Here is a 49,009-nt window from a genome sequence, read left to right on the forward strand (position 1 = left end):
CGGTTTACGTTCCACGCTTCCTTCCCACACTCGGTCGCCCTCATGCAGTTGCGCTTCGCTTCATTCGCTGTGGCCAGCTCAAGAGAGGACTTTCACCTCTAGGATGGCGCCCATGCTGGGCGCACAAGTGAGTCGCCGAAAGGGCGAAACCATAAGTGGCCGTTACCGCAGGAATGGATATATACCCGGTCAACAAAGGAGGTCGGCTATCAGGCCGCTTTCGCGGGCAAGCCTCGCTCCTACAGTTTTGAGCAACGTACATCCATAAAATCGCGGCCAACAAAAAACCCGCTGAACGCTAATTCAGCGGGTTTCTCATTTCATCGGCAGGAAGATCAAAAATCTTCCAACCGCCATACCTCATAAGCCGGCGTCTCGTAGGGATGGCTGAGTTTCAGCGCGGCCACCACGGCCACGATCAACTCATCCGCCACCACCAGCTCAACCTTCCATTCCTCAACCTGCTCGACCTGCCCCGCCTCACCAATAAACGGCTGACTGCCATCCAAAGGCCGAAACTGGCCCAAACCTAACGCCTGCCACGCGCAGTGATCATAAGCCCCGATCCGCCCGCCACCGGCAGCGAACACAGCACTCTTGACCAGCTCGACATGACTGGCCGGAACGAAAAAACCGAGCTTATACACAGCTATCAGTTAACCCAGACGCGCGCATTACGGAACATACGCATCCACGGTGCGTCTTCGTTCCAGTCTTCCGAACGCCACGAGTTCTGCACGGCGCGGAACACACGCTCCGGGTGCGGCATCATGATCGTTACGCGACCGTCGCGGCTGGTCAAACCGGTGATCCCGCGCGGCGAGCCGTTCGGGTTGGCCGGGTAGTTTTCGGTGACCTTGCCATGGTTGTCGACGAAACGCATCGCCACGCAACCCGACAGATCGGCTTCCAGCAACGCTTCTTCGCTGGCGAACTCGGCATGACCTTCACCGTGAGCGATCGCGATCGGCATGCGCGAACCGGCCATGCCTTGCAGGAAGATCGAGTTCGACTCCTGGACCTGAACCATCGCCACGCGCGCTTCGAACTGCTCGGAACGGTTACGCACAAAGTGCGGCCAGAACTCGCTGCCCGGAATCAGCTCGTGCAGGTTGGACATCATCTGGCAACCGTTGCACACGCCGAGGGTGAAGCTGTCGTTACGTTCGAAGAAGCCCTGGAACGCATCGCGAGCACGGCTGTTGAACAGCGCGGACTTGGCCCAGCCTTCACCGGCACCCAGGACGTCGCCGTAGGAGAAACCGCCGCAAGCGACCATGCCCTTGAAGTCGTTCAGGTCGACACGGCCGGCCAGAATGTCGCTCATGTGCACGTCGATCGCGTTGAAACCGGCGCGGTCGAACGCAGCCGCCATTTCCACCTGACCGTTGACGCCCTGCTCACGCAGCACGGCAACTTGTGGGCGGATGCCTTTCTTGATGTAAGGCGCGGCAACGTCCTGGTTGACGTCGTAGCTCAGCTTGACGCTCAGGCCCGGGTTGTCTTCTTCCAGCAGCACGTCGAATTCTTGTTCGGCGCAATCGGCGTTATCACGCAGACGCTGGATCTGGTAGCTGGTTTCAGCCCACTGACGTTGCAGCAGACGACGCTGACCTTCGAAGACAGTGTCGCCGTTGAAGGTGATGCTGATCTCGCCGTTGTTCATCGGCTGACCGACCACCGAAACGCAGTCCCCCAGACCGGCCGCGCTGAACTGCGCGAGGATGTCTGGCGTGGCGTCCTGGCGAACCTGGATCACGGCGCCGAGTTCTTCGTTGAACAGGATCGCGGCGATGTCGGCGGAGGTTTCTGCCAGACCGTCGAGGTTCAGGCTCAGGCCGCAGTGGCCGGCGAAGGCCATTTCCACCACGCTGGTCAGCAGACCACCGTCGGAACGGTCATGGTAGGCCAACAGGTGACCGTCGGCGTTGAGGCCCTGGATCACGGCGAAGAAGGCTTTGAGATCTTCGGAGTCATCGACGTCCGGCGCTTGCGAGCCGAGCTTGCCGTGAACCTGGGCCAGGATCGAGGCGCCCATGCGGTTCTGGCCACGGCCCAGATCGATCAGGATCAGGTCGGTGGTGCCCTTGTTCATGCGCAGTTCCGGGGTCAGGGTCTGACGGATGTCAGCCACTGGCGCGAAACCGGTCACGATCAGGGACATCGGCGACGTCACGGTCTTGTCGACGCCTTCGTCGTTCCAGCGGGTGGCCATGGACATGGAATCCTTGCCCACCGGAATGGTAATGCCCAGCTCAGGGCACAGTTCCATGCCGACCGCTTTCACGGTGTCGTACAGACGCGCGTCTTCACCTGGGTGACCGGCAGCGGACATCCAGTTGGCCGACAGTTTGATGTCGGAGATCTTGTTGATGCGCGAAGCCGCGATGTTGGTCAGGGTTTCGCCGATGGCCATGCGACCCGACGCCGGAGCGTCCAGCAGTGCCAGCGGAGTGCGCTCGCCCATGGCCATGGCTTCACCGGTGTAAACGTCGAAGCTGGTGGCGGTGACGGCAACGTCGGCCACCGGAACCTGCCACGGGCCGACCATCTGATCACGGGCCACGAGGCCGGTGATGGTGCGGTCGCCGATGGTGATCAGGAAGCTTTTGCTGGCCACGGCCGGGTGATGCAGAACGCGCTCTACGCAGTCTGCAATTTCCAGCGTGCTTGGATCGAAGTCGTCGCCCAGTTCGTTTTCACGAACGGCCGAACGGTGCATGCGCGGGGCTTTGCCCAGCAGCACTTCCAGCGGCATGTCCACCGGGCTGTTGCCGAAGTGGCTGTCGGTGACCGTCAGTTGCGGCTCGGCAGTGGCTTCGCCGACCACGGCAAACGGGCAACGCTCGCGCTCGCAGATCGCCTGGAAGCGTTCGAAATCCGCTGGGCCGACCGCCAGAACGTAGCGCTCCTGGGATTCGTTACTCCAGATTTCGTGCGGGGCCATGCCCGGCTCGTCGTTTGGAATGTTGCGCAGTTCGAAGCGACCGCCACGATTACCGTCGTTGACCAGTTCCGGGAAGGCGTTGGACAGACCGCCCGCGCCGACGTCGTGGATGAAGCTGATCGGGTTTTTGTCGCCCAACTGCCAGCAACGGTCGATGACTTCCTGGCAGCGACGTTCCATCTCAGGGTTTTCGCGCTGTACCGAAGCGAAGTCCAGGTCGGCTGAGCTGGTGCCGGTGGCCATGGAAGAAGCAGCGCCGCCACCCAGACCGATCAACATCGCCGGGCCACCGAGCACGATCAGCTTGGAGCCGACGGTGATCTCGCCTTTCTGTACGTGTTCGGCACGGATGTTACCCATACCGCCGGCCAGCATGATCGGCTTGTGGTAACCGCGAACTTCGTCGCCACGCGGGGTGGTGATCGACTGTTCGAAGGTACGGAAATAACCGGTCAGGGCCGGACGACCGAATTCGTTGTTGAACGCGGCGCCACCCAGTGGGCCTTCGATCATGATGTCCAGCGCGGTGACGATGCGTTCAGGCTTGCCGTACGGCACTTCCCACGGCTGTTCGAAGCCCGGGATCTGCAAGTTCGATACGGTAAAACCGGTGAGGCCAGCCTTTGGCTTGGCGCCACGACCGGTAGCGCCTTCGTCGCGAATCTCGCCGCCGGAGCCAGTGGACGCGCCCGGGAACGGGGCAATCGCGGTCGGGTGGTTGTGAGTTTCGACTTTCATCAGGATGTGCACCGGTTCCTGCACCGCGCCGTACTGGCGGGTTTCAGGGTCCGGGAAGAAACGGCCGGCGACGTTACCGACGATCACCGAAGCGTTGTCCTTGTAAGCCGACAGCACGCCTTCGCTGTGCATCACGTAGGTGTTCTTGATCATGCCGAACAGGCTTTTTTCCTGGCTCTGACCATCAATGTCCCAACTGGCGTTGAAGATCTTGTGACGGCAGTGCTCGGAGTTCGCCTGGGCGAACATCATCAGTTCGATGTCGTGCGGGTTGCGCTTCAAACCAACGAAGGCGTTGACCAGGTAGTCGATTTCGTCTTCGGCCAGGGCCAGGCCCAGCTCGGTGTTGGCTTTTTCCAGCGCGGCGCGGCCGCCACCCAGCACGTCGATCGCGGTCAGCGGTTTCGGCTCGGCGTGGCTGAACAGGCCGGCGGCGTGTTCGAGGTTGCCCAATACGATCTGGGTCATGCGGTCGTGCAGCGCATCGGAGATCAGCTGAGCGTCGGCGTCGCTGAACTGGCCGGCCACGTAGAACGCGATGCCGCGCTCCAGGCGCTGGATCTTGCTCAGGCCGCAGTTGCGAGCGATGTCGCTGGCCTTGCTGGACCATGGCGAGATGGTGCCGAAACGCGGCAACACCAGGAACAGACGACCGGTCGGCTCTTGTACCGGAACACTTGGACCGTACTTCAGAAGGCGCGCAAGCACCTGCTGTTCGTCGCCGGTCAGGACGCCGGTAACTTCAGCGAAGTGAGCGAATTCAGCATACAAGCCGCTGACAGCCGGGACCTTCTGGCTCAGTTGCTCAAGGAGTTTGCTGTGGCGAAAGGCAGAAAGGGCAGGAGCGCCGCGCAGGATCAACATCTTCGGGACAGCCTCGGGAAGGGGTGTGCTTTGAGGCCGTGCATTCTAGCCTAAACCGCCCGCGACAGCACCCGAAACGGTACGCATGGCTGTCCCCGAACGTCGGGCCGGGTATCCGGACCTGAAACCTGTGTTCTGCGACGGTTATTTTTTCTGTCACAAAATGCGGTCCGGGCCCATTCCTGCGGGCTCCACGCGGGTTTCCCGCGCCCTACCAGACAAGCCCTTCGCTGTCGAGATATGGCGCTCGTGGTCCTTTGCGTATACTGCGCAGATGTTTTCCCCAACGGCTTTGCGTCCGCGGTACGCCAAATGGCTGATCGCAACCGGACTCTTCCTGATGCTCAGTGGCTGTGTTGATAAACCCAACACACTGGAGCGCATAAAGGAGGATGGCGTGCTGCGGGTGGTTACCCGAAACAGCCCCGCCACCTACTTTCAGGATCGCAACGGTGAAACCGGCTTCGAATACGAGCTGGTGAAGCGCTTCGCCGACGATCTGGGGGTGGAGCTCAAGATCGAGACCGCCGACAACCTTGACGACCTGTTCAGTCAGGTGGGCAAGCCTAACGGCCCGGTGCTGGCTGCTGCCGGTCTGGTCAGCAGCGAGCAACGCAAACAACAGGTGCGGTTTTCCCACTCCTACCTGGAAGTCACCCCACAGATCATCTACCGCAACGGCCAATCACGGCCGACCGACGCGGGCGACCTGGTCGGCAAGAAGATCATGGTGCTCAAGGGCAGCACCCACGCCGGGCAACTGGCGGAGCTGAAAAAGAAATATCCAGGCATTGAATACGAAGAGTCCGACGCGGTTGAAGTCGTCGACCTGCTGCGCATGGTCGATGAAGGTCAGATTGATCTGACCCTGGTCGACTCAAACGAAGTGGCGATGAACCAGGTCTACTTCCCCAAGGTGCGGGTAGCCTTCGACCTCGGTGACGCCAGCAACCAGAGTTGGGCCGTGGCCTCTGGCGACGACAACAGCTTGCTCAACGAGATCAACGCCTACCTCGACAAGGTGAAGAAGAACGGCACCCTGCAACGCCTGAAAGACCGCTATTACGGGCACGTCGATGTGCTCGGCTACGTCGGCGCCTATACCTTCGCCCAACACTTGCAACAACGTCTGCCCAAATACGAACAGCACTTCAAGGCGTACGCCAAGAAAGAGAAAGTCGATTGGCGCCTGCTGGCCGCGGTCGGCTATCAGGAATCGCTATGGCAAGCGGCCGTCACATCGAAGACCGGCGTGCGCGGACTGATGATGCTGACCCAGAACACCGCGCAGGCGATGGGCGTTTCCAATCGACTGGACCCCAAACAAAGCATCATGGGCGGCGCCAAGTACCTGGCCTACGTGAAGGATCAGTTGGATGAGTCGATCCAGGAGCCGGATCGCACCTGGTTTGCACTGGCGGCCTACAACGTTGGCGGCGGTCACCTGGATGACGCACGCAAACTGGCGGCCAAGGAAGGTCTGAACCCGGACAAGTGGCTGGACGTGAAGAAGATCCTGCCGCGGCTGTCAGAGAAGAAGTGGTACAGCAAGACGCGTTATGGCTACGCCCGGGGCGGCGAGCCTGTGCATTTCGTGGCGAACATCCGTCGCTACTACGACATCCTGACGTGGGTGACGCAACCGCAACTTGAAGGCAATCAGGTGGCCGAGGGCAACCTGCATGTACCTGGGGTCGACAAGACCAAGCCGAGCCAGGAAACCCCGCAGCTCTGACAGAACAACCGAGATCAAATGTGGGAGCGGGCTTGCTCGCGAAAGCGGTGTGTCAGTCAACGAAGATGTTGAATGTTAAACCGCATTCGCGAGCAAGCCCGCTCCCACAGGGGTGTTGTGTTGGGTTTTTAGGCTTTTGCGGCGGCCAGGATCAATGCCTTCATTTCCGACACCGCCGACTTGAAGCCCACGAACAACGCATGAGCCACCAGCGCATGGCCGATGTTCAGTTCGTTGATGCCTTTGATCGCGGCTACCGCTTCAACGTTGTGATAGTGCAATCCGTGGCCAGCATTAACGATCAGGCCCTGAGCCAAACCAAATGCCACACCGTCAGCGACTCGCTTAAGCTCTTCAGCCACTTCAGTCGGCGTCTCGGCATCGGCATAACGACCGGTGTGCAATTCGATTGCCGGCGCACCCACACGACGGGACGCTTCGATCTGCCGCTCGTCAGCATCGATGAACAGCGACACTTCACAGCCGATCTTTGACAGGCGATCCACCGCTGCTTTAATCCGTACTTCCTGTCCCGCTACGTCCAGGCCACCTTCAGTGGTCAGTTCCTGACGGGTTTCCGGGACCAGGCAAATGTGCGCCGGGCGGATGCGCTCGGCGAACAGCATCATTTCTTCGGTGACGCCCATTTCGAAGTTCATGCGGGTTTGCAGCACGTCCTTGAGCAACAGCACGTCGCGTTCCTGGATGTGCCGGCGGTCTTCGCGCAGGTGCACGGTGATGCCGTCAGCGCCCGCCTCTTCCGCGTCCAGTGCTGCCTTGACCGGATCCGGATAGCGCGTGCCCCGGGCCTGACGCAGGGTGGCAACGTGGTCGATGTTCACGCCAAGAAGAATGCGATTGCTGGTGGTCAAGGAAGCGCTCCTGAAGATAGGGAAGTTCGGTGCACAGCATACGGGGTGATCAGGGCTTGCGAAACAGTTCGCGGCTGACGAGGGGACGACCGCCCAGGTGAACGGCCAACGCCTGGCGCATCAGACGTTTGGCAGCGGACAATGCGCCGGGCGCGGTCCAGTCAGCGTCGGCCATGGCCAACAGCTCGGTGCCGTTGAACAGGCCGGGTTGCAGCAAGTACACCTGCTCCAGGCCGGCGTCCACTTGCAATCGGTACAGACCGTCCGGGGCGATGGGCTCGCCGTGGATGTCGGTGGTCAGGGCGAAGCCGTAACCGAGGTCGTCGAGCAGGCGCCATTCGAAGGATCGCAGCAACGGTTCCAGTGGGCGCCCTTCGGCCAGCGCGAGCAACGTCGCGGCATAGTGATCGAACACGCCAGGGTGCGGGTCTTCTGCGGGCAACAGGCGGATCAGCAGTTCATTGAGGTAGAGGCCACTGAACAGGGCCTCACCGATGAGCCATGTAGAAGTACCCGCACTTTCCATGCGTCCGACATTCTTCAGATCGCCACGTCCGCGAAACTCGACTTCCAGCGGCACGAATGGTCGGGCCAATGTCCCGGCCTTGCCCCGCGCGCTACGCAACACCGCCCGCAGCCGACCTTGCGGCGTGAGGAAGTCCACCAGCGCGCTGCTTTCGCGGTAAGCGCGGCTGTGAAGCACGAAAGCGGGTTGGCCGATGGGCTGGGACATGGAGTTCTCAATGACGGAACGCAGTTTTACAAACAACCCGAAACCAATGTGGGAGCGGGCTTGCTCGCGAATGCGGTGTGACAGTCAACATCAATGCTGAATGTTACATCGTCTTCGCGAGCAAGCCCGCTCCCACAGAGGTTATACGGTGCAGCGTCGACCGGGTTACAGATCGCCGTAACCCAGCGAACGCAGAGCGCGCTCGTCGTCAGACCAGCCGCCTTTCACTTTCACCCAAAGGTTGAGCATGATCTTGGAGTCGAACAGCAGCTCCATGTCCTTGCGCGCCTCGGTGCCGATGCGTTTGATCCGCTCGCCCTTGTCGCCAATGATGATTTTCTTCTGGCCGTCGCGCTCAACGAGGATCAAGGCATGGATATGCAGGGTTTTGCCCTGCTGCTTGAACTCTTCGATTTCGACGGTGATCTGGTACGGCAGCTCGGCGCCCATCTGGCGCATGATTTTCTCGCGTACCAGTTCAGCGGCGAGGAAGCGGCTGCTGCGGTCGGTGATCTGGTCTTCCGGGAAGAAGTGATCGTTTTCCGGCAGGTAGCCGGCAATCACACGCTCCAGCGCTTCGAGGTTGTGCCCGTGCTGGGCCGAGATCGGCATGATCTGCGCGTTCGGCAACTGTTCCTGCAACCAGGTCAGGTGCGGCATCAGCTCGGATTTGTCTTCGATGCGATCGGTCTTGTTCAGCGCCACGATCAGCGGGCCGGTCACGTACTGGACGCGTTCGAGAACCATCTGGTCTTCGTCGGTCCATTTGGTGCGGTCAACCACGAAGATCACCACGTCGACGTCTTTCAACGCCGCCGAAGCGGTCTTGTTCATGTAGCGGTTCAGAGCCTTTTCGCCGCCCTTGTGCATGCCCGGGGTGTCGACGTAGATCGCCTGCACGGCGCCTTCGGTCTTGATGCCCAGCATGTTGTGACGGGTGGTTTGCGGCTTGCGCGAAGTGATCGCCAGCTTCTGACCCAGGATATGGTTCAGCAGCGTGGACTTGCCCACGTTGGGACGGCCGACGATGGCAACATAGCCACAGCGAGTTGCAGTTGAATCAGTCATTGCCATTCTCCACACCCAGGGCAATCAGTGCTGCGGCGGCCGCTACCTGTTCGGCAATACGACGACTCACACCCTGACCTCGGCTTTTTTCATTCAGTAAGGTGATTTCACATTCGACGAAGAACGTCCGGCAATGCGGCTCACCCTGGATATCCACCACTTCGTAACGCGGCAGCTCGCAACCACGCGATTGCAGAAATTCCTGCAGGCGGGTTTTTGGATCTTTGTTGGTGTCGACCAGCGTCAGGCCTTCGAACTCACCGGCCAGCCAGGCCAGCACGCGCTCGCGCGCCATGTCCATGCCAGCATCGAGGTAGATCGCACCAATCAGTGCTTCCAGGGCATCGGCCAGAATCGACTCGCGACGGAAGCCGCCGCTTTTCAACTCACCGGAGCCCAGGCGCAGGTATTCGCCCAGGTCGAAACCGCGGGCCAGTACGGCCAGCGTCTCACCTTTCACCAGGCGTGCGCGCAAACGCGACAACTGGCCTTCGCGGGCCAGCGGGAAGCGATCGAACAGCGCCTCGCCAGCGACGAAGTTGAGGATGGCATCACCGAGGAATTCCAGGCGTTCGTTGTTGCGCCCGGCAAAACTGCGGTGAGTCAGGGCCAGGACCATCAGTTCCTGATCCTTGAAGGTGTAGCCGAGCTGACGCTCTAGACGGCTTAAGGAGACGCTCACGGTTTACCCACGCTGAGTTCGTGGCTGGATTCCACCGCCATGGCCGTGGTGCGGCGCAGGCTTGGGACAATTAACGCTGTGTTCAAAAATAACGTCCTGAATATCATTGGCTTCATGCTTTCGGCGCCGATTGTGTCGACTCCAGAAATGCATTCGGCGCTGTGTTCAACAGCGCCGTGTGTGATTACTTGATCAGGCCAACCCGCGAGAAATTCGGCAGGTGACTGAGTTTGGGTTCCGGCCAGCTCATCCAGACTGCGAAGGCCTTGCCGACGATATTCTTGTCGGGAACCATGCCCAGCAGATCCTTGGGAATGCTCGGATCATCCCAGTAGCGACTGTCGTTGGAGTTGTCGCGGTTGTCGCCCATCATGAAATAGTGCCCGGCCGGCACGGTCCACGAATGGTCCGGCGTTGCGCGGTAGCGGCTCATTTCCTTGCGGATCAAGTGCTCGGCCACGCCGAGTTTTTCCTTGTAGAGCTCGGCACTGCCCAGCGTGCCCGGCTCGGAGCCGACCCGTTGTTCGGCAATCGATTCGCCGTTGACAAACAAGCGCTTGTCGGCGGTGTAACGAATCTGGTCACCCGGCAGGCCCACCACACGCTTGATGTAGTTGACGTTCGGATCGCTCGGGTAGCGGAACACCATCACATCGCCGCGCTGCGGATCACCGACTTCGATGACTTTCTTGTCGAGCACCGGCAGGCGGATCCCGTAAGAAAACTTGTTCACCAGAATGAAGTCGCCGACGTCCAGGGTCGGTTTCATCGAGCCGGAAGGAATCTGGAACGGCTCCACGAGGAACGAACGCAGCACCAGCACGATGAACAACACCGGGAAGAACGACTTGCCGTATTCGACCAGCAGCGGCTCTTTGTTCAGTTTCTCGACGACCACCATGTCAGCCTGGCTGACGCTCCCCTGATAGGAGTTGATGGCAGCCCGGCGCCGAGGCGCCAGGAACAGCAGATCGAGCAACGCCAACAGGCCGCAGACGAACACGGCGATGACCAGCAACAGCGGGAAATTTAGTGACATAGGACCTAACTATCCAACCTGAGCACCGCAAGGAAGGCTTCTTGTGGAATTTCCACGTTGCCGACTTGCTTCATGCGTTTTTTACCGGCCTTCTGCTTTTCAAGCAGCTTTTTCTTACGGCTTACGTCACCGCCGTAGCATTTGGCCAATACGTTCTTTCTGAGAGCCTTGACGGAGGTCCGCGCAATGATCTGCCCGCCAATGGCGGCCTGGATCGCGACGTCGAACATCTGGCGCGGAATCAGTTCTTTCATCTTCTCGGTCAACTGGCGACCTTTGTAGTGCGCGTTATCCTTGTGCACGATCAGCGCCAGGGCGTCGACCTTGTCACCGTTGATCAGCACATCCAGTTTCACCAGATTAGCTGATTGATAACGGTCGAAATGGTAATCCAGCGAAGCATAACCGCGGCTGGTGGACTTCAGACGGTCGAAGAAGTCGAGGACCACTTCGTTCATCGGCAAATCGTAGGTCACCTGGACCTGCGTACCGAGGAACAACATGTCGTGCTGCACACCACGCTTCTCGATGCACAGGGTAATGACGTTGCCCAGATGCTCTTGCGGCACAAGAATGTTGGCCCGCACGATCGGTTCGCGCATGTCTTCGATCGAGGACAGGTCTGGAAGCTTCGACGGGTTGTCGACGTAAATCGTTTCACCGGTTTTCAGCAACAGCTCGAAAATAACCGTCGGCGCCGTGGTGATCAGGTCCAGGTCGTACTCGCGCTCCAGGCGCTCCTGGATGATTTCCATGTGCAGCATGCCGAGGAACCCGCAACGGAAGCCGAAGCCCAGGGCGTCGGAGCTTTCCGGGGTGTACTGCAGGGACGAGTCGTTGAGCGTGAGCTTTTGCAGGGCTTCACGGAAATCTTCGAAGTCGTCGGAGCTGACCGGGAACAGGCCGGCGTAGACCTGCGGCTGAATGCGTTTGAAGCCTGGCAGCACGTCAACGTCTGGCGTGGAGCTCAAGGTCAGGGTGTCACCGACCGGTGCACCGTGAATGTCCTTGATGCCGGCAATGATGAAGCCCACTTCGCCGGCCTTCAGGTCAACAGTGGCGGTGTGTTTCGGGTTGAAGACACCGACGCTGTCCACCAGGTGGATCTTGCCGGTGGATTTGACCAGGATCTTGTCGCCCTTCTTCACGCGACCGTGGCGCACGCGCACCAGGGAAACAACGCCCAGGTAATTGTCGAACCAGGAATCGATGATCAACGCTTGCAGCGGATCTTCATAGTTGCCGGTTGGCGCAGGAATGGTCTTGACCAGGCGCTCGAGCACTTCGTCGACGCCCAGACCGGTCTTGGCACTGCACTCGACCGCATCGGTGGCATCGATGCCGATGATTTTTTCGATTTCTTCTTTGACGCGGTCCGGATCGGCCTGCGGCAGGTCGATCTTGTTCAGGACCGGCATCACTTCCAGGCCCTGCTCAATCGCGGTGTAGCAGTTGGCAACCGATTGCGCTTCAACGCCTTGACCGGCATCGACCACCAGCAACGCGCCTTCACAGGCCGCCAGCGACCGGCTGACTTCATAGGTGAAGTCGACGTGGCCCGGGGTGTCAATGAAGTTCAGCTGGTACTTGATGCCATCGCGAGCGGTGTAATACAGGGTGACGCTGTGGGCCTTGATGGTGATCCCGCGTTCACGTTCCAGGTCCATGGAGTCCAGCACCTGGGCTTCCATTTCGCGCTCGGCGAGGCCGCCACACATCTGGATGAAGCGATCGGCCAGCGTCGACTTGCCATGGTCAATGTGGGCGATGATGGAGAAATTGCGGATATGACTCAAATCACTCACGGATCAACACTCAAAAAGGCTGCAGGCATAGCCCGCCGAAAAATAGCCGGGAATTGTACCTGATCCACGGCGCAAGCGTCACGTTCGCAGGTCAGACGGCACCTACAAAAACGCCCCGGTCTTGCGACAGGGGCGTTTTTTGTGACCCGCGGGGTCGGGAAAAACCCGTGATCAGCCGGCTCGGCGCAACAGCCAGACACCGGCCAGGGCACAGACGCCGGCCGGAACCAGCACCGCAAACAGCGGCGAGAATCCGAACACCAGGCTCGAAGGCCCCAGCAAATCCTGGACGATGCGAAAGGTGAAGCCGACGAGCACCCCAGTGAACACCCGCTGACCGAGGGTCACCGAGCGCAACGGGCCAAAGATGAAGGAAATCGCCATCAATACCAGCGCCGCGGTCACCAGCGGCTGCAACACCTTGACCCAAAACGCCAGCCAGTAACGGCCGTTGCTCAACCCCTGGTCAGCCAGGTAGTGGATGTAACCCCACAGGCCGCTGATCGACAGCGTGTCAGGCGACATCACCACCGTGCTCAGCAGTTGCGGACTCAAGGCGACATCCCAACGCTCGTCGGGGGTGGTGACCACTTCGGTGCTCTTTTCATGGAACAGCGTGGTGGTGACGTCGCTCAACTGCCAGTGATCCTGATCGAACTTCGCCCGCTTGGCGAAGCTGGACGACAGCATATGACGCTCATTATCGAAACGATAACGGGTGACGCCGTACAGCAAACCGTTCGGTTGCACAGAGTTGACGTGAATGAACTCATCACCCTGGCGGTGCCACAGACCATGCTTGGCGCTCTGCGCATCGCCGCCACCCTGAGCCAGGGAGCGGTTGGCCTGAGCGGTGACTTCGGTGGCCGGCGCGACGTATTCGCCGATCAGCACACCCACCACCATCAGGACCAGCATTGGCTTCATGACCGCCCAGACGATCCGGCCGACCGACACGCCGGCGGCGCGCATGATAGTCAGCTCGCTGTGGCTGGCCAGGCTGCCAAGGCCGATCAGGCAACCGATCAGCGCCGCCATTGGCAACATGTCGTACAAACGACGGGGCGCGGTCAGCAAGACGTAACTCAAAACGTCCATCAAGGTGTAGGTATCGCTGACCTCACTCATCTCATCGATGAAGGCAAACAGTGTCGCCAGGCCAAGAATAATCCCCAGTACCGCCAGGATTGCTACGAATACGCTGCTACCGATGTAGCGATCCAGCTTAACCACGGGCCACCTCCAATGCGGCTCGGCGACTCGCCATCTTCAAGCGCAACGGCTCCCAATAGAGCAAGCCCAGGCCAATGGCCAGGAAAATCGCGTGCACCCACCACAACCCCAGCGCCGGCGGGATCTTGCCTTTTTCGAGGGCGCCGCGCGCGGCAATCAGGATGCTCAGGTAAGCCATATAAAGAAGAATCGCCGGCAGCAGCTTGAGGAAACGCCCCTGGCGTGGATTGACCCGCGACAGCGGCACCGCCATCAGGGTCACGATGAACACCAGCAACGGCAGGGACAGACGCCATTGCAGTTCAGTGCGCGAGCGGATGTCATCGCTGCCGATCAAAGAACGGGTGGTCATTGCATCGCGGTCGGTGACTTCGTCGCTGACGTCCGGCTTGGGCAGCAATACGCCGTACTCCTCGTATTTGATCGCCCGGTAGTCGGCCTGCCCCGGGTTACCGTCGTAGCGATAGCCGTTGTCGAGAATCAGGTAGCGGTTGCCGTCAGGGCGGATTTCCTGACGGCCCCTCTCGGCCACCAGCACGGAAATCCCGCGATCCTTCTTGTCGGAGTTGATGTTTTTTTGCGAAATGAACACCCCCCCCAGATTGATACGGTCATCCGACAGCTGTTCGGTGTAAGTCACCCGGGTACCGTCGCGCAGGGCCTGGAAACGACCCGGCTCCAGGGTATCGAACTCGGTCAGCGCGTCCTGCTTGTTCAGCAGCAACTGGAACTGATTGGCACCTTGTGGCGCCAGGCTCAGACTCAGCCACGCCACGACCAGCGCAACCAGCGTGGCCGGAAACAGCGTCATGGCAAACAGACGTTGCTGACTCATGCCGGTGGCCGACAACACGGTCATTTCGCTTTCGAGGTACAGGCGGCCGTAGGCCAGCAGGATCCCGAGAAACAGGCCCAGCGGCAGGATAAGCTGCAGGAAACCTGGCAGACGAAAGCCCATGATCAGGAACAGGGAGCCCGGATCCAGCAGGCCCGAGGCCGCCTGGGCGAGGTATTTGATGAAGCGACCGCTCATGATGATGACCAGCAGCACGGCGCTGACGGCGCTCAAGGTCAACAGGACTTCGCGGGACAGATAACGGAAGACAATCAAACCAGACACTCCAGGGTTGTCAGGCTAAGGCGGCCAAACAAGCAAACGTATCAGACAGCCCGCAGGGCAGGGCCGCCGAAAAAGTTGGCGCATTATCCTGTGATTGAGTGCGCCTGTCACTGCGCATGCTCAAGCAGGCGGGTAATGCGTTGAAGATCGTACAACCGAGGGTTGTCAGGCGCAGTGAGCGAGGTTCAAACTGCGGCCTTTGTCGCGGGCCGTGACCTGCGTCTTTCTATTTATAAGCAAGCGTCTGTGCGCCGCCGTTTTGCCCGCGCACGTTGACCATTAATTCAGGGACCCGACATGGAACTGGTTGTAAAAAGCGTTAGCCCAGAAACGTTGAAGACCGCCACTCTGGTGGTCGCCGTCGGCGAAGGCAGCAAGCTCGGCGCCGTGGCAAAACAACTCGACGAACTGAGCGGCGGCGCCATCAGCGCGGTACTCAAGCGCGGCGACCTGACCGGCAAAGTCGGCCAGAGCCTGCTGCTGCACAGCCTGCCTAACCTCAAGGCCGAGCGCGTTCTGCTGGTCGGCGTGGGCAAGGACGAAGAGCTGGGCGACCGCCCGTTCCGTAAAATCATCGCTGGCGTCCTCAACACCCTTAAAGGCCTGGGCGGCACCGACGCCGTGCTGGCGCTGGACGAAGTCGTGGTCAAAGGCCGCGACAGCTACGGCAAAACCCGCATGCTGGCCGAAACCCTGGTGGACGGCGAATACACCTTCGACCAGTTCAAGAGCCAGAAAGCCGAACCGCGCTCCCTGAAGAAGATCACTCTGGTGACCATCAAGGCTGCACAGGCCGAAGTCGAGCGCGCCGCGGCCCACGCCACTGCGATCGCTAACGGCATGGCGTTCACCCGCGACCTGGGCAACCTGCCACCGAACATTTGCCACCCGACATTCCTCGGCGAACAAGCCAAGAACCTGGGAAAGGAATTCAAGAGCCTGAAAGTCGAAGTCCTTGATGAGAAGAAGATCAAGGAACTGGGCATGGGCTCGTTCTACGCCGTCGGCCAGGGCAGCGCGCAACCGCCACGCCTGATCGTCATGCAATACAACGGCGGCAAGAAATCCGAGAAGCCGTATGCACTGGTCGGCAAAGGCATCACCTTTGACACCGGCGGCATCAGCCTGAAACCGGGTGCCGGCATGGATGAAATGAAGTACGACATGGGCGGCGCGGCCAGCGTGTTCGGCACCCTGCGCGCCGTGCTCGAGCTGAAGCTGCCGATCAACCTGGTGTGCATCCTGGCCTGCGCCGAGAACATGCCGAGCGGCAACGCTTCGCGCCCAGGCGACATCGTCACCACCATGAGCGGCCAGACTGTTGAAATCCTCAATACCGACGCCGAAGGCCGTCTGGTGCTGTGCGATGCACTGACCTACTCCGAGCGCTTCAAGCCGCAAGCCGTGATCGATATCGCGACCCTGACCGGCGCTTGCGTCGTTGCCCTGGGTTCCCACACTTCCGGCCTGCTGGGCAACAACGACGAGCTGATCGGTCAACTGCTGAGCGCCGGCAAGGCTGCCGACGACCGCGCCTGGCAACTGCCGCTGTTCGATGAGTACCAAGAGCAGCTGGACAGCCCGTTCGCCGACATCGCCAACATCGGCGGCCCGAAAGCCGGCACCATCACTGCAGCCTGCTTCCTGTCGCGGTTCACCAAAAACCTGAACTGGGCGCACCTGGACATCGCCGGCACCGCATGGACCAGCGGCGGCAAGGACAAGGGCGCCACTGGCCGTCCGGTTCCGTTGCTGACCCAATACCTGCTGGACCGCGCCAAAGCCTGAAACCGATGACCTCGGGTGGCGTCACTTCCGGGTGACGCCGTTCGTGGCTCAGGAACCGCAATGACCAAAGTCGACTTCTATATCCTGCCCAGCGCCGATCCGTCGGCACGGCTGGATTTTGCCTGCAAACTCACCGAAAAAGCCTGGCGCATGGGCCACCGCATTTACCTGCATTGCAGCGATGCCGCCCAACGCGAGGATCTCGATGCACGTTTATGGGCTTTCAAGGGTGAAAGCTTCGTGCCTCACGGGCCTGCCGAAAGCGAACCTGAGGGTTTGATTGTGCTGGGGCTGGGTGATGACTGCGGTCCGCATCAGGATCTGCTGGTCAATCTCGACCTGAAAGTGCCGGTGTTCGCCAAACAGTTCGCCCGCGTGGCGGAAGTGGTGGTGGAAGATCCGACGATTCGTGCGGCCGCGCGGGAGAGTTTCCGTTTCTATCGCGAACAGGGCTATCCTCTGCAAGATCACCGATTACAGCGACTTTGAGCATTCCGATGGACACTCCAAAACCGCAACAGAAGTCCGCGCACCTGCTGGATGACCTCGAGTCGATCCGCCAACTGCTCGGCGATGACAACCTGCAACCGCCGCTGCTGACCGACACGGTCGAAGACGGTGATCAGGAACAGATTCCGATGTTGTTCGACTCCGTCAGCGGTGCGCCGCAGGACGTCGAACCGACACCACCCGCCCCTGCCGCGCAACCGGCACCGGCGGCCGGCAAAGGTCCTGATGCCTTGCTGCATCTCGACAGCGAACTGCGTGCTGCTGCGATGTTGATCATGCAAGACGTGATCGATGATTTTGCACCGCACATTGAAACCGAAATCAAGCGCCGGCTGGATGCGCGGATGGAGCGGTTGCTTAGCCAGTACGAATAACACCCTCTCCTGTGGAAGCAAGCCTTTGTGGTGAGGGGATTTAGCGAAACGTCGCACCGCCCCGTTGGGCTGCGAAGCGGCCCCCAGCATTTCATTCGCACTACGCATTTACAGAGTTGACGACTGCTGCGTAGCCGAACGGGGTGGTGCGGCATTCCGATTAACCCCCTCGCCACAAAGGCTCACTCCCACATTAGGTCTGCGCGCCGTCCGCCCCTGCTCGCCCTCTGCCCCATGCCCCGCTATACTTGCCGGCTTTTCCTGAATAAATGCCAATAGGGTCCCGCCGCGCATGGATAAGACCTACCAGCCGCACGCCATTGAAACTTCCTGGTACAACACCTGGGAGTCAGAGAATTACTTCGCCCCGCAAGGCGCGGGCGAGTCCTACACCATCATGATCCCGCCGCCGAACGTCACCGGCAGCCTGCACATGGGTCACGGCTTCAACAACGCGATCATGGACGCCCTGATCCGTTTCCGCCGCATGCAGGGTCGCAACACCCTGTGGCAACCGGGTACCGACCACGCCGGTATCGCCACACAAATGCTGGTGGAACGCCAACTCGAAGCTCAAGGGCAGAATCGCCACGACCTGGGCCGCGAAAAATTCCTCGAGAAAGTCTGGGAGTGGAAGGATCAGTCCGGTGGCAACATCAGCCGTCAGATCCGCCGTCTCGGTTCGTCCGTGGACTGGGGCCGCGAGCGCTTCACCATGGATGACGGCCTCTCTGAAGCCGTTAAAGAAGCGTTCGTGCGCCTGCACGAAGACGGTCTGATCTACCGCGGCAAGCGTCTGGTTAACTGGGACACCAAGTTGCACACGGCGATTTCCGACCTCGAAGTGGAAAACCACGATGAGAAAGGTTTCCTGTGGAACCTGAAATACCCGCTGGCCGACGGCGTCAAGACCGCTGAAGGCAACGATTTCCTGATCGTCGCGACCACTCGCCCGGAGACCATGCTCGGCGACTCCGCCGTCGCGGTTAACCCGAACGATGAACGCTACAAAGCCCTGATCGGCAAATTTGTCGAGCTGCCGCTGGTCGGCCGCCGCATCCCGATCATCGCCGACGATTACTGCGACCCAGAATTCGGCACCGGTTGCGTGAAAATCACCCCGGCCCACGATTTCAACGACTACGAAGTCGGCAAGCGCCACAACCTGCCGCTGCTGAACATCTTCGACAAGAACGCTGCCGTCCTGCCGGCCTGTCAGGTGTTCAACCTGGACGGCACGCTGAATGAAAGCATCGACGGCAAGATACCGGCCGAATACGCCGGTCTGGACCGTTTTGAAGCGCGCAAGCAAATCGTGGCTGCGTTCGATGCTGCTGGCCTCTTGGTCAGCGTCAACGATCACGCGCTGAAAGTTCCGAAAGGCGACCGTTCCGGCACGATCATCGAGCCATGGCTGACCGACCAGTGGTATGTGTCGACCAAGCCGTTGGCCGAGCCTGCGATTGCTGCCGTTGAAGACGGCCGTATCCAGTTCGTGCCGAAACAATACGAAAACATGTACTTCTCGTGGATGCGTGACATCCAGGATTGGTGCATCAGCCGTCAGCTGTGGTGGGGTCACCGGATTCCGGCCTGGTACGACGAGTCGGGCAAGGTCTATGTCGGTCGCGACGAAGCCGAAGTACGTGCCAAGAACAACCTTGGCCAGGACGTTGCGCTGCAACAGGACAACGACGTTCTCGATACCTGGTTCAGTTCGGGCCTGTGGACGTTCTCCACCCTCGGCTGGCCTGAGCAGACCGAGTTCCTGAAGAAATTCCACTCCACCGACGTGCTGGTGACTGGCTTCGACATCATTTTCTTCTGGGTCGCCCGGATGATCATGATGACCATGCACCTGATGAAGAATGAGGACGGCACGCCGCAGGTTCCATTCAAGACCGTCTACGTGCACGGCCTGGTGCGTGATGGCCAAGGCCAGAAGATGTCCAAGTCCAAGGGCAACGTTCTGGACCCGCTGGACATCATCGACGGTATCGAGCTGGAAGATCTGGTGCAGAAACGCACGTCCGGCATGATGCAGCCGAAACTGGCGAAGAAGATCGAGAAGCAGACCCGCGACGAGTTCGCCGACGGCATCGCCAGCTACGGCACTGACGCCCTGCGTTTCACCTTTTGCTCGCTGGCCTCTACCGGTCGCGACATCAAGTTCGACATGGGCCGCGTCGAAGGATATCGCAACTTCTGCAACAAGATCTGGAACGCCGCGCGCTACGTGCTGGACAAGGGCGAAGACTGCGGCCAGGACGGCGAAGCTTACGAGCTGTCGCTGGCGGATCGCTGGATCATCTCGCAGCTGCAACGCACCGAAGCCGAAGTGACCCGTCAACTCGATCAGTTCCGTTTCGACCTGGCGGCACAAGCCTTGTACGAGTTCATCTGGAACCAGTATTGCGACTGGTACCTGGAACTCTCCAAGCCTGTGCTGTGGGACGAGAACGCCCCGGTTGAACGTCAGCGTGGCACCCGCCGCACGCTGGTTCGGGTGCTGGAAGTTGCATTGCGTCTGGCGCACCCGTTCATGCCGTTCATCACCGAAGAAATCTGGCAGCGCATCGCGCCGCTGGCCGGTATCGAAGGCAAGACGATCATGCTGCAACCCTGGCCAGTGGCCAATGAAGAGCGCATCGATCCGGCCGCCGAGAACGACATCGAATGGCTCAAGGAGTTGATGCTTGGCACGCGCAACATCCGTGGCGAAATGAACATCGGCCCAGGCAAGCCGCTGAACCTGTTCCTGAAAAACGTCAGCGCCGAAGATCAGCGTCGTCTCACCGAGAACGAAGCCTTGCTGAAGAAGCTGGCTCGCCTCGAATCGATCACGGTGTTGGCCGCCGGCGAAGAAGCGCCGCTGTCCGCCACGGCTCTGGTCGGCGAGATGGAAGTGCTGGTGCCGATGGCTGGCCTGATCGACAAAGATGCCGAGCTGGCGCGTCTCGACAAGGAAATCCTGCGTCTGCAGGGCGAAGTTCAGCGCGTGGGTGGCAAGCTGTCCAACGCTGGCTTCGTCGACAAGGCTCCAGCCGAAGTCATCGACAAGGAACGCGCCAAACTGGCCGAAGCTGAACAGGCTTTGGGCAAATTGGCGGAGCAGCATGCGCGGATTGCCAGCCTGTAACGGTAAATCGCAATGAAAACGGGAGGCCAAATGGCCTCCCTTTTTTTTTGCGCCGAGAATCCTGTGTGGATGTGGGACAATACCCGCCACTTTTAGCCATACCCGAATCGACAACGCCCATGAACGCCCCCCGCACACCAAGACCTGCGCGCAAGAAGCCTGACACCGCCACCCCGGCCAAAGCCGTGGAGCCTCGTGAGAAGAAGGCCAGCCTGCATCCGCGCAACCGCCACCAAGGTCGTTACGACTTCCCGGCGCTGATCAAAACCACGCCGGAACTGGCGAAGTTCGTGATCCTCAACCCGTACGGCAAGGAAAGTATCGACTTTGCCAGCCCGGACGCGGTCCGTGTGTTCAACCGGGCGTTGCTCAAGTCGTTTTATGGCGTCGCCCACTGGGACATCCCGGCCGATTACCTCTGCCCCCCGGTTCCGGGCCGTGCCGATTACGTGCATTTCCTGGCCGATCTGCTGGCCAGCGTCAACGACGGCGAGATCCCGCGCGGCGCGCCGGTCAAGGTGCTCGATATCGGCATGGGCGCAAACTGCGTCTATCCGCTGATCGGCTACAGCGACTACCGCTGGCACTTCCTCGGCTCGGAAATCGACCCGACAGCCGTGGCCGCTGCCAAAGCCATCGTGCAGTCCAACGGGCTGAACAAGGCCATCCAGTTGCGTCTGCAAAGCAATCCCAAGCACATCCTGCTGGGCTTGCTAGAACCTGGTGAACGCTTTGACCTGACCATGTGCAACCCGCCATTCCACGCCTCGATGGACGAGGCCACCAAGGGTAGCGAGCGCAAATGGCGCGCGCTGGGCCGTGCCGACCCGAAACGCAAGCTGCCGGTATTGAACTTTGGCGGTCAATCGGCCGAACTGTGGTGTGAAGGTGGCGAAGCACGGTTTGTGACGCAACTGATCGCAGAGAGCGCGCACTTTCAACACAAAGTACTGTGGTTCAGTACGCTGGTTTCGAAGGCTTCCAACCTGCCGTCGATCCAGACCGCGCTGAAAAAAGCTGGCGTACTGGAAAGCCAGGTCGTGGAAATGTCCCAAGGGCAGAAGCAAAGCCGCTTCGTCGCCTGGACCTTCCAAACCAAATCCGAGCAACAAACCTGGCGCGAACGCTGGGCTCGCAAGAGCTGAGTAACCGCAGAGACAGCGATTGGCCCCTGGTCAGTCGCTGAATCGCAGACGCAAAAAAACCGTGCCCGGATTGCTCCGGAGCACGGTTTTTTTACTGCGTCTTACTTGTTAACAGCGTCGGTCAGGCCTTTGGCCACAACCAGCTTGATAACTTTCTTGGCAGCGATTTCGATGGCAGCGCCAGTCGAAGGGTTGCGGCCAGTACGGGCAGGACGCTCGGTCACTTTCAGTTTGCCGATACCTGGCAGAGTGATTTCGCCGCCGTTTTCCAGCTGATCGGCAACGATTTGGCCCAGTTGGTCCAGAGCGTTACGCGCGGTGGTTTTTGGCGCGTCGATAGCTTCAGCGATGTCGGCGATCAGTTGGTCTTTAGTAAGAGCCATGTAGTGTTCCTTCCCTATCAAATTCATATGGATTGCAGAGTGCAGTGTCAGCCATCGAGCCCGATCTTCTGGATCTGGCACCCTCGGCCAATAACCACGGGATCGGGGTTATAGATACCGAAATCAGGGTTTGGTTCGACCTGACAAATGCTGAATGCACGCTTAACGCAGTGACTTCGCGTAAGACCGGGCAAAACTAGCACAGAGACGGGGAAATATCCGCCTCTAGCTACCCATTTGGTCAGCTTTATTGCTCTAAAACGGGAAAAAACCGCATAAGGGCCGCCGGACGGCTGTGAATTGCCCTTCGAGCCGCGCCAAAACCAGTGGTTGCGGTACACTTGGCACTTTTTTGGGGGAGCACGCCCTCCTCTCTTCAATCAGCCGAGAAGCCCATGCCGATCCGTCATTGCATCGTCCACCTGATCGACAAAAAACCCGACGGCACACCTGCAGTTCTCCACGCCCGCGACTCGGAACTGGCCGAGTCGAGCGCTATCGAGAACATGCTTGCCGACCTCAACGAGAGCTACAACGCCAAACAAGGCAAGGCCTGGGGTTTCTTCCATGCCGAGTCCGGGGCGCATCCGTTCAGCGGCTGGCTGAAGGAATACCTCGACGGTGGCCAGGATTTCACGGCGTTCAGCCGGGTGGCGGTGGAACACCTGCAAAAACTGATGGAAGAGTCGAACCTCTCTGTGGGCGGCCACGTGCTGTTCGCGCATTACCAGCAGGGCATGACCGATTACCTGGCCATCGCGCTGCTGCACCACAGTGAAGGCGTTGCAGTGACCGATCAGTTAGACGTGACACCGTCCCGGCACCTTGATTTGGGCCAGTTGCACCTGGCGGCACGGATCAATGTGTCCGAGTGGCAGAACAACAAGCAATCAAAGCAGTACATTTCGTTCATCAAAGGCAAGAACGGAAAAAAGGTTTCGGAGTATTTCCGCGACTTCATTGGCTGCCAGGAAGGCGTCGACGGCCCGGGCGAAACCCGCACCCTGCTCAAGGCCTTCAGTGATTTCGTTGAAAGCGAGGATTTGCCGGAAGAATCCGCCCGCGAAAAGACCAAGACCCTGGTGGATTACGCCAGCAGCCAGGCCAAGCTTGGCGAGCCGATGGGCCTGGTAGAACTCTCGGAACTGATCGATGAAGAGCGCCCGAAAGCCTTCTACGATCACATCCGCAACAAGGATTACGGCTTGTCGCCGGAGATCCCGGCGGATAAACGCACCTTGAACCAGTTCCGTCGCTTCACCGGCCGCGCTGAAGGCCTGTCCATCAGCTTCGAAGCACACCTGCTGGGCTCGAAGATTGAATACGACGAAGAAGCCGGCACGCTGATCATCAAGGGCCTGCCCACGCAGCTGACCGATCAGCTCAAGCGACGCAATTGATGCTGAACGGCCTGCTGAAAAAATTCCTGCTGATCCTGCTGGTGGTCGTGGTTTACCAGAACTGGGGCAAGATCGAGCGGCTATTCAATCCGAGCCAAGTGGTGTCCGAACAGACCCATGCCAAGGCCAACGTCGTGCTCTACGCGACCGACTGGTGCGGCTACTGCAAACTGACGCGGCGCTTTCTCGATCAGAAAGGCATTCCGTATAAGGAATTCGATATCGAGAAAGACGCCGAGGCCCGCAAGGCCTATGAGGCGCTGGGGGGACGCGGGATTCCGTTGATCGATGTGAACGGGACGTTGATTCGCGGGTATGACCCCGATGAAATTCTCGCTGCCCTGAAATAATCAGCTCGGAATTATCAATACCTGTGGCGAGGGGATTTATCCCCTCGCCACAGGTGTGTGTTGATCAGTGCTTTTCGATGCGGAATCCGAACCGCGGAAAGTGCACATGCACCACACCGCCCCGCTCGTCTTCGCGACGCAGAATCAACTCTTCGCGCCCCGCAAACAGCAACTCACCTGCCACCGGGTCAACGCCGTAATCCGTTGCCGCGATGACCACCCGCTGGCCAACCTCAAAACCATTCGGCTCATCGAATTGCTCATCCGGCAACGCGGCCGGTGTGGCATTGCGCGCAATCTCCAGCGCTTCCTCGGACGACATCTCGCTGAAAGCGCCATGCCCGAACCCCATCACGCGACCGAACCACGCCGACACCGCCGGATAAGCATCCACCAACGGTGCGGTCACGGGCGTGGCCTTGAGGAACCACAACGGATGGGCCAGGGCGAAGTCGGCAATCGACGGCTCGCCGAACAGGAAGTCGCCCTGTTCACGCTGAAGCTGCTGCTCCAGGCGTGCCATGAGGGTCGGCCATTGATGCCTGGCTTGCTCGGCAGACAATTTTGTGGCGCTGCCACCGCTGAAGAGTCCGGCGCGATCAGCCAGAAACGCCTTGATCGCTTCCGGCGGTAAGTTGCCGAAACGCACCGCTATCGATTCCGGCTGAAACACCAGGCTGACCGCATGCTGGAATACCACCGAATCGGCCCAGGCGGCGAAGGTCGCAGCGATCATTTCCTGACCTTCCGGGAAGAACGCCGGCAAGGCTTTTTCCTGCTCCAGACGAAGGGCAATCAGCGACGTGTCGCAATAAATATCAGCACCAATCTGCAGCACCGGCGTCCGGCGGTAGCCACCGGTCAGCGCGGTCAGATCAGGTTTTGGCATGATCGGCGCGATCTTCACCGAGCGCCAGGACAGCCCCTTGAAGCCCAGCAGCAGACGGGCCTTTTCGGCAAAAGGGGACGTCGGGTAATGATGGAGAATCAATTCGGACATGCTCGGCTCCGCCGCACGGATAAGGAACCCGCAGCTTAGCGCGCAATCCGGGGGCAGCCTACAGATCTGCCTGATGGGAACTTATCAGTCAGGTTGATAAGCCCGCGACAGCGCTGGCGACCAGACATTCCTTGGCGCTTTTCTTGAGTTTTTTGATCAAGCGTTCTTGCCGCAGTGCTTCGCTTTTATCGCGGCAGACCTCGGTATAGACCAAGGCCACAGCAGGACTGGAGAGGAAGAAACGTGCGCCCTTGCCACTCTGGTGGGTGGCGAAGCGGCGGACGGGATCGTCGCTGATCCCGCAGTACAGCGAACCATTGGCCGCGCGAACGAGGTAGACGAACCAGGATTTGTTCACTGGCGTGTCGGCGTCGACAGGGATTTCGCTGAGGGTAGTCACGTAACGATCAAGGCTTGTAGGAAACAAGCCGCGATCTTATCAGCGACTGGCCTGAAATGCCTTCAACCCCTTCAACGCTTGAGCGCGAACGGCATTTCTCACCGCTGGCGACCAGCCCAGCAGCAACCCCTTGAAACCCAGCGCCTGCCGCGACCAGGCCCACATATCGAAGCTGTCATGGTGCTCGCAAATCTTGCCGTCACGGAAGACGAACTGCGCCTGAATATCGTTGACCACCGTGTTGCCGGTCTGGCTGAACAGGTAGGTCGCGACCCAATGTGCGCCCCCCGTGCGTTCCTCGGCTCGAACGTTGTCGAACGTCATGGAAAATTCCTTCGCCCGAGTCGTGAGCATGCGCCACATGTCGCCGGCATCGCGGCCGTGCAGTTCGCCAAAGGCCGGATCACTGAACAGCACATCGTCGGTGTAGCAGGCGCTCATGGCCTCGGCATCCAGCCGCTGGAAGGCTTGGTAGAACTGGGTGATCAATGCGCGGTTGGCGTCACTCATGGACAGGCTCCGAAGTTTTTACAGGATTGCCTGCACGATAGTCTGCAAATGCACGGAACACTATTGGCATTCGTGGCGGGAATACCCTGAGGTGCGCCGACGCCTAATGCACCATGCCGCTATCACGAGCATAAGCAAAGAGATCCACATCCGTGGAAATGCCCAGCCTCTGCATGGCCATGCTTTTCTGTTTACTGATCGTCGAAACGCTGCGCTTGAAGTAGCTGGCGATTTCACTGACGGTCATGCCACTGGCGAGCATTCTCACCACTTCATGTTCTTTGGCTGACAGCGAAGGGGAACACGACTGAGCCGCGGTGTCTGCCTGAGCCAGCGCCGTGCGCAAGGACTCGCTGATGAAACGCCGCCCTTCGCTCACCGATTTGATCGCCAGGGGAAGCTCCGTCGCCGAGGCATCCTTGGCGACGATCGCCATCACCCCTTGAGCGAATGCCACTCTCAGCGTCGCAACGTTGGCAAACATCGTGACCAGAATAATCGGCGTCGAAGCGTAGTGACGTCGAACCGTGCTGAGCATCTTCAGTCCATCGGCCTGTTGGTTGCCCGGCATGGAGAAGTCCGTGATCAACAGATCGCAAGGCGTGATTGAGAGAAGGCGCAACAGGCTGTCCGGTCCATCGGCCTCACCCACGACCACACACCTGCGGGTTAGATCGATGAGCATCCGTAACCCGATGCGGACGACAGGATGGTCGTCAGCAATAATTACGCGCATTGTCGGATTTATCCTGTTTGGTGACTGGAATACGCGAAAAATAACGCCGTCCTATTCCGACCACAACGACCAATCTCGACCGCATAACCACTTCCCCCAACGTATCCGGGACTCTGTCCTTTCTCTGATAAAACAAAAGGAACCGCCCTACGTTTTAAAGCTACGCAGTTCACACCAAAAGACTACAGACAACACGTCGAAAAATGAGATCTGTAGCTCGCCATGAACTTTCATACCCCGGGCCCTACTTTTTCGTATTAGTTGCATTCCGCCCGGCTACCTCGATCGATAGATTGCGCCCTGTCCGAACAGGGCAACTCTCCAACAATCTTTCATCAAGGAAGAGCCGACATGAACAAAAATGTATCCCTCCTGACGGTTGCTTTGCTGCTGACCGGCGCCTCATCGGCGTTCGCGGCTTCCAGTACTGACCTGACTGTAACGGGCATCATCACTCCGGCGGCCTGTACCCCTGTTCTGTCCAATAACGGAACCGTTGATTTTGGAAAAACATCGGCCAAGGATCTCAACCAGACCAGCGTCACCCATTTGGGCACGGAAAAATTACAAGTCAATGTGGGTTGCGACGCCGCGACTACCTTTGCGCTGACACTGCTGGACAACCGCTCCAGCTCCACGCACAACCCCTATCAATATGGCCTGGGCAAGACCAGTGCCAATGAAAATCTCGGAGGGTTCACTGTGACCTACTTCGACGCCATCACCGACAGCGGCCCAAAAAACGTCATCGTTTCATTCGATGAGGGCGAAACCTGGCGGAACAATCAGCACATACCGGTCGACCCTTTTAGCTGGGCCGCAGTGGGCGACACCTCCACTGGAAGCTGGTATCCGGTTGTGACCAGTAATCTGGCGATGAACGTGGAAGTAGATGCCTTCATCGCTCGTGCTGACAGCTTGACCCTGACAGACGAAGTCACACTCGACGGCTCCGCAACACTCCAGATCAAGTACCTGTAACCCTTCCTCATCAACGAGCAACGCCCGGCACACGGCGTTGCCCGCTCACTCAAAGGACGACCCATCATGGAAAGATGCTCCCTCGCTCTATTGACTCCCCTGTTGCTCGTCTGCGCCCCAGCAGCCTTTGCCGCCAGCAGCGCCGACCTGAGCGTCACCGGTTTGATCACCCCCAGCGCCTGCACAGCCAGCCTGTCCGGCGGCGGCATCGTCGACCACGGCAAAGTGACGGTGAAAGATCTGAGACCGGACCAGCCCACGGCCCTGGAAAACGGCACGCTGTATCTGGAGGTGAATTGCGATGCCGCCACGCTGTTTACCCTGACGACGATCGACAACCGCGAAGGCTCTTCCGCCTTCCACCCCAATAGTCACGGGCTGGGCGTCGTCAACGACGACCAGAACCTGGGCAGTGTTGCGTTCGGCCTGTTCGATACAGTGGCCGATGGGGCGGCGGTGAAAACCATCATTTCCCTCAACGACGGTGCCTGGCGAGTGTCTTCCTACCTGGGGCACGCGGGCCGGACCGCGTTCGCGGCGTTGAGCGACCTGAGTACACCGATCGCCATCAAGGATTTGCGCGCGCGTCTCACGGCGTTTACCACCATCGTTCGCGCGAACGACCTGACGCTGACCGACGAAATCCCCATCGACGGGCATGTCACCGTGCAACTGAACTATTGATAGGTCGGTGATCCCGGCTCCAATTTTTTTGAACATTCAACGAGACACGTCATGACGATGTTTTCCAAAGTCACCCATCATCTGTTCCATTCCGGCATCGGCGCACTCGCCCTGTTGCTGACCGCACACGCTCAGGCCGACGGCATGGTGCCGAACACTTCTGTGGTCATCGTCAACGAGGCCGACGGCGAAGCGTCCGTGTCGGTGACCAACACCGATGCCAACCTGGCGTTGATGCACGTCACCCTCGAAGACATCGCCGAGGACAGCGAATCGCTGGTGTTCGTAACGCCACCGCTGGCGCGCGTCGAAGCGGGCAAAACCCAACTGGTGCGGTTCATTCTGCAATCGGAAAAACCCCTGCTCACTCAACGTTTGAAGCGGGTGATCTTCGAAGGCATCCCCCAAGGCAAAGCCGCCGCCGAGGCGGGTCAGGCACGGGTCGGTGTGACGGTACGCCAGAACTTGCCGGTGATCCTGCACCCCAAAGGCCTGGCGCCCAATCGAACGCCTTGGACCGGTCTGCAATGGTCACTGAAGGATGGTCAACTGACCGTGCGCAACGACACGCCTTATGTGGTCCGTCTGGGCCAGGAAGTGCAATTGTTGCCAGCGGCAGGCAATGCGATGTTGCCGAAAACCTACGTGCTACCCGGTGAGCACATCAGCATCAAGGTGCCCGAAGGCGCCGCCACGCAGGTGCGCTTTCAACCGGCGACGGTCTACGGCTTCGCGGTGCCGCATTACGAGGCGCCCATCCAGTCCTGAACTTCCCTTACGGCGTCCTCAAGGAACGATGAGCACCCATGTTTCAAGGCGACGGCCGCTTGGCCGTTGCCACAGGCGTGCCTGTAACCGCACGCCGCAATAACCCAAGTGAACCCGATGACCACAGTATCGATTTACCGTGATGGCGAAGCCGTGCCCGCTATTGGGGCCGGCGCTCGCTCTCATCCATGGCGGCGGCGAATCACGATGGCGTTGCTGCTGAGCAACGCGCTGATGATGCTCGACGCCCACGGTGAGGCGTCGTTGCCGGCGTCGTTCGACAAGGACACGTTGTTGCAGCGTGGCATTGATCCGGCGCTGGCGACGTTGCTGATGCAGGCACCGCGGTTCACGGTCGGCCGGCACCCGGTCACGCTCAGCGTCAACGGCCAGCGCCAGGGCCGGGTCGACGTCACGTTCGATCGCGAAGGGGCGTTGTGCTTCGATCGTGCGCTGCTCGATGCGGCGAACCTGCAGGTGCCTGCTCGTCTGTTGGACGAGAGCCAGTGCCACGATTTCCTCGACACCGCGCCTCAGACCATCATCGAATCGGACCCCGCGAGCCTCGCCCTGTCGTTGATCGTGCCCACCGATGCGATACGCCCCACTACCCGGGATTTTTCCGGCTATCAAACCGGCGGCATTGCCGGTTTGCTCAACTACGACGTCACCGGTTTGCACAGTCGTTCAGGAGATAGTTCGAGTCGCTACGCCTCGGCCAACACCGAACTCGGGTTCAATGCCGGCGACTGGATCGTGCGCAGCCGTCAGGTACAGACCTGGCAGGACGATATTTCCCGCACCACGCACATTGCGGCCTACGCCCAGCGCACCTTCGCCAGTCAGGAAGCGGTGCTGCAGGCGGGACAGATCAACCTCTACAACCCGGTGCTTGCTGGTGCACAGATCACCGGCGTGCAAGTGCTGAACGAGCAAGCGCTGCAGGTCGAGGGGCAAAGCGCGGTCATTGAAGGGATCGCCAACAGTCAGGCCCAGGTCGAGGTCCGTCAGAACGGTTCGCTGATCCATTCCACGGTGGTGCCCGCCGGCCCGTTCGCACTCACCAACGTGCGACGGCTCAACACGCGCTCCGACGTTGAGGTCACGATCAAGGAGGTCGATGGCAGCGAGCGCAGTTTTACCGTGCCCGCTGCGATGCTGGGGGTCAGTTTGCCGGCGCCCGGTTATTCACTGGGCACCGGTCAGGTGCGAAGTGTCGGTGACGCGCAGGGTGGCGATCCCTGGGTCATCAGCGGCGGCTGGAGCGGTGCGCTCACCCCGCAAGTGTCGCTCAGCGCAGGCCTGACCGGCGCCGCCGACTATCGCGCGGCGGGCGCCAGCGTCGGTCTGTTGCCCTCGCTCGCCACCCAGGTGCAAGCCACGCTGACCGGCGCGGATGCCAGCGGCAGACAAGCCAGTCAGGGGCTTCAGGCTGACCTGAGCGTCTCGCATCGGTTGAGCGAACAGTGGGCACTCAATGCCGGCAGCTCCTACCGAACCCTGGGATACCGGGAACTGGAAGAGGCGGTGTTCGACACCACTTCCGACAACAGCAAGTCCCGTTACCGCGATCAACAAAGCGCAGCCCTGTCGTGGTCGCATCCATGGCTCGGCGCCTTCAGCAGCGGCTTCAGCCGATCCTGCTCGTTCGATGGCCAAAGCAGCAGCCGCGCCCTCGCCTCCTGGGGCACCAGCCTCGGTGGTGTGTCGGTCTCGGCGACCGCCGAATGGCAGGTCAGTGGCGCGAGCCGCAATGATGACAGCCTCTACGTGAACCTCAGCATTCCGTTGGGCGAGAACCGCCGGGCGCGCACCTGGGTGCGCAGTTCTGCCGGCGAATACCGCAGCGGCGTCGGCTTGAGTGAGCAGGTCAACGATCAACTGGGTTACAGGGTGGGTGTCGAACACGACACGCGCGATAAACAGGTGCAGTCCACGACCGGCGTTTCGCTGCTGCCGCGCTACACCCAGCTTGATCTCAACTACACCCGCGCCGACGCCGAACGCTCCAGCTATCAGGCCAGCGCCCGTGGCGGCGCCGTGCTCCACGGCGGTGGCGTGACGCTGTCGCCCTACCCGGTGAGCGACACCTTCGCGCTGCTGTCGGTGGGCGACATGGGTTCGATCAAAGTGTCGACGCCCAGCGGTCCGGTGTGGACCGACTGGCAAGGTCAGGCGGTGATCCCGCAAGTGACGGCTTACGGCCGCAGCCCGGTGGAAGTCGACACCAAAACCCTGCCGCGCAACGCCGACATTCACAACGGGCTGGCGGTGATTTCGGCCGGTCGCGGTGCCGTCGACAACGTTGAATTCGGCATCACGATGACCCGTCGAGCGTTGCTCCAGGCCACCACCGCCAACGGCGCGCCCCTGCCGCGCGGTGCCGCCGTGAACACCGAGGATGGCGAATTCGTGACCCTGGTGCAGGACGGCGGCCTGGTGTTTTTGCCCAACGTTCTCGACCGCCGCTCGCTGTGGATCACCGCACCGGGGCTGGAGCGCTGTGAGCTGAATTTCGAACTGCCTGCCAACGCGGACACCCACGCGTACTACGAAACCGCCCCCGCCAAGTGCCGAACCCTCTGAGGATGACTTCATGAACCTGTCACGCTATCTGCTGCTGACCCTCACGCCTCTGGTACTGAGCGGATTCACTCCACTGGCCAAGGCGTCGACTGACGACTGTCAGTTCAACCTGAGCCAGCCGGTTCTCGATTACGGGCTGATGAACCGGGCTATACGCCCCAATGCCGCACCGGAGCGCAACCTCGGTGAGCGCCCGCTCAGTCTGACCTTGAGCTGTTCGCAGCCCATCGACATGAGCCTGTTCTATCGGGCCATGGCCGCGACCGCCGAACGCTTTCACTTTGCCGAACGTGGCAGCTATCAGGTGCGTATTCGAGACGCCGTGGTTGACGGCCAATCGGTGGAGATCGGGTTGATTGCCGGGGCCGGTCAGCCGCCGGCAGAAATGGCCTCGAACCTGATCTGGCGACCGGAACACGGGGTTGTGCCGGTGCGGGCCGGCGTGCCTGTGCAGGGTCGTAGTTTCTCGGCGCAACTTGAGCTGACTGCCTGGGTTCAAGAGCAAGGGATGCAGGTGCGTGACGCGGTGACTTGGGAAGCTTACGGGGTGTTCGACGCCGTAGCCGCCGGACGTACCCGCGAGGCGACCTTGCGCGCCCGCTTGGCTCCGGCAGCCTGCGAGCCGGTGTTGTCCAACGGTGGCGTGATCGACTTCGGCACCCTGTCCAAAAAAGACCTGCACGCGGACAAGGAAACACGCCTGCCGCCCAAGTCGTTGACGCTGATGGTCGGCTGCGACGCACCGGCGTCTTTCGCCTTGATCATGCATGACAACCGCTCAGCCTCGGCGACGCTCAACAGCGAAAATCACTACGGCCTGGGCAAGGACAGCCGCGGCAACAAGATTGGCCAGTACTCAGTAAATGTGGACCCGGCCGACGCCAATGCCGATGGCTTCGCCCGCCTCTATCGAACCGACTCCGATACCGCCGGCACGGCCTGGAGCACTGGCAGCGCCAACCCGATCGCCATCGGCAAAACCCGTTACCTGGCGTTCACCGACAGCGCCGGCAGCAGCGTCGGCCCGGTGCTGATCCAGAACTTCAGCACCACCGTGACCGTCGACGCCGTCATCGCCCCCACCAACAGCCTCGACCTGAGCACCGCCATCGAGCTCGATGGCGCGGGGACGATCGAGATTATTTACCTGTAACACCCAACCCGATCCTGCTGGGTCCGGGCGCAATTGAGCGGCTCGGGGCAGTCAGGACACAACCTAGAAGTGAGCAAACAATGATTAAAAAGTACTTTGCAGCACTCTCCGCCACCGCACTGATTGGCGTTGCGCCTTATACATTGGCAGCTTCGAGCACTGATTTGACGGTGACTGGCGTTATCACGCCAGCGGCGTGCACGCCAACGCTTTCCGGTGGAGGGATCGTCGATCATGGCAAGCTTTCAGCCAAAGACCTGCATCAGGACAAAGGCACGTTCCTGCCTTACGAGACATTGCAGCTAGCCGTGAGCTGTGACGCAGCGACCGCGTTCAGGCTGTCGCCGACCGATAACAAATTGGGCATGGGTGATGGTACAAATTCATTCGGCCTAAGCTCTATCAATGACAATCAGCGGGTCGGCAGTTTCGACGTACGAATCATTGCACCAATGGCGGATGGTGTTGCCGTACAGCCGTTGTGGTCCCCCAACAATGGAGGTTCCTGGAGCACAGTCCCCTTCATGAGCCATAAAAACCTCTCGGCGTTCGGTGCTGTAGGCGGCCCGAACACGCCGATTGCCGTGAAGGATCTACTGACAGACCTTAGGGTCGAGACCGCAATTGCTCGCGCCGACTCACTGGACCTGACCAGCGACGTCGTGCTCGACGGCTCGGTCACTATCACTATCGACTACCCGTAACACCGTAGCCGACCTTGCCCGAGGTCATGCTTCGGGCAAGGACTGATTCCGCTCACCAGACAAAGCGAAACCTGTCCCATGAGAAAGATTCCACACGCTCTGACGATGGCGATCATCGTCCTGACTTCGCCGCTCACGTTCGCCCTCTCGTCGACGGACCTGAAGGTCACAGGCCTCATCACGCCGAACGCTTGCACACCGAATCTGTCCAACAACGGCTTCGTCGACTACGGAAAAATTTCCCGGCAGGACCTCAGCGTCGACAAACGCACGCGACTGCGCGACCAGATGCTCGACCTCAATATTCAGTGCAATGCCCCTGTGCGTTTTGCCCTGCTGATGCGCGACAACCGCGACGGCTCGGCAATCGTCAACAGCGAGATCTACTACGGCCTGAACCTCGACCACAGCAACAATAAAATCGGTTTGTATTCGCTCAACTTCGATCCGGCCAGCACCGTGGTGGACGACTTGACGCAGGTCTATCGAACCGACTCCACCACGGGCGGCAAAGCCTGGAGTTCGTCGAACCGCCAGGTCATTCCGATTGGCGCCAAAAGCTATCTCGGCTTTACCGACAGTGCAGGCAGCAGCGCCGGCCCGATTGCCATCCGTACTCTGACCAGCCGGGTGACGGTCGAAACGGTCATCGCGCCCACCTCCGAGCTGGACCTGAGCGCCGAGGTGCAACTCGACGGTTCGGCGACGCTGGATGTTGTTTACTTGTAGTCAGACCTTTTCGCTGACCACCTGCACGTACAGCGAACGCCCGGCGCCCAGGCCGGCGATGATTGCGCCGAGACCGATCACGCCGAAGATCCAGCCTAGCGCCGTCCAGCCGCCGGTCCAGTCGTGCACGATACCCACCGCGAACGGCCCCATCGACGCCAAAGTGTAACCGAAGCCCTGGGCCATGCTCGACAGGTTGGCCGCCACATGGGAATCGCGCGAGCGCAGCACGATCAGGGTCAGCGCCAGACTGAACGCACCGCCCTGCCCCAGGCCGAGCAGAATCGCCCAGCCCCACAGGCCTTCGATCGGTGCGTAAAGACAGCCGAACAAGCCTCCAAGGGTCAGCAACATGACCACGACGATCGCCAGCCGTTGATCCTTGCCGCGAGTCGCCAGCCAGGGCGCCGCCAGTGAACTGGCCAACTGCACGATCACCGAACCGGAGAGGACCAGACCAGCCTGGGTCGGGGTCAGGCCGCGACCGATTAGGATCGATGGCAACCATCCAAACACGATGTACGCCAGCGATGATTGCAGGCCCATGTACAACGTTACTTGCCAAGCCAGCGGATCACGCAACAGGCCGCGAACCCGATACGCAACGTTATGTGCGCCGTGTTTCTGGCCGACTTGCGGCAACCAGAAAATCGCCGCGACCAGCGCCGGCACCACCCAGAAACCGAGGCCCAAGGCCCAGCGCTTGTCGAAATGCTCGCTCAACGGCACCGTCGCACCCGCCGCCATCGCCGCGCCCAGGCATAGGGCCATGGTGTAGACGCCGGTCATGGTCCCGGCCTGTTTCGGGAAGTCGCGCTTGACGATACCCGGCAACAAAACGCCGATCACACCGATGCTCGCGCCGGCCAGCACACTGCCGGCAAACAGGCCGATCTCACCGAACGAACTGCGCAGGATGATCCCGCCGGCCAGCATCAGCAGAATGCCCAACACCACGCGCTCGGCGCCAAAACGTCGCGCCAGCAGGGGCGCCAGCGGAGCGAACAAGCCCAGGCACAGCACCGGCAACGTCGTCAGCAACCCGGCCTGGGCCGCCGACAAACCTAGGGTCTTCGAGACCTCGCTGAGCATCGGCGCCATGCTCGACAGCGCCGGGCGCAGGTTTAGCGCCACCAGAATCAGCCCCAGCAACAACAGCCACGGCCGACGCAGGATCGGGTGACTTTGCTGGACTTCTTCGTCATCGGCCTCGGCGTCGATCAGCAGCTCTTCGAGTTCTGCTGTGCGCTTGGGTTGAGTGGTGTTGTGGCTGGACATGGCATTCTCGGTTTCAAGGTTCATTGATCAACTGCCTCGACAGGGCTTTGGCCCGTTCCGGGTCGCGTTGCTCGACGGCATCAAGCAGTTCGATATGAAGGTCGAACACCTCTTGGCGTCGCGGGGTGATGTTCAGGGTCTGGCGCAAATGCGCGCCGACGATGCTGGAGAAATAGCGATACAGCTCGCTGAGTGTCGGGTTGTGCGCGGCATCCACCAGACGGCGGTGGAACACCATATCGCAGGCGATGTAGCTGTCGAGATCGCCGTGGTAGTGGCTGCCGCTGACGCCCAGCGCTTCGCGCAATGCCACCAGGTCCTCGTCAGTTCTGCGCAGGGCAGCGAGGCCGATGGCCTCGACTTCAAGGATGTGTCGGGTCTCGCGGGCCTGTTCATGGGAGCAGCGCGACAAGGCTTTCATCGTGTCCAGCGGATCGATCACCGCCCGCAAGTAACTGCCGTCTCCCTGACGAATTTCGATCAGCCCGGAAAACGCCAATACGCGCATGGCTTCGCGCACGGTGTTGCGGCTGATGCCCAACTCGGCGGACAGCTCTGGCTCGGTGGGTAAGCGTTGGCCGACCTGCCATGCGCCGTTGTTGATGCGCTGGCGCAGTTGATCCAGCGCCTGATCGACCAAGGAACGTTTAACGAGTGGAGAGATGTCTGACATAGGATTCGCCCTTTCATCCAATCATAGGATGAATTTTCTGACATGTTAGTCAGCTTCCTCCGACAGGGCAACCTCTCATAGCGATACGAGCAACCATCCCTGTGGGAGCGGGCTTGCTCGCGAAGAGGGAGTGGTCAGCCAACACATAGGTGTCTGATACATCGCTTTCGTCGGAGCGCCGCCCGGAGCAAGCCCGCTCCCACAGGAATCTTGGCAACACGCGCAATGAAATCGCAGGCAAAAATAAACCCGGAACACTGTCCGGGTTTATTTCACTGCCAAGCGTCAATCAATGCAGGATCTGGCTCAGGAACAGCTTCGTCCGCTCATTCTGCGGGTTATCGAAGAAGTCGTTCGGCGCAGCCTGCTCGACGATTTCACCCTTGTCCATGAAGATCACGCGATTGGCCACGGTGCGGGCGAAGCCCATTTCGTGAGTCACGCAGAGCATGGTCATGCCGTCTTCGGCCAAGCCGATCATGGTGTCCAGAACCTCTTTCACCATCTCAGGATCGAGAGCCGAAGTCGGTTCATCGAACAGCATGATTTTCGGTTTCATGCACAAGGCACGGGCAATCGCTACACGCTGTTGCTGACCGCCGGACAGTTGCCCCGGGAATTTATGCGCCTGCTCCGGAATGCGTACGCGCTCCAGATAATGCATGGCGATTTCTTCGGCCTGGCGCTTGGGCATCTTGCGCACCCACATCGGCGCCAGCGTGCAGTTTTGCAGGATGGTCAGGTGCGGGAACAGGTTGAAGTGCTGGAACACCATGCCGACTTCACGGCGGACCGATTCGATCTGCTTGAGGTCGTTGGTCAGTTCCACGCCATCGACCACGATGCGACCTTGCTGGTGTTCTTCCAGACGGTTGAGGCAACGAATGGTCGTCGACTTGCCGGAACCCGACGGGCCGCACAGCACGATACGCTCGCCCTGCTTGACGTTCAGGTTGATGTCTTTCAGCACGTGGAACTGGCCATACCACTTGTTCACGCCCTGCATCTGAATAATGCCTTCAGGGCTCACAGACTTTTTGATTGCTTCGCTCATTACAGAACTCCTAACGCTTGTGGCCAGTGTCGAGCTTGCGTTCCAGATGCATGGAATAGCGCGACATACCAAAACAGAAAATCCAGAACACCAGGGCCGCGAACACATAGCCTTCAGTGGCCATGCCCAACCATTTCGGGTCGGCGGCGGCTTGTTTGACGCTGTTGAGCAGGTCGAACAGGCCGATGATGATCACCAGGCTCGTGTCCTTGAACAGCGCAATGAAGGTGTTGACGATGCCGGGGATTACCATCTTCAGGGCTTGCGGCAGAATCACCAGGCCCATGCTGCGCCAGTAACCGAGGCCCATCGCTGCAGCCGCTTCGTACTGACCTTTGGGAATCGCTTGCAGACCGCCACGCACCACTTCGGCCACGTAAGCCGACTGGAACAGGATCACGCCGATCAGCGCCCGCAGCAGTTTGTCGAAGTTCATGCCCTCTGGCAGGAACAACGGCAGCATCACCGAGGACATGAACAGCACCGTGATCAACGGCACGCCGCGCCAGAATTCGATGAAGGTCACGCAGACCACCCGAATCGCCGGCATGTTCGAACGACGGCCCAGCGCCAAAACGATACCCAGCGGCAGAGCGCCGGCAATACCGACGGTGGCGATCACCAGGGTTAGCATCAGGCCGCCCCATTGGCTGGTCGCCACCTGGGTCAAGCCGAAAACGCCGCCATGCAACAGGCACCAGGCAATGATCGGGTACAGCACCAGGAAGCTCAGCCCGTACACCGCTTTACGCGGGAAGCGCGAGATGAACAGCGGTGCCACGCCAATGACCGCCAGCCACACGGTCAGGTCCACGCGCCAGCGTAGATCCACCGGGTAGTAGCCGTACATGAACTGGCCGAAGCGCTGCTGGATGAACACCCAGCAGGCGCCCTCCTTAGTGCAGTCGGCCTGGCTGGTGCCGACCCAGTTGGCATCGAGGATCGCCCAACTCAGGATCGGCGGCACCACCAGGTAGATCAGATAGAACGCGAACAGGGTCAGCAGGGTGTTGAGCCAGCTGGAGAACATGTTGGCGCGCATCCACGCCACGACACCGATGCTGCGGCTCGGGGGTGGCATGTCAGGTTTGAAAGTATGAGTACTCATGCGCTTTTCCTTACCGCTCGATCAGCGCAATGCGCTTGTTGTACCAGTTCATCAGCAGGGAAATGCTGATACTGATCGCCAGGTACACGCTCATGGTGATGGCAATCACCTCGATCGCCTGCCCGGTCTGGTTCAGCACCGTACCGGCAAACAACGAGACCATTTCCGGATAACCGATACCGGCTGCCAGCGAGGAGTTCTTCGCCAGGTTCAGGTATTGGCTGGTCAGCGGTGGAATGATCACGCGCAGGGCTTGCGGGATGATCACCTTGCGCAGGGTCGGACCGTTGCGCAAACCCAACGAGTGCGCCGCTTCGGTCTGGCCGTGGCTGACCGACTTGATGCCCGAACGCACGATCTCGGCGATAAACGCCGCGGTGTACACGGTCAGGGCCAGGGTCAGCGCCAGCAGTTCCGGGATCAGCACCCAGCCACCGACAAAGTTGAAGCCCTTGAGCTCCGGCATTTCCCAATGCACGGGGGCGCCGAAGATCAGCGCACACAGCACCGGGATCACCAGCAACAGCGCCAGGCCGGTCCAGAACTTGCGGAACGGAACGCCGGTGGCTTCGAAGCGTTTGTTGGCCCAGCGGCACATCAGCACGATGGCGACGATGGCCACGACGACGCCGACCACAAACGGCCAGAAACCGTCCGCCGCCAACGCTGCGGGCATATTCAGGCCGCGGCTGCTGACGAAGAAGGTGTCGCCGAAGTTATGGCTGTTGCGTGGCCCTGGCATGGTCAGGAACACCGCGAAGTACCAGAACAGGATTTGCAGCAGCGGCGGAATGTTGCGGAAGACTTCCACATAAACAGTCGCCAGCTTGGCAATGATCCAGTTCTTCGACAGCCGTGACACACCGACGATGAACCCGAGGATCGTCGCCAGGATCACGCCGATGAAGGTCACCAACAGTGTGTTGAGCAAGCCGATGACAAACACCCGGGCATAACTGTCCGATTCGGTGTAGTCGATCAGGTGTTGAGCGATGCCGAAACCGGCACTGCGCTCCAGAAAGCTGAAGCCGGAGGTAATGCCCCGGTGCTCAAGGTTGGTCTGCGTGTTATCGAACAGATACCAGCCCATCGAGACCACCGCCACAATGGTGATGATCTGAAATAGCCACGCACGCACTTTCGGATCGCTGAGGCTGAGCCTCTGCTTTGGTGCGCCGATTGAATTTTGCATGAAGTGCCCCGCAAATAATGGAACAGAACATCACCCGGCGGTTGGCCCGCCGGGTGATAGATCCATCAGCGCACTGGTGGTGCGTATTGAATGCCGCCGTTGTTCCACAGAGCGTTCAGCCCGCGGTCAATGGCCAATGGAGTGCCCTTGCCGAGGTTTTTCTCGAACACTTCACCGTAGTTACCCACTTGTTTGACGATCTGAACGACCCAGTCCTTCTTCACTTTCAGGTCTTTGCCGTATTCACCGTCAGCGCCCAGCAGACGAGCAACGTCCGGGTTCTTAGTGGCTTTGGCTTCAGCTTCAACGTTTGTCTGGGTGATGCCCATCTCTTCAGCGTTGAGCATCGCGAACAGGGTCCACTTGACGATGCTGAACCACTCTTCGTCGCCTTTACGCACGACCGGGCCCAGAGGCTCCTTGGAGATGGTTTCCGGCAGAACGACGTAGTCGGTCGGGGTCGCCAGCTTGCTGCGTTGTGCGTAGAGCTGGGATTTGTCGGAGGTCAGCACGTCGCAACGACCGGATTCCAGCGACTTGGCGCTTTCATCGGAGGTGTCGAAAGTGATCGGGGTGTATTTCAGACCGTTACCGCGGAAGTAGTCGGAAACGTTCAGCTCAGTGGTGGTACCGGCTTGAATGCAGATGGTCGCGCCGTCGAGCTCTTTAGCGCTTTTCACACCCAGCTTGTTGTTCACCAGGAAGCCGATGCCGTCGTAGTAAGTCACGCCGGCAAACACCAGGCCCATGCCCGAATCGCGGGAGCTGGTCCAGGTAGTGTTACGCGACAGCACGTCGATTTCACCGGACTGCAGCGCGGTGAAGCGCTCTTTGGCGTTCAGCTGGCTGAATTTGACCTTGGTCGCGTCGCCGAATACGGCAGCGGCCACAGCGCGGCAGACGTCAGCATCGATACCGATGATCTTGCCAGTGGAGTCCGGAACCGAGAAGCCCGGCAGACCGTCACTTACACCGCACTGTACGAAACCTTTCTTCTGCACTGCATCCAGGGTTGCACCCGCCTGAGCGAACCCGCTGACACCTAGTACTGCGGCTGTAGTCACGATGGCCAGGGTGGATTTCAACATCTTCATTCAAACCTCCAGTTTTGCTTTTGTTGTGTCGGAGCTTGAGTCCTGTCGCACCCTTATGAGGCGTAGTCGACCCGTGTTGGCTTTTTTTGGGGTCAACCGACGTAGGACCTGCGCTATGAGTCTAGTAGGAGAAAATCCAAATCATGGACCACTCACTTCTCACCAATCGGCCGAACGGGCTGTAGCCCTTTCACGTTCGCGAAGCCCGTAGCGGCCACTGGCGAACATCCATCACCGGATTCTTTGCTATCCCACCAACCACAATGGCCTGATAGTGTTACCGACAGGCGTGGGATTTCAGTACAGGCTTTCCTATAGCAAAGCCCGTACCAGACCGCTCGCCGAAGCCGTTCGGCGACAGGTCAATAGCAAAACTTGTAGCCTTGCGACATCTTCTTAACGGATCAACCAGACCCGCACTCACCTCTCGCACTCAATGAGAGCGCACGCACAAAATTGGAGCAGCCATGACCGAGCCCTTGATTCTTCAACCCGTCAAGCCCGCAGACGCCTGCGTTATATGGCTGCACGGCCTGGGCGCTGACCGCTACGACTTCCTGCCCGTGGCCGAAGCCTTGCAGGAAAGCCTGCTGACCACCCGCTTCGTTCTTCCCCAGGCACCGACCCGCGCCGTCACCATCAACGGCGGTTACAAGATGCCGAGCTGGTACGACATATTGGCCATGAGCCCCGCGCGCGCAATCAGTCGCGAGCAGCTGGAGGCGTCGGCGCAACGAGTGTTTGATTTGATCGAAGAACAGCGATCCAGCGGAATAGACGCCTCGCGGATTTTTCTCGCAGGTTTTTCCCAAGGTGGCGCCGTCGTGTTGCACACCGCATTTCTGAAATGGCAGGGACCGCTGGGTGGCGTACTTGCCCTCTCCACGTATGCGCCGACCTTCAGTGATGAACTCGAGCTTTCCGCCAGCCAGCAGCGCATTCCCGTGCTGTCTTTACACGGCCAGTACGATGATGTCGTTCAAAACTCCATGGGCCGCACCGCCTATGAGTTTTTAAAGCAGCGTGGTGTCACCGTGACATGGCAGGAATACCCAATGGGCCACGAAGTGTTACCCGAAGAAATTCGCGACATCGGCGTCTGGCTGGCAGAGCGTTTACGCTAAAAGCTACCCATTGATCCATCCCCCTACGCCGCGCCCGATTCTTGCATTACACTGGCCGGCGTATATTCCTTAACCAATCGATGAGATGACCGTGCTCAAAGCACTCAAAAAAATGTTCGGTAAAAGCGAGACTGAGCAGCTCGCGCCAGTTCCCAGCGCTCCGTCTCACATCCCCAGCCACCGCACCGACGGTAATCAGCCTGGCCGGACCGCAACCGTAGCGGCACCGAAGCACGAACCGATGGCCACACCGGCCGCCCAACCTGTCGAGACTTTTACCGCCGAGCCCCCGAGCAGCGAAACGCCGAAACCTGCAAAACCGCGTCGCGAACCGAAACCGAAAGCGCCGGTCATTCCCTGGAAACTCGAAGACTTTGCCGTCGAACCTCAGGAAGGCAAAACCCGTTTCCACGATTTCAAACTCGCCCCGGAACTGATGCACGCCATCCAGGACCTGGGCTTCCCGTATTGCACGCCGATCCAGGCGCAAGTGCTGGGCTTCACCCTCGCGGGCAAAGACGCCATCGGTCGCGCCCAGACCGGCACCGGCAAAACCGCTGCGTTCCTGATCTCGATCATTACGCAACTGCTGGAAACCCCGCCACCCAAGGAACGCTACATGGGTGAACCGCGGGCACTGATCATCGCGCCGACCCGCGAACTGGTGGTGCAGATCGCCAAGGATGCCGCCGACCTGACCAAGTACACCGGCCTCAATGTCATGACGTTTGTCGGCGGCATGGACTTCGACAAGCAGCTCAAGCACCTCGAAGCCCGTCACTGCGACATTCTCGTGGCCACTCCGGGCCGCCTGCTCGACTTCAACCAGCGCGGCGACGTGCACCTGGACATGGTCGAAGTCATGGTCCTGGACGAAGCCGACCGGATGCTCGACATGGGTTTCATCCCACAAGTGCGTCAGATCATTCGCCAGACTCCGCCGAAGGACGAGCGTCAGACGCTGCTGTTCTCCGCGACCTTCACCGAAGACGTGATGAACCTGGCCAAGCAATGGACCACCGACCCGTCGATCGTCGAGATCGAGTCGCAGAACGTGGCCAGCGAAAACGTCGAGCAACACATTTACGCCGTGGCCGGTGCCGACAAATACAAACTGCTCTACAACCTGGTCAACGACAACGGTTGGGAACGGGTGATGGTCTTCGCCAACCGCAAGGATGAAGTGCGACGCATCGAAGAGCGCCTGGTGCGCGACGGCGTCAACGCTGCGCAGCTGTCCGGCGATGTCCCGCAGCACAAGCGCATCAAGACCCTGGAAGGTTTCCGTGAAGGCAAGATCCGCGTGCTGGTCGCCACTGATGTGGCTGGTCGCGGCATCCACATCGACGGCATCAGCCATGTGATCAACTTCACCTTGCCGGAAGTCCCGGACGATTACGTGCACCGCATCGGTCGTACCGGTCGTGCCGGCGCGGATGGCGTGTCCATCAGCTTCGCGGGTGAAGATGACTCCTACCAGCTACCGTCTATCGAGGCGTTGCTGGGTCGGAAAATCAGCTGTGAAACACCGCCGACGCATCTACTGCGGGCGGTCGAGCGTAAGCGCCCGTAACTCGGGCCTTACTGAAAAGGGCGCAGCCGGAAACGGACTGCGCTTTTTTTTCGTCTCGATATTGCTCAACAGAACCAAAAGTCCATAATGGACAAATTAGTTTAATTGCAGCACTCGGAGCCGACCATGTCCAGTACGCCTTACGTGATCACCCAATCCCAGGCCCGCGAGCTGCTGGCACAGGTCGACGTGCCGCAGATCCTGCGCAAGCTGTTCCGTGATCTGGCCGCCGGGCAAGCAGTGCAACCGGCGCAGCAGTTGGTGGAATTCCCTCAGGGCGCTGGCGACTTCATTAACTACCTGGGCGTGCTGGCTGAGGATGGCGTCTACGGCGTCAAGACTTCGCCTTACATCGTGCGCGAGCAAGGCGCGTTGGTAACCGCCTGGACGTTGTTGATGTCGATGCAGACCGGCCAACCGTTGCTGCTGTGCGATGCCGGTGAACTGACCACCGCACGCACGGCCGCGACCACCGCCGTCGCCGTCGATGCCCTCGCCCCGCTGAAGGCCCGGCGCCTGGCGATTATCGGCAGCGGCAAGGTCGCTCAGGCACACCTGCATTACGTTAAAGGTCTGCGTGACTGGCAGAGCATCAGCCTCTACTCGCCGAGCCTGAGCGATAAAAATCCTGAAACGCTGGCACAGCTCAAAAGCCTCGATCCACGCCTGACCATCACCGACAGTCGCGAAGCAGCGATTCAGGACGCCGACGTGATCATGCTCTGCACTTCGTCCGCAGGGCCGGTGATCGATCCGTCAAGCTTGCGCAAACCGGCGCTGATCACCTCCATCAGCACCAACGCCCCGCGCGCCCATGAAGTACCGCCGCAGAGCCTCAATGACATGCAGGTGTTCTGCGACTATCGTCTGACCACTCCGGGCTCGGCGGGCGAAATGCTGATTGCCGGTGAGCAACATGGCTGGGACAAGAACGCGATCGTTGGCGACCTGCCCGACTTGCTCAGCGGCAAGGTGCAGCGTCCTGACTACAACCGTCACGTGTTCTTCCGCTCCATCGGCCTGGGCCTGGAAGATATCGCACTGGCCAATGCCATCTACCGCCTACAGCACTAACACCACAAACCCTTGTAGGAGCGAGGCTTGCCCGCGAAGGCGGTGTGTCAGTAAACATAAATCTAGACTGGTACACCGCCTTCGCGGGCAAGTCGGATCGCCGCCCGCTCGCTCCTACAGGGGTCATCTACACATTCGGCATTTGCGCCCCATCAGGAGACGTTCATGAGCCAGGCAGATTTCATCATCATCGGCGGCGGGATTGCCGGCGCTTCCACCGGTTTCTGGCTGTCGCAGCACGCCCGGGTGATCGTGCTCGAACGCGAATCCCATCCGGCCTATCACTCCACCGGACGCTCCGCCGCCCTGTATACCGCGGCCTATGGCACACCGCAGGTTCGCGCGCTGACCCAGGCCAGCCGCGACTTCTTCGACGCGCCGCCCACCGGTTTTTGCGAACACCCGCTGCTGACCCCGCGCGGCGAGATGACCGTGGACTTCACCGGCGACCCGACCGAGCTGAACAATCAATACCTGAGCGCCAAGGCCACGGTGTCGGAGATGCAACTGCTCAGTGCCGACGAAGCCTGTGCACGCCTGCCAATCCTGCGCCGGGAAAAAGTCCACGGCGCGATCTACGACCCGACTGCCAGCGACATCGACACCGATGCCCTGCACCAGGGTTACCTGCGCGGCATCCGTCGCAATAAAAGCGAAGTCCATACCGACAGCGAAGTGTTGAGCCTGACCCGTACTGCCGAAGGCCTGTGGCAGGTTCAAACCAACGGTCAGACCTTCAGCGCGCCGACCATCATCAACGCTGCGGGCGCCTGGGCCGACAAGATCGGTGAACTGGCCGGCGCCAAACCGCTGGGCCTGCAACCGAAACGTCGCGCGGCGTTCATTTTCGCCGGCCCCGAGGGCGTGGACATCCACCATTGGCCGATGCTGGTCAGCCTCGACGAATCTTTCTACATGAAACCCGACGCGGGGATGTTCCTCGGCTCGCCGGCCAACGCCGACCCGGTCGAGCCCCACGACGTGCAGCCCGAAGAGCTGGACATTGCGATGGGCATCTACCAGATCGAAGAAGCCACCACGCTGACCATCCGCCGCCCGACCCGCACCTGGGCCGGCCTGCGCAGCTTCGTGGCTGACGGCGATCTGATCTGCGGCTTCGATCAACACGTGCCCGGGCTGTTCTGGGTCGCGGCACAGGGCGGCTACGGCATCCAGACATCACCCGCCATGGGCTTGGCCGGCGCAGCGCTGGTGCGCGGTGAAGCCTTGCCCGAACAGCTCAGCCGTTTCGGCCTGGACGCCGAAATGCTCTCCCCCGCTCGCCTGAGCTGATTTTCGTCCTGAGGTGACGTGTCGACACGATTGCGGCAAACTTCCAGCGCCCTTTTTTGCAGGGCGCTGACGCTGCTTGGAGCTCCACTGTATGAACGCACCTGAAAAAGACCCGGCTGTGGATAACGCCTCTCTGGATAACTACCGCGCGATCGCCGATGCGATCGCAACGCTGTTCTTCCCCCATGCCGAAGTGGTGCTGCACGACCTGCGCACGCAAAAAGTCGATTACATCGCCAACAACCTGTCCAAGCGGGAAATAGGTGACGACTCGGCGCTGGAGGACATGCTCAGCGACGACGTCAGCGAACGAAACATCGGGCCGTACGAAAAGCTCAATTGGGATGGCCAGAAGATTCGCAGTCTGAGCAGTGTCTTGCGCGACAGCGACGGCCATCCGCTGGCGGTGCTGTGCATCAACCTGAACATTTCGCTGTTCGAAAATGCCAAGGCTGCGCTGGATCTGTTCCTCTCACCAAGCAAGCTGATTCCGCAGCCGGACTCACTGTTTCGCGATGACTGGCAGGAGCGAATCAATACCTTTCTGCACGCTTGGCTGCGCGAACGTCAGCTGAGCCTGAACCTGCTGACGCGCGATCACAAACGCGAACTGGTGCTGGCGCTGCACGCCGAAGGGGCTTTCAAAGGCAAAAGCGCTTCGAACTATGTGGCCAATGTGCTGAACATGGGGCGGGCGACTGTTTACAAGCATTTGAAGGAATTGAAGGGCTGAACCCTGGTAGATGTGTTGTTTGATCGGGCCTCTTCGCGGGCAAGCCTCGCTCCTACAGGGGAACGCGTTTCTCTGTAGGAGCGAGGCTTGCCCGCGAAGGCGATTTATCAGTCGCCGTAGATGTCGGATTTGAAATACTTATCCGAAATCTTCTGATACTCGCCACTCGCGCGAATACCATCGATGGCCGTGTTCAGTTCAGCGACCAACTCACTGTTACCCTTGCGCACCGCAATCCCGGCGCCCTCGCCCACGTACTTCGGATCCTTGAGCTCCGGCCCGGTAAAGGCATAGCCCTTGCCACGCGGCATTGCCAGGAAGTCACTCAGCGGAATGGTGTCGGCAAAAATGGCATCGAGGCGACCGGCTGCCAGGTCCATGTAGATTTCTTCGTTGTTGCCGTAACGCTTGACGTTGATGCCCTTCGGTTCAAAAACCTCGGTGGCGTAACGGTCGGTGGTGGTTGCACGCTGCACACCGACAGTCTTGCCCTTGAGGCTGGCGTACTGGTCATCAACTGCCGCACCTTCCTTCATCACCAGACGCGATGAGGTGAAGTAGTACTTGTGGGTGAAGTCCACCGACTTCTTGCGGTCTTCGTTGATGGTCATGGACGACAGCGCCATGTCGATTTTCTTCACTTTCAGGGAAGGAATCAGACCGTCGAATTCGCCTTCGACCCACACACACTTGACCTTCATCTGCGCGCACAAGGCGTTGCCGATGTCGTAGTCGAAACCGACGATCTCGCCTTTTTCGGTCTTGGACGCGAAGGGCGGGTAAGCGGCTTCGATACCGATACGCAGGGTTTTGTCGGCGGCGAACAGCGTACTGCACGCCAACAAGCTCAGCGCCAGACCGGTGAGGAGGGGGAATTTCTTCATGTTCATTTTCTCGCGGGTTGTTGTTGGTTTGGCAAGACAGAAGAAAGAGCTGAAACGGGGAAAAGCCTTTTTTGTACTTGTAATTCCATACTGGACTTTTATGTATAAGTCGTCAATCGGGGCGATGGCCAACGGTCGGGTGGTGTGTCAGGAAGATATTGGAGGATGCAATGGCCTCTTCGCGGGCAAGCCTCGCTCCTACGGGTTTTGTGTCGTATGCACGTTTTGTGAACAACACAAAATCTGTAGGAGCGAGGCTTGCCCGCGTAGGTGTACTTGCAGACACCGCAGGAATCAATGCTTCCAGCGATCCGCCGCCGCATGATCACTGGCACGCCCTTCCACCCAACGCGGCCCGTCACTGGTGTTTTCCTTCTTCCAGAACGGCGCACGGGTTTTCAGGTAGTCCATGACAAAGGCGCAGGCGTCGAACGCCGCCTGGCGGTGGGCGCTGGCGGCGCCGACGAAGACGATCGGTTCGCCCGGTTCCAAGGCGCCGATCCGGTGCAGCACTTCAAGCTTGAGCAGCGGCCAGCGCTGTTCGGCCTCAAGGGCGATTTTGCCGAGGGCCTTTTCGGTCATGCCCGGGTAGTGCTCGAGAAACATCCCGGCCACATCGAGTCCGTCATTAAAGTCGCGTACGTAGCCAACGAAACTCACCACAGCGCCGACGCCGACATTGGTGGCGTGCATGGCATTGACTTCAGCACCCGGATCGAAGGCCGTGGATTGCACGCGAATCGCCATGATCAGCCCCCGGTCACGGTCGGAAAGAACGCCACTTCGTCACCCTCAGTCACCGGCTCGTCGAGCTGGCAGAGGTCCTCGTTGCGGGCGCACATCAGGTTCTGCTCGCTCAGTACCTCGGCGCCGTCACGTTGAGCCAGCAGCGCACGCACATCGTCGACCGTGGCGAAATCGCCTTCAACCTTTACCGAATCCACGCCAAGCGCTTCGCGGTAACGGGCAAAAAACTTCACGGTGACGTTCATGGCTGATCTGCCTGGAAATGGCCGCTCTTGCCGCCGAGTTTTTCCAGCAACCGCACGCTTTCGATGGTCATGCCACGGTCCACGGCCTTGCACATGTCATAGATAGTCAGCGCCGCGACGCTAGCGGCGGTCAGGGCTTCCATCTCGACGCCGGTCTGCCCGGACAACTTGCAGCGCGCGACGATGCGCACGGTGTCATCGCCTTCGGCACTGAGCTCGACTTTGACGCCGGTGAGCATCAGCGGATGGCACAGAGGAATCAGATCGCTGGTTTTCTTTGCCGCCTGAATGCCGGCGATGCGCGCCACGGCGAACACATCACCCTTGGGGTGACCGCCGCTGACGATCATCTGCAGGGTTTCGGGCAGCATGCGCACCAGCGCCTGGGCCGTCGCTTCACGGAACGTCACGGCTTTTTCGGTGACGTCGACCATGTTGGCGCGACCTTGGGAATCGAGATGAGTCAGCACAGGGTTACTCCTGATAAGGAGTGTCGATTGTAAACCTGCGGGTCAATTTTCCGCACGTTTGATTATTAAATCGACACACCTCCTGTAGGAGCGAGGCTTGCCCGCGAAAGCGATGTATCAGTCACATTGATGTCGGATGTGACGCCGTCTTCGCGGGCAAGCCTTAATGCCAGTCAGTTAAGAAATTGACTTGCCCGCCCAGCAGTAATAGAAACGGGCTTATGTTTTTATGAGCCCGCTTCATGTCCCTACAAAACGCCCTTCAAGAAGTTACCAAACTCAATCCGATCT

The 49,009-nt window shown here is 59.9% G+C and carries 45 protein-coding genes; 20 read left to right on the forward strand and 25 right to left on the reverse strand.

The features are described 5' to 3' along the window. Window positions 1-335 precede the first annotated feature (335 nt). Together EYC95_RS25655 and purL are read right to left on the reverse strand one after the other, a co-directional pair. A complete protein-coding gene (locus EYC95_RS25655; RefSeq protein ID WP_131062813.1) occupies window positions 336-647 on the reverse strand; it encodes a YqfO family protein in 312 nt (103 codons plus the stop codon). Between the two features lie 5 nt (window positions 648-652). Then, entirely contained in the window at window positions 653-4,549 is a 3,897-nt protein-coding gene (gene purL, locus EYC95_RS25660) for a phosphoribosylformylglycinamidine synthase (protein WP_131062814.1), read from the reverse strand. 274 nt (window positions 4,550-4,823) lie between these two features. Here purL and mltF point away from each other — a divergent pair, with 274 nt between their 5' ends. Then, window positions 4,824-6,284, forward strand: coding sequence for a membrane-bound lytic murein transglycosylase MltF (gene mltF / locus EYC95_RS25665; RefSeq protein ID WP_131062815.1), 1,461 nt, complete (start codon window positions 4,824-4,826; stop codon window positions 6,282-6,284). Between the two features lie 128 nt (window positions 6,285-6,412). Here the strand turns inward: mltF and pdxJ are convergent, their stop codons facing one another. From pdxJ to lptF, 8 genes are all read right to left on the reverse strand, one after another. Beyond that, a complete protein-coding gene (gene pdxJ / locus EYC95_RS25675) occupies window positions 6,413-7,156 on the reverse strand; it encodes a pyridoxine 5'-phosphate synthase (RefSeq protein ID WP_131062816.1) in 744 nt (247 codons plus the stop codon). Window positions 7,157-7,205: 49 nt separating this feature from the next. Further along, window positions 7,206-7,889, reverse strand: a complete 684-nt coding sequence (recO, locus tag EYC95_RS25680; protein ID WP_131062817.1) for a DNA repair protein RecO — start codon at window positions 7,887-7,889, stop codon at window positions 7,206-7,208. 165 nt (window positions 7,890-8,054) lie between these two features. Next, entirely contained in the window at window positions 8,055-8,957 is a 903-nt protein-coding gene (era, locus tag EYC95_RS25685; protein WP_131062818.1) for a GTPase Era, read from the reverse strand. Further along, complete coding sequence (rnc, locus tag EYC95_RS25690; RefSeq protein WP_010463056.1) at window positions 8,950-9,639, reverse strand: ribonuclease III; 690 nt, start codon at window positions 9,637-9,639, stop codon at window positions 8,950-8,952. The genes era and rnc overlap by 8 nt, the downstream gene beginning before the upstream one ends. A 184-nt stretch (window positions 9,640-9,823) precedes the next feature. After that, a complete protein-coding gene (gene lepB, locus EYC95_RS25695; protein ID WP_131062819.1) occupies window positions 9,824-10,678 on the reverse strand; it encodes a signal peptidase I in 855 nt (284 codons plus the stop codon). A gap of 5 nt (window positions 10,679-10,683) precedes the next feature. Continuing rightward, entirely contained in the window at window positions 10,684-12,483 is a 1,800-nt protein-coding gene (gene lepA / locus EYC95_RS25700) for a translation elongation factor 4 (RefSeq protein ID WP_008151572.1), read from the reverse strand. A 171-nt stretch (window positions 12,484-12,654) separates the two neighbouring features. Next, window positions 12,655-13,716 (reverse strand): LPS export ABC transporter permease LptG, encoded by a 1,062-nt coding sequence (gene lptG / locus EYC95_RS25705; RefSeq protein ID WP_131062820.1) that lies wholly within the window; start codon window positions 13,714-13,716, stop codon window positions 12,655-12,657. Further along, window positions 13,709-14,827, reverse strand: a complete 1,119-nt coding sequence (gene lptF, locus EYC95_RS25710; RefSeq protein WP_131062821.1) for an LPS export ABC transporter permease LptF — start codon at window positions 14,825-14,827, stop codon at window positions 13,709-13,711. The genes lptG and lptF overlap by 8 nt, the downstream gene beginning before the upstream one ends. A 306-nt stretch (window positions 14,828-15,133) precedes the next feature. Here lptF and EYC95_RS25715 point away from each other — a divergent pair, with 306 nt between their 5' ends. The 5 genes from EYC95_RS25715 (at window position 15,134) to rlmF (ending at window position 21,792) form a co-directional block, all read left to right on the forward strand. Continuing rightward, complete coding sequence (locus EYC95_RS25715) at window positions 15,134-16,624, forward strand: leucyl aminopeptidase (RefSeq protein ID WP_131062822.1); 1,491 nt, start codon at window positions 15,134-15,136, stop codon at window positions 16,622-16,624. 60 nt (window positions 16,625-16,684) lie between these two features. Beyond that, the gene (locus tag EYC95_RS25720) at window positions 16,685-17,113 is read left to right on the forward strand and encodes a DNA polymerase III subunit chi (protein WP_131062823.1); all 429 of its coding nucleotides are present in this window, start codon (window positions 16,685-16,687) and stop codon (window positions 17,111-17,113) included. An 8-nt stretch (window positions 17,114-17,121) separates the two neighbouring features. Beyond that, entirely contained in the window at window positions 17,122-17,508 is a 387-nt protein-coding gene (locus EYC95_RS25725) for a DNA polymerase III subunit chi (protein WP_131062824.1), read from the forward strand. Between the two features lie 292 nt (window positions 17,509-17,800). Further along, a complete protein-coding gene (locus EYC95_RS25730; RefSeq protein ID WP_131062825.1) occupies window positions 17,801-20,647 on the forward strand; it encodes a valine--tRNA ligase in 2,847 nt (948 codons plus the stop codon). A 119-nt stretch (window positions 20,648-20,766) separates the two neighbouring features. Next, window positions 20,767-21,792: a 23S rRNA (adenine(1618)-N(6))-methyltransferase RlmF gene (gene rlmF, locus EYC95_RS25735; RefSeq protein WP_131062826.1), complete on the forward strand. Its 1,026-nt coding sequence runs from the start codon at window positions 20,767-20,769 to the stop codon at window positions 21,790-21,792. A gap of 101 nt (window positions 21,793-21,893) precedes the next feature. Here the strand turns inward: rlmF and EYC95_RS25740 are convergent, their stop codons facing one another. Further along, a complete protein-coding gene (locus EYC95_RS25740) occupies window positions 21,894-22,175 on the reverse strand; it encodes an HU family DNA-binding protein (protein ID WP_007905514.1) in 282 nt (93 codons plus the stop codon). Window positions 22,176-22,570: 395 nt separating this feature from the next. Between EYC95_RS25740 and yejK the strand changes: the two genes are divergently transcribed. Next, the gene (gene yejK, locus EYC95_RS25745) at window positions 22,571-23,575 is read left to right on the forward strand and encodes a nucleoid-associated protein YejK (protein ID WP_131062827.1); all 1,005 of its coding nucleotides are present in this window, start codon (window positions 22,571-22,573) and stop codon (window positions 23,573-23,575) included. Then, window positions 23,575-23,925 carry a glutaredoxin family protein gene (locus EYC95_RS25750; protein ID WP_131062828.1) on the forward strand — a complete coding sequence of 117 codons (351 nt, stop codon included), beginning with the start codon at window positions 23,575-23,577 and terminating at the stop codon, window positions 23,923-23,925. The genes yejK and EYC95_RS25750 overlap by 1 nt, the downstream gene beginning before the upstream one ends. A 64-nt stretch (window positions 23,926-23,989) precedes the next feature. Here EYC95_RS25750 and EYC95_RS25755 read toward each other — a convergent pair whose 3' ends face one another. From EYC95_RS25755 to EYC95_RS25770, 4 genes are all read right to left on the reverse strand, one after another. Next, the gene (locus EYC95_RS25755; RefSeq protein ID WP_131062829.1) at window positions 23,990-24,925 is read right to left on the reverse strand and encodes a glutathione S-transferase family protein; all 936 of its coding nucleotides are present in this window, start codon (window positions 24,923-24,925) and stop codon (window positions 23,990-23,992) included. Window positions 24,926-25,013: 88 nt separating this feature from the next. Further along, the gene (locus EYC95_RS25760) at window positions 25,014-25,325 is read right to left on the reverse strand and encodes a GIY-YIG nuclease family protein (protein ID WP_131062830.1); all 312 of its coding nucleotides are present in this window, start codon (window positions 25,323-25,325) and stop codon (window positions 25,014-25,016) included. A gap of 39 nt (window positions 25,326-25,364) precedes the next feature. Further along, window positions 25,365-25,835 carry a nuclear transport factor 2 family protein gene (locus tag EYC95_RS25765; RefSeq protein ID WP_131062831.1) on the reverse strand — a complete coding sequence of 157 codons (471 nt, stop codon included), beginning with the start codon at window positions 25,833-25,835 and terminating at the stop codon, window positions 25,365-25,367. A 103-nt stretch (window positions 25,836-25,938) separates the two neighbouring features. Then, entirely contained in the window at window positions 25,939-26,571 is a 633-nt protein-coding gene (locus EYC95_RS25770; protein WP_131062832.1) for a response regulator transcription factor, read from the reverse strand. Window positions 26,572-26,922: 351 nt separating this feature from the next. Here EYC95_RS25770 and EYC95_RS25775 point away from each other — a divergent pair, with 351 nt between their 5' ends. The 7 genes from EYC95_RS25775 to EYC95_RS25805 all read left to right on the forward strand — a co-directional run bounded on the left by EYC95_RS25775 (window position 26,923) and on the right by EYC95_RS25805 (window position 34,176). After that, window positions 26,923-27,552 (forward strand): DUF1120 domain-containing protein, encoded by a 630-nt coding sequence (locus EYC95_RS25775; protein ID WP_131062833.1) that lies wholly within the window; start codon window positions 26,923-26,925, stop codon window positions 27,550-27,552. Between the two features lie 66 nt (window positions 27,553-27,618). Beyond that, window positions 27,619-28,236, forward strand: a complete 618-nt coding sequence (locus EYC95_RS25780; protein WP_131062834.1) for a DUF1120 domain-containing protein — start codon at window positions 27,619-27,621, stop codon at window positions 28,234-28,236. 51 nt (window positions 28,237-28,287) lie between these two features. After that, on the forward strand, window positions 28,288-29,004 hold the full coding sequence (locus tag EYC95_RS25785) for a fimbria/pilus chaperone family protein (RefSeq protein WP_131062835.1): 717 nt from the start codon (window positions 28,288-28,290) through the stop codon (window positions 29,002-29,004). Between the two features lie 117 nt (window positions 29,005-29,121). Beyond that, on the forward strand, window positions 29,122-31,590 hold the full coding sequence (locus EYC95_RS25790; protein WP_131062836.1) for a fimbria/pilus outer membrane usher protein: 2,469 nt from the start codon (window positions 29,122-29,124) through the stop codon (window positions 31,588-31,590). A gap of 10 nt (window positions 31,591-31,600) precedes the next feature. Next, the gene (locus EYC95_RS25795) at window positions 31,601-32,743 is read left to right on the forward strand and encodes a DUF1120 domain-containing protein (RefSeq protein WP_131062837.1); all 1,143 of its coding nucleotides are present in this window, start codon (window positions 31,601-31,603) and stop codon (window positions 32,741-32,743) included. An 80-nt stretch (window positions 32,744-32,823) separates the two neighbouring features. Further along, the gene (locus EYC95_RS25800) at window positions 32,824-33,447 is read left to right on the forward strand and encodes a DUF1120 domain-containing protein (protein WP_131062838.1); all 624 of its coding nucleotides are present in this window, start codon (window positions 32,824-32,826) and stop codon (window positions 33,445-33,447) included. 78 nt (window positions 33,448-33,525) lie between these two features. Next, on the forward strand, window positions 33,526-34,176 hold the full coding sequence (locus EYC95_RS25805; protein WP_131062839.1) for a DUF1120 domain-containing protein: 651 nt from the start codon (window positions 33,526-33,528) through the stop codon (window positions 34,174-34,176). Here the strand turns inward: EYC95_RS25805 and EYC95_RS25810 are convergent, their stop codons facing one another. The 6 genes from EYC95_RS25810 to EYC95_RS25835 all read right to left on the reverse strand — a co-directional run bounded on the left by EYC95_RS25810 (window position 34,177) and on the right by EYC95_RS25835 (window position 40,575). After that, a complete protein-coding gene (locus tag EYC95_RS25810) occupies window positions 34,177-35,478 on the reverse strand; it encodes a CynX/NimT family MFS transporter (protein ID WP_131062840.1) in 1,302 nt (433 codons plus the stop codon). After that, window positions 35,468-36,127, reverse strand: coding sequence for a FadR/GntR family transcriptional regulator (locus EYC95_RS25815; RefSeq protein WP_131062841.1), 660 nt, complete (start codon window positions 36,125-36,127; stop codon window positions 35,468-35,470). Before EYC95_RS25815 ends, EYC95_RS25810 begins: the two co-directional genes overlap by 11 nt. A 289-nt stretch (window positions 36,128-36,416) precedes the next feature. Beyond that, window positions 36,417-37,181: an amino acid ABC transporter ATP-binding protein gene (locus EYC95_RS25820; protein WP_131062842.1), complete on the reverse strand. Its 765-nt coding sequence runs from the start codon at window positions 37,179-37,181 to the stop codon at window positions 36,417-36,419. A gap of 10 nt (window positions 37,182-37,191) precedes the next feature. Further along, a complete protein-coding gene (locus EYC95_RS25825) occupies window positions 37,192-38,289 on the reverse strand; it encodes an amino acid ABC transporter permease (protein ID WP_131062843.1) in 1,098 nt (365 codons plus the stop codon). 10 nt (window positions 38,290-38,299) lie between these two features. Then, window positions 38,300-39,481 (reverse strand): amino acid ABC transporter permease, encoded by a 1,182-nt coding sequence (locus tag EYC95_RS25830; protein WP_131062844.1) that lies wholly within the window; start codon window positions 39,479-39,481, stop codon window positions 38,300-38,302. A gap of 65 nt (window positions 39,482-39,546) precedes the next feature. Then, complete coding sequence (locus EYC95_RS25835; protein ID WP_131062845.1) at window positions 39,547-40,575, reverse strand: amino acid ABC transporter substrate-binding protein; 1,029 nt, start codon at window positions 40,573-40,575, stop codon at window positions 39,547-39,549. A gap of 467 nt (window positions 40,576-41,042) precedes the next feature. On the opposite strand from EYC95_RS25835, the gene EYC95_RS25840 reads away from it, so the two are divergent. The 5 genes from EYC95_RS25840 (at window position 41,043) to EYC95_RS25860 (ending at window position 46,372) form a co-directional block, all read left to right on the forward strand. Then, the gene (locus EYC95_RS25840; protein ID WP_131062846.1) at window positions 41,043-41,699 is read left to right on the forward strand and encodes an alpha/beta hydrolase; all 657 of its coding nucleotides are present in this window, start codon (window positions 41,043-41,045) and stop codon (window positions 41,697-41,699) included. Between the two features lie 85 nt (window positions 41,700-41,784). Continuing rightward, the gene (gene rhlB / locus EYC95_RS25845) at window positions 41,785-43,272 is read left to right on the forward strand and encodes an ATP-dependent RNA helicase RhlB (RefSeq protein WP_131062847.1); all 1,488 of its coding nucleotides are present in this window, start codon (window positions 41,785-41,787) and stop codon (window positions 43,270-43,272) included. A 126-nt stretch (window positions 43,273-43,398) separates the two neighbouring features. Continuing rightward, window positions 43,399-44,346: an ornithine cyclodeaminase family protein gene (locus tag EYC95_RS25850; protein WP_131062848.1), complete on the forward strand. Its 948-nt coding sequence runs from the start codon at window positions 43,399-43,401 to the stop codon at window positions 44,344-44,346. Window positions 44,347-44,511: 165 nt separating this feature from the next. After that, the gene (locus EYC95_RS25855) at window positions 44,512-45,639 is read left to right on the forward strand and encodes an FAD-binding oxidoreductase (RefSeq protein WP_131062849.1); all 1,128 of its coding nucleotides are present in this window, start codon (window positions 44,512-44,514) and stop codon (window positions 45,637-45,639) included. Window positions 45,640-45,730: 91 nt separating this feature from the next. Continuing rightward, the gene (locus EYC95_RS25860) at window positions 45,731-46,372 is read left to right on the forward strand and encodes a transcriptional regulator (protein WP_131062850.1); all 642 of its coding nucleotides are present in this window, start codon (window positions 45,731-45,733) and stop codon (window positions 46,370-46,372) included. A gap of 107 nt (window positions 46,373-46,479) precedes the next feature. Here EYC95_RS25860 and EYC95_RS25865 read toward each other — a convergent pair whose 3' ends face one another. The 4 genes from EYC95_RS25865 to moaC all read right to left on the reverse strand — a co-directional run bounded on the left by EYC95_RS25865 (window position 46,480) and on the right by moaC (window position 48,718). After that, on the reverse strand, window positions 46,480-47,256 hold the full coding sequence (locus EYC95_RS25865; RefSeq protein ID WP_131062851.1) for an ABC transporter substrate-binding protein: 777 nt from the start codon (window positions 47,254-47,256) through the stop codon (window positions 46,480-46,482). 294 nt (window positions 47,257-47,550) lie between these two features. Further along, complete coding sequence (gene moaE, locus EYC95_RS25870; RefSeq protein WP_131062852.1) at window positions 47,551-48,003, reverse strand: molybdopterin synthase catalytic subunit MoaE; 453 nt, start codon at window positions 48,001-48,003, stop codon at window positions 47,551-47,553. A gap of 2 nt (window positions 48,004-48,005) precedes the next feature. Then, window positions 48,006-48,248, reverse strand: coding sequence for a molybdopterin converting factor subunit 1 (gene moaD / locus EYC95_RS25875; protein ID WP_131062853.1), 243 nt, complete (start codon window positions 48,246-48,248; stop codon window positions 48,006-48,008). Beyond that, on the reverse strand, window positions 48,245-48,718 hold the full coding sequence (gene moaC / locus EYC95_RS25880; protein ID WP_059406245.1) for a cyclic pyranopterin monophosphate synthase MoaC: 474 nt from the start codon (window positions 48,716-48,718) through the stop codon (window positions 48,245-48,247). Before moaC ends, moaD begins: the two co-directional genes overlap by 4 nt. Window positions 48,719-49,009 lie beyond the last annotated feature (291 nt).

The organism is Pseudomonas sp. BGI-2, from assembly GCF_004310295.1.
Lineage (GTDB): Bacteria > Pseudomonadota > Gammaproteobacteria > Pseudomonadales > Pseudomonadaceae > Aquipseudomonas.

What these genes read in the sequence shown, in the direction of transcription:
- purL (WP_131062814.1), bottom strand. Translation starts at nt 4,549, where the DNA reads ATGTTGATCCTGCGCGGCGCTCCTGCCCTTTCTGCCTTTCGCCACAGC.
- mltF (WP_131062815.1), top strand. Translation starts at nt 4,824, where the DNA reads ATGTTTTCCCCAACGGCTTTGCGTCCGCGGTACGCCAAATGGCTGATC.
- recO (WP_131062817.1), bottom strand. Translation starts at nt 7,889, where the DNA reads ATGTCCCAGCCCATCGGCCAACCCGCTTTCGTGCTTCACAGCCGCGCT.
- era (WP_131062818.1), bottom strand. Translation starts at nt 8,957, where the DNA reads ATGACTGATTCAACTGCAACTCGCTGTGGCTATGTTGCCATCGTCGGC.
- lepB (WP_131062819.1), bottom strand. Translation starts at nt 10,678, where the DNA reads ATGTCACTAAATTTCCCGCTGTTGCTGGTCATCGCCGTGTTCGTCTGC.
- EYC95_RS25715 (WP_131062822.1), top strand. Translation starts at nt 15,134, where the DNA reads ATGGAACTGGTTGTAAAAAGCGTTAGCCCAGAAACGTTGAAGACCGCC.
- EYC95_RS25720 (WP_131062823.1), top strand. Translation starts at nt 16,685, where the DNA reads ATGACCAAAGTCGACTTCTATATCCTGCCCAGCGCCGATCCGTCGGCA.
- EYC95_RS25725 (WP_131062824.1), top strand. Translation starts at nt 17,122, where the DNA reads ATGGACACTCCAAAACCGCAACAGAAGTCCGCGCACCTGCTGGATGAC.
- EYC95_RS25730 (WP_131062825.1), top strand. Translation starts at nt 17,801, where the DNA reads ATGGATAAGACCTACCAGCCGCACGCCATTGAAACTTCCTGGTACAAC.
- rlmF (WP_131062826.1), top strand. Translation starts at nt 20,767, where the DNA reads ATGAACGCCCCCCGCACACCAAGACCTGCGCGCAAGAAGCCTGACACC.
- EYC95_RS25740 (WP_007905514.1), bottom strand. Translation starts at nt 22,175, where the DNA reads ATGGCTCTTACTAAAGACCAACTGATCGCCGACATCGCTGAAGCTATC.
- yejK (WP_131062827.1), top strand. Translation starts at nt 22,571, where the DNA reads ATGCCGATCCGTCATTGCATCGTCCACCTGATCGACAAAAAACCCGAC.
- EYC95_RS25750 (WP_131062828.1), top strand. Translation starts at nt 23,575, where the DNA reads ATGCTGAACGGCCTGCTGAAAAAATTCCTGCTGATCCTGCTGGTGGTC.
- EYC95_RS25755 (WP_131062829.1), bottom strand. Translation starts at nt 24,925, where the DNA reads ATGTCCGAATTGATTCTCCATCATTACCCGACGTCCCCTTTTGCCGAA.
- EYC95_RS25765 (WP_131062831.1), bottom strand. Translation starts at nt 25,835, where the DNA reads ATGAGTGACGCCAACCGCGCATTGATCACCCAGTTCTACCAAGCCTTC.
- EYC95_RS25770 (WP_131062832.1), bottom strand. Translation starts at nt 26,571, where the DNA reads ATGCGCGTAATTATTGCTGACGACCATCCTGTCGTCCGCATCGGGTTA.
- EYC95_RS25775 (WP_131062833.1), top strand. Translation starts at nt 26,923, where the DNA reads ATGAACAAAAATGTATCCCTCCTGACGGTTGCTTTGCTGCTGACCGGC.
- EYC95_RS25780 (WP_131062834.1), top strand. Translation starts at nt 27,619, where the DNA reads ATGGAAAGATGCTCCCTCGCTCTATTGACTCCCCTGTTGCTCGTCTGC.
- EYC95_RS25785 (WP_131062835.1), top strand. Translation starts at nt 28,288, where the DNA reads ATGACGATGTTTTCCAAAGTCACCCATCATCTGTTCCATTCCGGCATC.
- EYC95_RS25790 (WP_131062836.1), top strand. Translation starts at nt 29,122, where the DNA reads ATGACCACAGTATCGATTTACCGTGATGGCGAAGCCGTGCCCGCTATT.
- EYC95_RS25795 (WP_131062837.1), top strand. Translation starts at nt 31,601, where the DNA reads ATGAACCTGTCACGCTATCTGCTGCTGACCCTCACGCCTCTGGTACTG.
- EYC95_RS25800 (WP_131062838.1), top strand. Translation starts at nt 32,824, where the DNA reads ATGATTAAAAAGTACTTTGCAGCACTCTCCGCCACCGCACTGATTGGC.
- EYC95_RS25805 (WP_131062839.1), top strand. Translation starts at nt 33,526, where the DNA reads ATGAGAAAGATTCCACACGCTCTGACGATGGCGATCATCGTCCTGACT.
- EYC95_RS25810 (WP_131062840.1), bottom strand. Translation starts at nt 35,478, where the DNA reads ATGAACCTTGAAACCGAGAATGCCATGTCCAGCCACAACACCACTCAA.
- EYC95_RS25815 (WP_131062841.1), bottom strand. Translation starts at nt 36,127, where the DNA reads ATGTCAGACATCTCTCCACTCGTTAAACGTTCCTTGGTCGATCAGGCG.
- EYC95_RS25820 (WP_131062842.1), bottom strand. Translation starts at nt 37,181, where the DNA reads ATGAGCGAAGCAATCAAAAAGTCTGTGAGCCCTGAAGGCATTATTCAG.
- EYC95_RS25825 (WP_131062843.1), bottom strand. Translation starts at nt 38,289, where the DNA reads ATGAGTACTCATACTTTCAAACCTGACATGCCACCCCCGAGCCGCAGC.
- EYC95_RS25830 (WP_131062844.1), bottom strand. Translation starts at nt 39,481, where the DNA reads ATGCAAAATTCAATCGGCGCACCAAAGCAGAGGCTCAGCCTCAGCGAT.
- EYC95_RS25835 (WP_131062845.1), bottom strand. Translation starts at nt 40,575, where the DNA reads ATGAAGATGTTGAAATCCACCCTGGCCATCGTGACTACAGCCGCAGTA.
- EYC95_RS25840 (WP_131062846.1), top strand. Translation starts at nt 41,043, where the DNA reads ATGACCGAGCCCTTGATTCTTCAACCCGTCAAGCCCGCAGACGCCTGC.
- rhlB (WP_131062847.1), top strand. Translation starts at nt 41,785, where the DNA reads ATGACCGTGCTCAAAGCACTCAAAAAAATGTTCGGTAAAAGCGAGACT.
- EYC95_RS25850 (WP_131062848.1), top strand. Translation starts at nt 43,399, where the DNA reads ATGTCCAGTACGCCTTACGTGATCACCCAATCCCAGGCCCGCGAGCTG.
- EYC95_RS25855 (WP_131062849.1), top strand. Translation starts at nt 44,512, where the DNA reads ATGAGCCAGGCAGATTTCATCATCATCGGCGGCGGGATTGCCGGCGCT.
- EYC95_RS25860 (WP_131062850.1), top strand. Translation starts at nt 45,731, where the DNA reads ATGAACGCACCTGAAAAAGACCCGGCTGTGGATAACGCCTCTCTGGAT.
- EYC95_RS25865 (WP_131062851.1), bottom strand. Translation starts at nt 47,256, where the DNA reads ATGAAGAAATTCCCCCTCCTCACCGGTCTGGCGCTGAGCTTGTTGGCG.
- moaE (WP_131062852.1), bottom strand. Translation starts at nt 48,003, where the DNA reads ATGGCGATTCGCGTGCAATCCACGGCCTTCGATCCGGGTGCTGAAGTC.
- moaD (WP_131062853.1), bottom strand. Translation starts at nt 48,248, where the DNA reads ATGAACGTCACCGTGAAGTTTTTTGCCCGTTACCGCGAAGCGCTTGGC.